This window comes from Micromonospora sp. NPDC000207, assembly GCF_040300925.1.
Taxonomy (GTDB): domain Bacteria; phylum Actinomycetota; class Actinomycetes; order Mycobacteriales; family Micromonosporaceae; genus Micromonospora.
In genome coordinates, this window is record NZ_JBEPEQ010000002.1 from 1 (window position 1) to 57,671 (window position 57,671).

At 70.9% G+C, this 57,671-nt stretch carries 46 protein-coding genes and 3 pseudogenes (1 of these 49 running past the window's edge); 27 read left to right on the forward strand and 22 right to left on the reverse strand.

Annotation, left to right across the window (positions count from 1 at the left end):
• Positions 1-109: 109 nt before the first annotated feature.
• The gene (locus ABT336_RS00970) at positions 110-1,960 is read right to left on the reverse strand and encodes a carbohydrate-binding module family 20 domain-containing protein (protein ID WP_350894402.1); all 1,851 of its coding nucleotides are present in this window, start codon (positions 1,958-1,960) and stop codon (positions 110-112) included.
• Positions 1,961-2,194: 234 nt separating this feature from the next.
• Here ABT336_RS00970 and ABT336_RS00975 point away from each other — a divergent pair, with 234 nt between their 5' ends.
• Positions 2,195-3,127, forward strand: coding sequence for an LLM class F420-dependent oxidoreductase (locus ABT336_RS00975; protein WP_350894403.1), 933 nt, complete (start codon positions 2,195-2,197; stop codon positions 3,125-3,127).
• Positions 3,128-3,170: 43 nt separating this feature from the next.
• On the opposite strand, the pseudogene ABT336_RS00980 reads toward ABT336_RS00975, so the two are convergent.
• Positions 3,171-3,464 (reverse strand): annotated as a pseudogene (locus ABT336_RS00980) (hypothetical protein); the annotation flags it as partial.
• Between the two features lie 82 nt (positions 3,465-3,546).
• On the opposite strand from ABT336_RS00980, the gene ABT336_RS00985 reads away from it, so the two are divergent.
• The gene (locus ABT336_RS00985) at positions 3,547-4,809 is read left to right on the forward strand and encodes a D-arabinono-1,4-lactone oxidase (RefSeq protein ID WP_350894405.1); all 1,263 of its coding nucleotides are present in this window, start codon (positions 3,547-3,549) and stop codon (positions 4,807-4,809) included.
• Positions 4,810-4,873: 64 nt separating this feature from the next.
• Here the strand turns inward: ABT336_RS00985 and ABT336_RS00990 are convergent, their stop codons facing one another.
• The 4 genes from ABT336_RS00990 to ABT336_RS01005 form a co-directional block, all read right to left on the reverse strand.
• On the reverse strand, positions 4,874-6,013 hold the full coding sequence (locus tag ABT336_RS00990) for a site-2 protease family protein (protein ID WP_350894406.1): 1,140 nt from the start codon (positions 6,011-6,013) through the stop codon (positions 4,874-4,876).
• 60 nt (positions 6,014-6,073) lie between these two features.
• The gene (locus ABT336_RS00995) at positions 6,074-6,487 is read right to left on the reverse strand and encodes a VOC family protein (protein ID WP_350894407.1); all 414 of its coding nucleotides are present in this window, start codon (positions 6,485-6,487) and stop codon (positions 6,074-6,076) included.
• 105 nt (positions 6,488-6,592) lie between these two features.
• Positions 6,593-7,150, reverse strand: coding sequence for an ester cyclase (locus ABT336_RS01000; RefSeq protein WP_350894408.1), 558 nt, complete (start codon positions 7,148-7,150; stop codon positions 6,593-6,595).
• A 111-nt stretch (positions 7,151-7,261) separates the two neighbouring features.
• Positions 7,262-7,870, reverse strand: a complete 609-nt coding sequence (locus tag ABT336_RS01005) for a hypothetical protein (RefSeq protein WP_350894409.1) — start codon at positions 7,868-7,870, stop codon at positions 7,262-7,264.
• Between the two features lie 237 nt (positions 7,871-8,107).
• Between ABT336_RS01005 and ABT336_RS01010 the strand changes: the two genes are divergently transcribed.
• Positions 8,108-8,566 (forward strand): hypothetical protein, encoded by a 459-nt coding sequence (locus ABT336_RS01010; RefSeq protein WP_350894410.1) that lies wholly within the window; start codon positions 8,108-8,110, stop codon positions 8,564-8,566.
• Positions 8,567-8,622: 56 nt separating this feature from the next.
• Positions 8,623-12,840 carry a BREX system serine/threonine kinase PglW gene (gene pglW / locus ABT336_RS01015; RefSeq protein WP_350894411.1) on the forward strand — a complete coding sequence of 1,406 codons (4,218 nt, stop codon included), beginning with the start codon at positions 8,623-8,625 and terminating at the stop codon, positions 12,838-12,840.
• On the opposite strand, the gene ABT336_RS01020 is transcribed toward pglW, so the two are convergent.
• Together ABT336_RS01020 and ABT336_RS01025 are read right to left on the reverse strand one after the other, a co-directional pair.
• Positions 12,841-13,260 carry a PIN domain nuclease gene (locus tag ABT336_RS01020; RefSeq protein WP_350894412.1) on the reverse strand — a complete coding sequence of 140 codons (420 nt, stop codon included), beginning with the start codon at positions 13,258-13,260 and terminating at the stop codon, positions 12,841-12,843.
• Positions 13,257-13,466, reverse strand: a complete 210-nt coding sequence (locus tag ABT336_RS01025; RefSeq protein ID WP_350894413.1) for a type II toxin-antitoxin system VapB family antitoxin — start codon at positions 13,464-13,466, stop codon at positions 13,257-13,259. Before ABT336_RS01025 ends, ABT336_RS01020 begins: the two co-directional genes overlap by 4 nt.
• 205 nt (positions 13,467-13,671) lie before the next feature.
• Between ABT336_RS01025 and ABT336_RS01030 the strand changes: the two genes are divergently transcribed.
• The 5 genes from ABT336_RS01030 (at position 13,672) to ABT336_RS01050 (ending at position 19,715) form a co-directional block, all read left to right on the forward strand.
• Complete coding sequence (locus ABT336_RS01030; protein ID WP_350894414.1) at positions 13,672-13,881, forward strand: hypothetical protein; 210 nt, start codon at positions 13,672-13,674, stop codon at positions 13,879-13,881.
• Positions 13,882-13,915: 34 nt separating this feature from the next.
• Positions 13,916-17,500 carry a BREX-2 system adenine-specific DNA-methyltransferase PglX gene (gene pglX, locus ABT336_RS01035; RefSeq protein ID WP_350894415.1) on the forward strand — a complete coding sequence of 1,195 codons (3,585 nt, stop codon included), beginning with the start codon at positions 13,916-13,918 and terminating at the stop codon, positions 17,498-17,500.
• A gap of 102 nt (positions 17,501-17,602) precedes the next feature.
• Positions 17,603-18,718, forward strand: coding sequence for a TerB family tellurite resistance protein (locus tag ABT336_RS01040; protein ID WP_350894416.1), 1,116 nt, complete (start codon positions 17,603-17,605; stop codon positions 18,716-18,718).
• A gap of 311 nt (positions 18,719-19,029) precedes the next feature.
• Complete coding sequence (locus ABT336_RS01045) at positions 19,030-19,167, forward strand: hypothetical protein (protein WP_350894417.1); 138 nt, start codon at positions 19,030-19,032, stop codon at positions 19,165-19,167.
• Between the two features lie 80 nt (positions 19,168-19,247).
• Positions 19,248-19,715: a hypothetical protein gene (locus ABT336_RS01050; RefSeq protein ID WP_350894418.1), complete on the forward strand. Its 468-nt coding sequence runs from the start codon at positions 19,248-19,250 to the stop codon at positions 19,713-19,715.
• Positions 19,716-19,791: 76 nt separating this feature from the next.
• On the opposite strand, the gene ABT336_RS01055 is transcribed toward ABT336_RS01050, so the two are convergent.
• The 5 genes and pseudogenes from ABT336_RS01055 to ABT336_RS01075 all read right to left on the reverse strand — a co-directional run bounded on the left by ABT336_RS01055 (position 19,792) and on the right by ABT336_RS01075 (position 22,675).
• The gene (locus ABT336_RS01055) at positions 19,792-20,244 is read right to left on the reverse strand and encodes a SitI3 family protein (protein ID WP_350894419.1); all 453 of its coding nucleotides are present in this window, start codon (positions 20,242-20,244) and stop codon (positions 19,792-19,794) included.
• 13 nt (positions 20,245-20,257) lie between these two features.
• Entirely contained in the window at positions 20,258-20,665 is a 408-nt protein-coding gene (locus tag ABT336_RS01060) for a CdiA C-terminal domain-containing protein (protein WP_350894519.1), read from the reverse strand.
• A gap of 174 nt (positions 20,666-20,839) precedes the next feature.
• Positions 20,840-21,364 (reverse strand): annotated as a pseudogene (locus ABT336_RS01065) (DUF6244 family protein); the annotation flags it as partial.
• A 224-nt stretch (positions 21,365-21,588) separates the two neighbouring features.
• Positions 21,589-21,780 carry a DUF397 domain-containing protein gene (locus ABT336_RS01070; protein WP_350894420.1) on the reverse strand — a complete coding sequence of 64 codons (192 nt, stop codon included), beginning with the start codon at positions 21,778-21,780 and terminating at the stop codon, positions 21,589-21,591.
• On the reverse strand, positions 21,773-22,675 hold the full coding sequence (locus ABT336_RS01075; protein WP_350894422.1) for a helix-turn-helix domain-containing protein: 903 nt from the start codon (positions 22,673-22,675) through the stop codon (positions 21,773-21,775). Before ABT336_RS01075 ends, ABT336_RS01070 begins: the two co-directional genes overlap by 8 nt.
• A 341-nt stretch (positions 22,676-23,016) precedes the next feature.
• Here ABT336_RS01075 and ABT336_RS01080 point away from each other — a divergent pair, with 341 nt between their 5' ends.
• The 7 genes from ABT336_RS01080 (at position 23,017) to ABT336_RS01110 (ending at position 35,616) form a co-directional block, all read left to right on the forward strand.
• A complete protein-coding gene (locus tag ABT336_RS01080; protein WP_350894423.1) occupies positions 23,017-23,334 on the forward strand; it encodes a DivIVA domain-containing protein in 318 nt (105 codons plus the stop codon).
• The gene (locus ABT336_RS01085) at positions 23,331-23,585 is read left to right on the forward strand and encodes a hypothetical protein (protein WP_350894424.1); all 255 of its coding nucleotides are present in this window, start codon (positions 23,331-23,333) and stop codon (positions 23,583-23,585) included. Before ABT336_RS01080 ends, ABT336_RS01085 begins: the two co-directional genes overlap by 4 nt.
• Entirely contained in the window at positions 23,582-25,618 is a 2,037-nt protein-coding gene (locus ABT336_RS01090) for a hypothetical protein (RefSeq protein WP_350894425.1), read from the forward strand. The genes ABT336_RS01085 and ABT336_RS01090 overlap by 4 nt, the downstream gene beginning before the upstream one ends.
• Positions 25,619-25,720: 102 nt before the next feature.
• Positions 25,721-29,521 carry a DUF6079 family protein gene (locus tag ABT336_RS01095; protein WP_350894426.1) on the forward strand — a complete coding sequence of 1,267 codons (3,801 nt, stop codon included), beginning with the start codon at positions 25,721-25,723 and terminating at the stop codon, positions 29,519-29,521.
• Positions 29,518-32,214, forward strand: a complete 2,697-nt coding sequence (gene pglZ, locus ABT336_RS01100) for a BREX-2 system phosphatase PglZ (protein WP_350894427.1) — start codon at positions 29,518-29,520, stop codon at positions 32,212-32,214. Before ABT336_RS01095 ends, pglZ begins: the two co-directional genes overlap by 4 nt.
• Entirely contained in the window at positions 32,211-33,515 is a 1,305-nt protein-coding gene (brxD, locus tag ABT336_RS01105) for a BREX system ATP-binding protein BrxD (RefSeq protein WP_350894428.1), read from the forward strand. The genes pglZ and brxD overlap by 4 nt, the downstream gene beginning before the upstream one ends.
• Position 33,516: 1 nt before the next feature.
• Entirely contained in the window at positions 33,517-35,616 is a 2,100-nt protein-coding gene (locus ABT336_RS01110; protein ID WP_350894429.1) for a DEAD/DEAH box helicase, read from the forward strand.
• 10 nt (positions 35,617-35,626) lie between these two features.
• On the opposite strand, the gene ABT336_RS01115 is transcribed toward ABT336_RS01110, so the two are convergent.
• Entirely contained in the window at positions 35,627-36,538 is a 912-nt protein-coding gene (locus ABT336_RS01115; protein ID WP_350894430.1) for a L,D-transpeptidase, read from the reverse strand.
• A 229-nt stretch (positions 36,539-36,767) separates the two neighbouring features.
• On the opposite strand from ABT336_RS01115, the gene ABT336_RS01120 reads away from it, so the two are divergent.
• Both ABT336_RS01120 and ABT336_RS01125 read left to right on the forward strand, forming a co-directional pair.
• Positions 36,768-38,432, forward strand: coding sequence for a hypothetical protein (locus ABT336_RS01120; RefSeq protein ID WP_350894431.1), 1,665 nt, complete (start codon positions 36,768-36,770; stop codon positions 38,430-38,432).
• A gap of 2 nt (positions 38,433-38,434) precedes the next feature.
• On the forward strand, positions 38,435-39,901 hold the full coding sequence (locus ABT336_RS01125) for an NADH-ubiquinone oxidoreductase-F iron-sulfur binding region domain-containing protein (RefSeq protein ID WP_350894520.1): 1,467 nt from the start codon (positions 38,435-38,437) through the stop codon (positions 39,899-39,901).
• Between the two features lie 211 nt (positions 39,902-40,112).
• On the opposite strand, the gene serS is transcribed toward ABT336_RS01125, so the two are convergent.
• Together serS and ABT336_RS01135 are read right to left on the reverse strand one after the other, a co-directional pair.
• Complete coding sequence (serS, locus tag ABT336_RS01130) at positions 40,113-41,396, reverse strand: serine--tRNA ligase (protein WP_350894432.1); 1,284 nt, start codon at positions 41,394-41,396, stop codon at positions 40,113-40,115.
• 133 nt (positions 41,397-41,529) lie between these two features.
• A complete protein-coding gene (locus ABT336_RS01135) occupies positions 41,530-41,901 on the reverse strand; it encodes a hypothetical protein (protein WP_350894433.1) in 372 nt (123 codons plus the stop codon).
• Between the two features lie 118 nt (positions 41,902-42,019).
• Here ABT336_RS01135 and ABT336_RS01140 point away from each other — a divergent pair, with 118 nt between their 5' ends.
• The gene (locus ABT336_RS01140; RefSeq protein WP_350894434.1) at positions 42,020-42,292 is read left to right on the forward strand and encodes a hypothetical protein; all 273 of its coding nucleotides are present in this window, start codon (positions 42,020-42,022) and stop codon (positions 42,290-42,292) included.
• A gap of 293 nt (positions 42,293-42,585) precedes the next feature.
• Here ABT336_RS01140 and ABT336_RS01145 read toward each other — a convergent pair.
• Positions 42,586-42,687: pseudogene (locus ABT336_RS01145) on the reverse strand (MerR family DNA-binding transcriptional regulator); the annotation flags it as partial.
• 127 nt (positions 42,688-42,814) lie between these two features.
• A complete protein-coding gene (locus ABT336_RS01150) occupies positions 42,815-43,987 on the reverse strand; it encodes a saccharopine dehydrogenase family protein (RefSeq protein WP_350894435.1) in 1,173 nt (390 codons plus the stop codon).
• A gap of 113 nt (positions 43,988-44,100) precedes the next feature.
• Here ABT336_RS01150 and ABT336_RS01155 point away from each other — a divergent pair, with 113 nt between their 5' ends.
• The 5 genes from ABT336_RS01155 (at position 44,101) to ABT336_RS01175 (ending at position 48,442) form a co-directional block, all read left to right on the forward strand.
• Complete coding sequence (locus tag ABT336_RS01155) at positions 44,101-44,658, forward strand: RNA polymerase sigma factor (protein WP_350894436.1); 558 nt, start codon at positions 44,101-44,103, stop codon at positions 44,656-44,658.
• Positions 44,655-45,476 carry a hypothetical protein gene (locus ABT336_RS01160; RefSeq protein WP_350894437.1) on the forward strand — a complete coding sequence of 274 codons (822 nt, stop codon included), beginning with the start codon at positions 44,655-44,657 and terminating at the stop codon, positions 45,474-45,476. The genes ABT336_RS01155 and ABT336_RS01160 overlap by 4 nt, the downstream gene beginning before the upstream one ends.
• Positions 45,477-45,493: 17 nt before the next feature.
• Positions 45,494-46,309, forward strand: a complete 816-nt coding sequence (locus tag ABT336_RS01165) for an ATP-binding cassette domain-containing protein (RefSeq protein ID WP_350894438.1) — start codon at positions 45,494-45,496, stop codon at positions 46,307-46,309.
• Positions 46,306-47,634, forward strand: coding sequence for a hypothetical protein (locus ABT336_RS01170; RefSeq protein WP_350894439.1), 1,329 nt, complete (start codon positions 46,306-46,308; stop codon positions 47,632-47,634). The genes ABT336_RS01165 and ABT336_RS01170 overlap by 4 nt, the downstream gene beginning before the upstream one ends.
• 133 nt (positions 47,635-47,767) lie before the next feature.
• Positions 47,768-48,442 carry a hypothetical protein gene (locus tag ABT336_RS01175; RefSeq protein WP_350894440.1) on the forward strand — a complete coding sequence of 225 codons (675 nt, stop codon included), beginning with the start codon at positions 47,768-47,770 and terminating at the stop codon, positions 48,440-48,442.
• Here ABT336_RS01175 and ABT336_RS01180 read toward each other — a convergent pair.
• Positions 48,432-49,586, reverse strand: coding sequence for an alcohol dehydrogenase catalytic domain-containing protein (locus ABT336_RS01180; protein ID WP_350894442.1), 1,155 nt, complete (start codon positions 49,584-49,586; stop codon positions 48,432-48,434). The genes ABT336_RS01175 and ABT336_RS01180 overlap by 11 nt on opposite strands.
• Positions 49,586-50,038 (reverse strand): hypothetical protein, encoded by a 453-nt coding sequence (locus tag ABT336_RS01185; RefSeq protein ID WP_350894443.1) that lies wholly within the window; start codon positions 50,036-50,038, stop codon positions 49,586-49,588. Before ABT336_RS01185 ends, ABT336_RS01180 begins: the two co-directional genes overlap by 1 nt.
• A gap of 184 nt (positions 50,039-50,222) precedes the next feature.
• On the opposite strand from ABT336_RS01185, the gene ABT336_RS01190 reads away from it, so the two are divergent.
• Positions 50,223-52,928 (forward strand): winged helix-turn-helix domain-containing protein, encoded by a 2,706-nt coding sequence (locus tag ABT336_RS01190; RefSeq protein WP_350894444.1) that lies wholly within the window; start codon positions 50,223-50,225, stop codon positions 52,926-52,928.
• A 60-nt stretch (positions 52,929-52,988) separates the two neighbouring features.
• Here the strand turns inward: ABT336_RS01190 and ABT336_RS01195 are convergent, their stop codons facing one another.
• A complete protein-coding gene (locus tag ABT336_RS01195) occupies positions 52,989-53,537 on the reverse strand; it encodes a DsbA family protein (RefSeq protein ID WP_350894445.1) in 549 nt (182 codons plus the stop codon).
• 167 nt (positions 53,538-53,704) lie between these two features.
• Here ABT336_RS01195 and ABT336_RS01200 point away from each other — a divergent pair, with 167 nt between their 5' ends.
• The gene (locus ABT336_RS01200; protein WP_350894521.1) at positions 53,705-55,414 is read left to right on the forward strand and encodes a hypothetical protein; all 1,710 of its coding nucleotides are present in this window, start codon (positions 53,705-53,707) and stop codon (positions 55,412-55,414) included.
• 16 nt (positions 55,415-55,430) lie between these two features.
• Here the strand turns inward: ABT336_RS01200 and ABT336_RS01205 are convergent, their stop codons facing one another.
• Positions 55,431-56,624: a cytochrome P450 family protein gene (locus tag ABT336_RS01205; RefSeq protein ID WP_350894446.1), complete on the reverse strand. Its 1,194-nt coding sequence runs from the start codon at positions 56,622-56,624 to the stop codon at positions 55,431-55,433.
• A gap of 114 nt (positions 56,625-56,738) precedes the next feature.
• Between ABT336_RS01205 and ABT336_RS01210 the strand changes: the two genes are divergently transcribed.
• Positions 56,739-57,671, forward strand: partial view of a TetR/AcrR family transcriptional regulator gene (locus tag ABT336_RS01210; RefSeq protein ID WP_350894447.1) — the 5' portion only. Its footprint extends 144 nt past the window's final position; the window shows 933 of its 1,077 coding nt (coding positions 1-933); it begins with the start codon at positions 56,739-56,741; its stop codon lies beyond the right edge, outside the window.

Sequence of the window (57,671 nt, forward strand, 5' to 3'; positions counted from 1 at the left end):
GTGGGGGCGCGCTTGGGCTTGTGCTTCCTCCTCCATACTGATGGTTTTTTCTTGGGCGGGGCCGTGTTGGTGGGTGGGGTTGCGGGCCCGACGGTGGTGGTGCGCCCGGTCAGCGCCAGGTGCCGGTGACGGTGCCACCGGCGGTGGAGGTGCGGTTCGCGCCGGACTCCCAGACGGTCTGCCCGTTGCCGATCTTCACGAGCTTCCACTGGAAGGACGTCCCGGCGGGGACGTTCACCGACCCGGTCCAGGTCGGATAGGTGGCCGAGTCGGTGCCCAGCCTGACCCCGGCGGTCGGGTTCCAGCTGCCCAGCTGGGGGATGGACCCGACCACGTAGACCTCCTGCCCCCAGTTGGTCTGCGCGGTGACCGAGAACCGGGTGGCACCCACCGGGGTGGTCGGGGTCGGGGTGGGGGTCACTGTGGGCGGCGGGGTCGTGCCGTCGGTACGGGCGTTCACGTGCAACGCCACCCCACGGTCGGCCGGAATGCTCGTGGTGAAGGAGCCGCCGTCGACGGAGACGGTGCCGCCGGTGCAGGCCCTCGTGCCGGTGTCGAAGGTGCCCCGGGCGACGTTGCAGTAGGTGCCGTTGGGCAGGTTGGTGGTGAAGGACCGGCTCCAGGCGCTTGCGGTGGCGTTGAAGGCCGCGTACCCCCGGTTGCCCCGGGCGAAGGCGAGCCGACCGTTGCCGTCGGTGACCTGGTTGGTGATGCCGGCGCCGGCGACCGCGTTGCGGAAGCTCGGCATCCCGGCGACCTGCTCGTTGCGGTGCTCGCAGATCCACTCCGAGTCGTTGCAGTTGGTGGCGTTCGTGGTGCCGTTGCCGCTGCTGGGCGGCCCCTGGCCGTGCACCGACCCGAACGCGTAGCTGGACATCAACTGCGGACGCCCGTACGGGTGGGCCATCATGAACGAGTCGGCCAGGTAGTAGCGGGCGCCGTTCTTGTAGGTGAGGGTGGGGCTCTCCCGCTGGGTGTCGTGGTTGTCGACGAACACGATCGCCTGGCCGGAGGTGAGCCCGCCGTAGTTCGGCATGTTGGCGAACTGTGCGATGTTGCCGTCCCGGAAGGCCGAGGCGACAGACCGCTGGTAGTCGAAGTTGGTCACCGCCCCGTACGGCGCGTACGCGGTGTAGGGGATGGTGGCGTCGCCGTACACCTCGTGGAACAGGTCCGGCTTGCCGCCGAAGCCCGGCACGTCGGCGAGCCGGCTGATGATGTCGGCCAGGTGCGACTCCTGGACGTGCTTGGCGGCGTCCACCCGGAACCCGGCCACCCCCAGGTCGATCACCGAGTTCATGTACTTGGCGACCTTGCGGCGTACCTCGGGGTCGGCGGTGTTCAGGTCGGCCAGGGCGAGCAGTTCGCAGTCCTGGACCTCGGTCTTGTCGTTCCAGTTGCTGATGGTCCGGTAGCAGGGGCCGAAGTCGGCGTACCGGTAGCTGTCACCGGAGCCGTCGTCGAACAGGTTCGGGTACTCGTACTTGCTGTAGACGGTGCCCGCGCTGCCAGGTCCGCTGCCCGCCGAACCGGTACCGCTCATGTGGTTGAGCACCATGTCGACATAGATCTTGACGCCCTCTGCCCGGCACCGCTGGACCATGTCGACGAACTCGGCGCGGGTGCCACGGCGGGTCTGGTCGATCCGGTACGACACCGGCTGGTAGTCCTGCCACCACGGGTAGGTGGCACCCTCCGCGTTCGGCAGCACCACGTGCTCCTGGGGTGGGGAGACCTGCACCCCGCCCCACCCGTTCGGGCCGAGGTTGTTCTCGCACTCCTGCGCCACGGAACTCCACCGCCACTGGAAGAGGTGGACGATCGAGTCGCCGTTGGCCTGGACGGCGGCGGTCTGTGCCACGGCCGGGGGACCGGCGGTGAGCGCTGTCAGGGTGGCGGCCACCATCGTGGCGGCCAGGGCGGCCGCGGGGAGGGCGACCTTCGGTCGGGAAAGTCTCATCGACGCTCCTGGGGGACGGGGGAGAGGTGCCGCGGGGACAGGGGGCGGCGGCAAGCTTCCTGCAAGTTACGCAAGAAGTTTCGGGTTGCCGAGACCGTAACAGTGATGCGGGTGATTGTGAACCACTGATTTCCTCGTTGGTCACCTGACGGAGATGGTTGCCGGGCCGGTGCAAGCAGGTGCAAGAGTTGCGGATCCCGGCGCGGCGCCCGTCGGCTCCCTATGCTCGGCACCATGGAACTGCGGATCTTCACCGAACCACAGCAGGGAGCCGACTACGAGCAGTTGCTCGCGGTGGCCCGCCGCGCGGAGGAAACCGGCTACGGCGCGTTCTTCCGCTCCGACCACTACCTGAAGATGGGCTCGGTGAGCGGCGATCCCGGTCCGACCGACGCGTGGACCACCCTGGCCGGGCTGGCCCGCGACACCGACCGGATCCGCCTCGGCACGCTGATGACCGCCGCCACCTTCCGACTCCCCGGCCCCCTGGCCATCACCGTCGCCCAGGTCGACGCCATGAGCGGAGGCCGGGTGGAGCTGGGCATCGGCACCGGCTGGTTCGCCGAGGAACACACCGCCTACGGGATCCCGTTCCCCTCCCTCGGGGAACGCTTCGACCGGCTGGAGGAACAGCTCGCGGTGATCACCGGCCTCTGGGCCACCCCGCCCGGCGAGACCTTCGACCACCCGGGCCGGTACTACCCGATCAGCGACTCACCGGCACTGCCCAAGCCGGTCCAGCGACCCCGCCCGCCGATCCTGCTCGGCGGCATGGGACCGAAACGGACGCCCCGGCTCGCCGCCCGCTACGCCGACGAGTTCAACCTGCCGTTCGTCTCCGTCACCGACACCGTCGCCCAGTTCGGGCGGGTCCGTGACGCCTGCGCCGAGATCGGCCGCGACCCCGCCGAGCTGACCTGGTCCAACGCCCTGGTCCTCTGCTGCGGACGCAACGAGGAGGAGATCGCCCGACGGGCCGCCGCCATCGGCCGGGAACCCGACGAGCTGCGAGCCAACGGGCTGGCCGGCACCCCCGCCGAGGTCGTCGACCGGCTCGGCGAGTACGCCGCAGTCGGCAGCCAGCGCGTCTACCTCCAGATCCTCGACCTGGCCGACCTCGACCACCTCGACCTCGTCGCCGCCGACGTCCTCCCCCAACTGGGGTAGTGACGCCCACGGTGGGCAGGGGGAACCCCTCTCACCTCCGTACGGTGACCACCTGCACGGTCCCGTCCAGGTGGTGGGTGACCATCGCCTGCCCGGCCTCGGTACGCGGCGGCGGACCCGGATGCGGCGACGGCGACGGCACCGGCCCGGGGACCGGAGCCGGCGTCGGCCCGGGGACCGGAGCCGGCGCGGTGCCGGTCGGAGCGGCCCATCCGGCGGTGTCGGTCGAGGGGGCCGGCCCGACCGGGTCGGTGGGTCCGTCGATGCCGGTCGGGTCGATCTCCTCCTCGGACGGGTAGACGTCGCCCCGGAGCGTGGGATCTCGGTAGCTGCTCATGGCCGTACCATTCCCCGCCGAAGGCGTCGACAATCGCCGACGGGCCTGGCCGGGGGAGCGGGGCGGGCGTATCGTCGCCGGAGTGTCGACGACGTTCAGTGGTACGGGCGACCCGCCCCGGCACAACTGGGCCGGCAACGTCAGTTACCGTGCCCGCCGCTTCCACCGGCCGACCACCCTCGACGAACTGCGGCGGCTGGTCGCCGACGGCACCCGGCTGCGCGCCGTCGGCAGCGGACACTCCTTCAACACCCTGGGCGACACCGAGGGTGACCTGGTCACCCTGACCGGGTTGCCGTCGACATTCCGTTTCGACAGGGAGCGGGGAACGGCCACCGTCGCCGCCGGACTGCGCTACGGGGACGTGGCGACCCGACTGCACACCCACGGGTACGCGCTGCCCAACCTCGCCTCCCTCCCGCACATCTCGGTGGCCGGTTCCATCGCCACCGGTACGCACGGCTCCGGGACGGGCAACGGCAACCTGGCCACCGCGGTGTCCGGGTTGACGCTCGTCACCGCCGACGGTGACCTCCTCCACGTCGACCGGGACACCCCCGACTTCGCCGGGATGGTCGTCTCCCTCGGTGCCCTCGGGGTGGTCACCGAGGTCACCCTCGACGTCGTGGAGACCTTCGAGGTGCGCCAGTACGTCCACCTCGACCTGCCCCGGGAGGCGCTCGACGAGGCCCTCGGCTCGGCGTACAGCGTCAGTGTGTTCACCGACTGGCGGTCGCCGCGTCTCGGGCAGGTGTGGCGCAAGCAGCTCGCTGCCGACAGGCCCCCACCGCCGGACTGGCTCGGGACGACTGCCGCCCGGACTCCGCAGCATCCGGTCCCCGGGATGCCGCCGGAGAGCTGCACCGTCCAGTTCGGTACGCCGGGACCCTGGCACGAGCGGCTGCCGCACTTCCGGCTCGGCTTCAACCCGAGCAACGGCGAGGAGTTGCAGTCGGAGCTGCACCTGCCCCGCCGGGCTGCGGCGGACGCGTTGCACGCCCTCGACCCGATCGCCGACCGGATCGCCGCCGTGGTGCAGATCTGCGAGGTACGCACCATCGCCGCCGACCAGCTCTGGCTGAGCCCCCAGTACGACCGGGACACGGTGGCCCTGCACTTCACCTGGATCGCCGACCCGGCTGCGGTGACACCTGTGGTGGCCGAGGTGGAGCAGCGGCTCGCCCCGTTCGCCCCCCGACCGCACTGGGGGAAGGTCTTCACAGTCGACCCGGCGACGCTCGCCGCCGCGTACCCCAGATGGCACGACTTCCTCGCCCTGCGCGCCCGCCTGGACCCGGGCGGGGTCTTCGACACCCCCGACCTGGACCGCTACCTGCCCCGCTGAACCCGGTCGGGCCGCCGAGCCGGAGCGGCCGACGGGTGCACCGGACCAGGTCTGGCCGCAACGGTCACCGGGAGGGGGAGAGCTGGTCACGTAGGGTGCCGCGCTGGACGGCCCGGCTGATGTCACTGGGCGAGACGATGCCGACCAGTTGCCCCCCGGTGACCACCAGGGCACGCCCGTCGGCGCAGGTGCTCAACCGGGGGAGCAGGTCGGTCAGCTCCTCCTCGGGGGCAGCCAGCACCAGGTCGCCGGCGCGGCACGCCACCTCGGACAGCCGGGTCGTGGCCCGCTGGTCGGTCGGGATCCCCCGGACCCGATCCAACGTGACCAACCCGACCGGCTCACCGTTCTCGGTCAGCGGCAGCGCCGTGTGCCGGTACGCGAAGAGGTAGTGGTCGACGAAGTCCGCCACCGTGATGTCCCCCGAGGCGGTCTGCGGCTGCGTGGTCATCACGTCGCCGACCCGGACACCCCGCAGGGCGCTGCCCATCCGGGCCTGACGCTCCTCCATCCCGGCCGCGCCGATCAGGAACCAGCCGATCAGCGCCAACCAGAGCCCACCGATGCCGGTGCCGACCAGGAACTGGAAGATCCCCAGCCCGATCAGCAGGACCCCGAGGATCCAGCCGGCCCGGGCCGCCACCACCGACGCCCTCGTCCGGTCCCCGGTGGCCTTCCAGACCGCGGCCCGCAACACCCGACCGCCGTCCAGCGGCGCGGCCGGCAGGATGTTGAAGACCGCGAGCAGGACGTTGATCCCGGCCAGCCAGGACAACACCCCGAGCAGCAGTCCGCCCCCGCCGGCCATCGCCACCGCCAGCGCGACCACCCCGAAGAGAACCCCGAGGAGCAGGCTGACGAGCGGCCCGACCCCGGCGATCCGAAGCTCGGCACCGGGGTCCTTCGCCTCGCCCTTCAGCTCCGCCACCCCGCCGAAGAGCCACAGGGTGATCCCCTCGACCTCGATGCCGTTGCGTTTGGCGACCACCGCGTGGGACACCTCGTGGGCGAGGAGACCGAGGAAGAAGACCACAGCGGCGGTCAACCCGGCCAGCACGTACAGCCAGCCCGGATGCCCCGGATAGGACCGGGGGAACTGGCTGGCCGACAGCGCCCAGGCGATCAGCGCGAAGATGACCAGGACACTCCAGTTCACCCCGACCGGTACGCCCACCACCCGTCCCAGCCGGAAGGTCGCCCTCATGCCCGTCTCGTACCCCGGAGGGCTGCGATCATTCCGCCGGTGACCTACCGCTCTCCGGGGTCAGCTCTGCGGCTGGGAGATGTTGACCATCCACGGGATGCCGAACCTGTCGACGCAGGCGCCGTAGAGATCGCCCCACATCTGCTTCTCCAACGGCATGGTGACTGTGGCTCCGGCGGAGAGCTTCTCCCACGCCTCCTCCAGCCCCTCGCCCGGGTCGCCGCTGAGCATGCACGTGATCGTGTCACCGGGGCGGTGTGTCATGCCGGGGGCGGTGTCGGAGGCCATCAGGGTGTATCCCCGGTCGGTGGCGAGCGACCCGTGCATCACCTTGTCGGCGAGGCCGGCTTCGGTCGTCCCGAACTCGCTGAACGTGGTGATCGACAGATCGCCGCCGAACACCGACCGGTAGAACTCCATCGCCTCCCGGGCGTTGCCGTCGAACGTCAGGTAAGGGTTCAGCTGGGACGCCATCGCAGGATCCTTCGGTCGAGTGACAGTCTCTCCGAGGAACGCTAACGTCGCCCTGCGACATCTTTCCCCGGTTTCACCTACCGCCCCCGTCCGGTCGGGCGGCGACTACCCGACCTGAGGGGGTTCGGTGGCCTGCAACCGGGGGTCCGGCTGCCCGCCGGCCATGGCGAGCATCCCCCGTACGACCCGCAGGAGCTTGAGCAGGTCCCGGGGCTTGCGACGGTCGAGACCGGCGACCACCTGCTTGAGGATGCTGAGCTGGTCGAAGTAGACCCGCTCGACGACCAGGTTCTCCTGCTCGTCGAAGACGAAGTACGCGGTCATCCGGGTGCGGTGCCGCCCACCGGTGGCCGGGATGGTGCCGAGCGGACCGAGGTGGGTGCCGATCAACCAGAACTCGACGATCACCGCGTCGTGGCTGTGCCGGATCGCGATGATCTCGTGGTGCTGGTCGGGAAAGGCGGTCCGGGTCTCCTGGTAGTAGTCGCGTACCGCCCCGTCCCCGTCGTGGACCTTCATCGAGGCGATCAACTCGTAGTGCGGGTGCGGGAAGGTCGACAGGACCTTGTCCCAGTCCTGACGGACCTCGTCCTCGAAGTGGTCGAGCACCAGCTTCTCCCGGGCTCGCAGCACGTCCTCGGGGGGAAGGGAGTAGATGGACACGCGGCAACCCTAGCCACCAGTGTGGACGAACCCCGCACCGGGATCGACGGAGGTGCGCCGCGTGCCGGATCGCCGTCGAGCTGAACGGCCCGCGCCTGTGCCGGGGCGCCGTCAGCGCTTGGCGGGCCTGTCGGAGGACGAGGAGGAACGGAACAGTCTCCGGAGGCTGAACCCGCCCGGCTGGGAAGGCTCGTGCTTGTTCCTGGCGGGGGCGGGGAACCGGTGGTTGCGGGGGATGACGGCCGCCGCAGCGGTCGCGGTGGACGGCGAGGCCAGGTCACTGATCCCCGACAGGTATCTGCCCGACCTCCGGGCCGAGGGTCCGGAGTCTGTCGGCATCGGAGGGGCAGGTGTGTCGGGCTCCCGCCCGGATGTCGTCGGAACGTCGTTCCAGGGGTTGCGGCGCAGACCACCGCCCGGTGTCTGGACCTGACCCATGTTGTACGCGGGTGAGTCGACGATGGGGGTGGCTGTCGTCCCGTTGGTCCCTGCCGAGTCCGGCACCCGGAACCCCTGCCGGTACGGGTCGACGTCGGTCTGGAGCCGGAGTCGGGCCACCCCGGCGACCTGCGTTCCGGGGAAGCCGACCTCCCGTGTCTCGGCGGGCCGGTGAGCCTGTCCAGGGGCACCGAAGCGTGGGTCGTGGTCGTGGGCGGGTCGGCCGCTCTGCCGGGGCAGTGGGGCACGGTCAGCGGATCCGGGTACGTCAGGGAGGCGCACTGTCACTCCTCGTGAGCGATCGGGTCTGGTCCCTGACTGGTACGCACCGACCCTGGCCTGCGGTTCAACGGGAGTCGGGGTTGCCTGCCGGCCGGGATTCGCCACAGAGCGTCATTCCGGTCCGAGAGTCGAGCCGACGTCGGCGTGCTTGCGCCGGGTCGTACGATCGGCGGGCCGTCCTTCCTGGACGGACGAACCGAGTGATCCCCCGCAGTTTCCCGATCCAGTGGAGCAGACATGGCTGACGCAGACCGATCCGCCTCGTTGGAGCAGGCACCGACGGCCGAAAGCCTGATCAACGAGCACAGCTTCAGGATGGTCTACGGTGCCCTGAAGACGTTGGAGAAGTCCGACTTCGACTGGCAGATCCGATACCCCGTCGAAGCTGCGCAACAGGAATTCGACAACTTGCGCAGTTCGAGCCACGCAGCGGCGACCGGTCAGGCCCCTGAGGCGGTCAAGGCAAGGCTCACCGCGGCGAAGCGGAACTTCCGGCAGCAGATCATCGATCACATCAAGGAGAACGGCCGGGAGATCGCCCTCGCGGAACTGCTCGCGCCCCGCCCTGCTGCCGAGGCCGCCAGGTACGTCGTTCCCGCACAGAGGAACGAAGTGCCCGCCCCGTACGGCCCGCGTGGCGGCAGCTCTGCTCGGCCGCACGCCCCGGGACAACCTCCCCAGGGCCGTACCCGGTGACCTGACCACCCGGACTCCGGCGTGAAGGTGTCCCGGGGTCCCGTGGGTTGACGATCATGGTGACAGGGGCTGTCGACGACCAGATGGCCGGTGTGGGGCGGGTAGGGTACGAGGGGCTGAGCCGGAAGCGGGTGGAGGGGTCGGCTGTGCGTGAGAACTCGCCGCGCTGGAAGCAGATCAACGCCAGTGCCTACACCTGGGAGCAGGACGGGCTGCGGGAACTGGCCGGATACCTGCCCGACGCTGATCCGTACCATGTCTGGGCGAACGTCGAGTTCGTCGGAACCGACGGCTCGATCAACGAGGTCGACGCCGTGGTGCTCACTCCGAGCGGGCTCTGGGTGCTGGAGCTGAAGCACTGGCAGGGTGAGATCCGAGGCGACGGCGCGCAGTGGGTGCGACGGACCCCGAACAGTCGACTCGTTCCCGAAGACAATCCCTACGTCCTGGCCAACAGGAAGGCCAAGCGACTTGCCAGCCTGATCCGCTACTACGCCAGGCAGCAGGGACGGCAGGAGGAGGCTCCGTACGTCGGGGCTGCGGTGTTTTTGCACGCCCGTGGAATGCGGGCGGAGCTCGACGCGCTCGGCGGTCACCACGTCTACGGGCTCGACGCGCACGACTGTGGGCTGCCCAGCCTGAAGGACTTCCTGATGGCGGCACCCCGCAACCCGGCGCACCTTGTGGGGGAGGAACGGGGCCGGCAGATCGTGGAGCTGGTCCGAGGCGCGAAGATAAAGCCGTCGGTGGCGGACCGGAAGGTCGGCCAGCACCTGCTGCACCCGAAGCCTTTCGCCGAGGGCCTCGGATGGCAGGACTTCCTCGCCGGTCACACCCTGGACACGTCACTGGTCCGGCGGGTGCGGTTCTATCTGACCAGCCGCGCGGCCGAGCACGAGGTGCCGAGCATCCGCAAGGCGGCCGAGCGGGAGTTCCGCCTGCTGCAGGGCATCCACCACCCGGGGGTGGCCCAGGCCCTCGACCTGGTCGAGCACTCCTGGGGGCCGGCGGTCGTCTTCCACCACGAGAAGGAGTGGGTACGACTCGACCAGTGGTTGCTCCGTCGGGGCGACGCGCTGACGCTGGCCCAGCGGCTGCGTCTGGTGCAGGAACTCGCCGAGATCATCGACTACGCGCACTCCCGGCGACTGGTCCACCGGGCACTCTCGCCTCGGGCGATCTTCGTCAAGGACCCGGACGGGCCGTCGCCGACCCTGGTGGTGACGGACTGGCAGACCGGCGGCCGGGTGACGGTGACCAGCCTGACCCGGCTCGGCCCGTCCAGCGACCCGGCCAGCCTGGAGCTCTTCTTCGACGACGAGGTGCGCCGTTACCAGGCCCCGGAGGCCGAGAACGCCACCCGGCTGCCCGGTCACCAACTCGACGTCTTCTCCCTCGGCGCGCTGGCGTACCGGATCTTCGCCGGGATGGTTCCGGCCGCCACCCGCGAGGAACTGGTCGACGCCGTCCGCGACAGCGGACTGCGGCTCGACGCCGCCGTCGACGGCATGCCTGACACCTTGGTCAAGCTGGTCTACGACGCGAGCCGGGGTGACCCGGGGCAGCGTCTGTCGGCAGCGTCGACCTTCCGGTCGCGGCTGGCGGAGGTGTGGGAGGAGTTGACCGCACCGGACCCCGATCCGGTGGTCGATCCGCTCGGCGCCCATCGAGGTGACCTGCTCGACGGCGGATTGACGGTCAAGGACCGGCTCGGGTCCGGTGCCACCGCCGTGGCCCTCCTGGTGACCCGGGAGGGAGAGGGGCCGGCCCTGGTCCTGAAGGTGGCCCGGGACGAGCAGCACGAGGAGCGGTTGACCGCAGAGGCGCGCACCCTCGCAGGGTTGAAGCACCCGCAGGTGGCCGCGCTTGTCGAGGGCCCGGTGCGGGTCGGCGGCCGGACCGCACTGCTGATGGAGTCCGCCGGGGACCGGACCCTGGCAGAGGAGTTGCGCGGCGGCCGGCTCGCCCTGGACCTGCTCGAACGGTACGGGCGGGATCTGCTGGACATCGTGAACTACCTGGACGGGCAGGGGGTCTGGCACCGGGACCTCAAGCCCGCCAACCTGGCGGCCCGCCCCCGGCCGAAGGACAAGCAGCAACACCTCTGTGTCTTCGACTTCTCCCTCTCGGCCACCCCGGCGGACCAGGTGGGAGCGGGAACCGTCGGATATCTGGACCCGTTCCTGGGCCCACCACGTCGGCTGCGCTACGACGCGGCGGCGGAGCGGTTCGCCGCCGCCGTCGTCCTGTACGAGATGGCCACCGGCACCCTTCCCCGGTGGGGCGACAACGCCAACCCGGCGGTGATCAGCGACGAGGTGACCCTCGATCCGGCCGCCTTCGACCCGGCGGTGGCCGACCGGCTGGTGGGGTTCTTCCGGCGGGCGTTGGCCCGGGACGCGGCTGCCCGGTTCGACACCGTCGACGAGATGACCGACACCTGGCGGGCCATCTTCCAGCAGGTGCCGCAGCCTGCCGTCACCCCGGTCGGGCCGGTGCCGCCGGTGGTGGGGGTGACTGTCGAGTCGCCGTTGACGGCCACAGACCTGACCGCCCGGGCCCGTTCGGCCCTGGAACGGCTCGGTCTGCACACGGTCGGTGAGCTGTTGGACGCCGAGCCGTCCGCGTTGACCCGGGCCAAGGGTGTGCCGGACGCCACCCGTAAGGAGATACTCGCCCAGGCCCGGGCGCTGCGGGCGGTGCTGACCGACGACGACGGCGAGTCGTCTCCGGCCGGCGACCAGCCGGTGGCGCAGGGGGTCGAGGCGCTCTGCGCCACCCTGCTGCCGGGCCCCAGCTCGCAGAACCACCGGGCCCTCGCGGTGCTGCTCGGGCAGGTGCCGACGGAGAAGGGCCAGTTCCTGTCCTGGCCGGCACAGACCGACGCGGCCAAGGTGACCGGTCGGTCCCAGCCGCAGATCTCGAAACTGCTCGCCACCTGGTCGAAGACGTGGTTGACCAACCCGGCGTTGACGGCGGTACGCGACGAGATCGCCGCCCTGCTCGACACCCGGGGCGCGGTCATGTCGGCCGAGGAACTGGCCCGGGCGTTGATCGCGGTGCGGGGCTCGTACACCTCGGGGCCGAAGCGGCTGCCGCAGGCGATCGGGTTGGTCCGCGCCGCCGTCGAGGCCGAGCTGAGCACCGGGGGCGACTCCCGGGTGGCCATCCACCGCTTTCGGGCCTCGGGGATCGTCCTGGTCGGCCGGGAGCCGGACGATCCAGCCGCAGAGCTCACCGCTGCCGACTTCCTCGGGTACGTGGTGGAGCTGGGTGACCGGGCTGTCGAGTTGGCCGCCGCCGATCCTCTGCCGACCCCGTACCGGGTCGTCGAGGAGCTGCGCCGACTGGTGCCACCCGACGGGATGCCGACGCTGTCGGACCTGAGACTGACCCAGCTCGCCGCAGCCGGATCCAACGACCGGGTCGACCTGAACGCCCAGGGGCAGCTTTACCCGGTGGGCATGCCGGCGGAGCGGGCCCTGGAGTTGTCGATCGGCACCCTGGTCGGTCAGCGGCTCGGCGCGGCCCGGCTCCGGGAGCGGGTGCAGGGCCGCTTCCCCCGGGCACAACCGCTGCCGGGGCGGAGGACCCTCGACGATCTGATCGACGCGGCCAAGGTTCCGCTGACCTGGCACCCGGACGACCGGGTGTACCTCCCGGTGACCGCACCGACCTCGGCGACCGGAACCCGGATGCCCACCACCCACGCGCCGCTGCTCGGCCGCTCCGCCGCCGACGAGGTGGCCGCCCGGCTCGCCGACGCCGTGGACCGCCACGGTTTCCTGACGGTGCTCGCCCCGTGGCGTCGACTGGTCGACTCCCGGCGAGCCCTGCTGGCCCGACTGCCGCTGACCGAGGTGGACGTCACGGCGATCCTGCTGGACCGACTGCGGGCCCAGGGACTCCCCTGGGAGTTGATCGTGGCGGCGGACAACGGCCAGCCGCTGGATCCCGACTTCCGGAGCCTGGTCGACCTGGTCCGCCACGACGTGGTCCCGGCGGTCGGAGCGGCGATCGCCGCCGCCGACGGGCCGGTACTGATCACCGAGGCCGCTCCACTGGCCCGCTACGGTCAGCTCGAACTCGTCGCGGAACTCGCCGACCCGACCCGACCCCGCCCGGCGGCCCGGCTGCTCCTCGCGCCCGCCCACCGGGTCAACCCGGTGGTACTGGACGGGGTCCAGCTCCCGCTGACCACACCGGCCAGCCAGTCCCTCTGGCTCGCCGGCGACTGGATCGACGCCACCCTGCCGCAGGTCCGGGCCGGGTGATCATTCCGCTGTGCCGGCTGGGACCACCCAGGTGGTGGGCTGCCCGGTGATCGAGGTGATCAGGTCGAAGTCGCCGTCGTAGTGCAGGACCGTGGCTCCGTGCCGTTCGGCAGTGGCGGCGATCAATAGATCCGCCATGGACAACGCTCGGTGGTTGCCCTTGTATAGCGCCTGCACCTGGACGTCGATCGCTCGATCCCAGACCTCGTCGGGCATTGGTAACCACCTGAATCCGCCGAGTAGCCACCTGGCTCGCTGAGCATCCTTGGCGGTGCGGGCGCTGTGGATGACCTCGATCTCGATTGCCCCGCAAACGGCGAGTAACCCCCGGTCGGACAGCTCGCCGAGCACCGCAGCCACCCGTGGTTTCGGCCAGCGAGCGAGAGCTGACTTGTCGAGCAGGTAGGGCCCGTGACTCACGCCGCGTCCGGCTTGGCGGTGTCGACGGGACCGGTCAGATCGGGCAGCCCCCCACTCTTGAGCCAGTCGGCGAACTGCCGTCGCTTCTCCCGGTCGACGACAGCCTTGAGAGCGGCGTTCACGGTGGCCTTCTTGGTCGTGGTGCCTAGGAGTTTGCTCGCTTCGGCGAGCAGTTCGTCATCGACGTCCAGGATCGTCCGGCTCACGGTTCACTCCTCCGGGTAGGCGACACGGGCGCATGATATCAAATAAACATCAGTTTGATATCACGGCGTTTCGAGATCGCCGTCTGACCCCGGGTGGGTGACCTGCGGGCCCGGCTACCAGTAGCCGGCCCGGTGCACCCATCTGCTGAAGTCGCTGCTTGAGCTGCAGGTCGTCGGTGGTCTGCCGAACGACGGCTCGTTCAGTGTGCTCACCGCGGACGGGGCGAAACGGGTCCTGGCCAGCCACGGTATCCCTACGCGGGCGTGGTCGGGGCTGCAGCAGTCCCGGCCCGAGCTGTTCGTGGAGGAGCGGACCCGGCTGCTGGAGGAACAGATGCGGGCGTTCGCGGCCGGCATCGGGGTTCCGCTCGGCGACCGCCTCGAAGGGGTGGCCGACGACGACTCGGCGGAGTAGTGGTGGCGGGAGCGGCAGGCCATAGAATCTGGCGGTGCCAACGGTGAGGGTGTTGCAGGACCAGGACAAGAAGCTCGTGGAGGACCTGAAGAAGGGCGTCCTCGGCAAACTCGTCGACGACCTCCGGGTGCAGGTCGCAGGGAATGCGGAGCTGCGGGCGGAGCTGCGTCAGGAGCACCGGGACGCGAAGGCGGCCGAGCGGGTCGGGGCGAGCTTCGAGACCTGGCTGGAGGACGTCCTCGACCAGGCGGCTGTCGCCTGGGTGCTCGGGTGTGTGTTCGTCAGGTTCTGCGAGGACAACGACCTGCTCACCGAGAAGCTGTGGATCGGTGGGGCCGATCCGGCGGCCCCGGCCGAGACGGCGATCCAGCACCGGCAGGCGTACCTGATCGCGAACCCCCGGCACAACGACCGGCACTGGTTGCAGGAGGCGTTCCGCTACCTGGCCGAGCTGCGGGCAACCGCCAAGATCTTCGACAAGCGAAACCCGGTCTGGCGGTTCGACCTCTCCGGCCCGGCGGCCGAGGAGCTCAGCGACTTCTTCCGGCGAGGACCCGGCCAGGTGTCGCTGCGCCGTGACGACCTGGACACCCGGTTCCTCGGCGACCTCTACCAGGACCTGTCGACCCACGCGAAGAAGACGTACGCCCTGTTGCAGACCCCGGAGTTCGTGGAGAGGTTCATCCTCGACCGGACCTTCGAGCCGGCGGTGAAGGAGTTCGGCCTCAGCGAGACCAGCGTCATCGACCCGACCTGCGGTTCCGGCCACTTCCTGCTCGGGGCCTTCGGCCGGCTGTTCGACAAGTGGCGGGACCGGGAACCCGCCACCGACGTCAAGATCCTCGCCGAACGGGCCCTCGGCCAGGTGACCGGGGTGGACATCAACGCCTTCGCGGTGGCCATCGCCCGGTTCCGGCTGCTGATCGCCGCCATGAAGGTCACCAACTCCCGCAAGCTCGAACGCACCCCGGCCTGGCCCATCCGAGTCGCCACCGGCGACTCCCTGCTCCCCTGGGAACCGTTCCGCTCCCGAGCCCAGGGCGACCTGATGAAGGTGCTGGAGAACCAGCAGTCCGGGGCCAGTGAGGAAGAAGAGCAGGAAAAGAAGATCTTCGCGTACGACAGCGAGGACGCCGACCTGCTCGCGGAGTACCTGGCGGAGAACAGTTACACGGTGGTGGTCGGCAACCCGCCCTACATCACCGTCGCCGACGGCACCCGCAGCAAGCTCTACCGGGGCATTTACAAGACGGTCTGCCACCGGCAGTACGCGTTGACGGTGCCGTTCGCCAAGCGCTTCTTCGACCTGGCGAAGTGGTCCGACGAGCACGGCGAGGGGGCCGGGCACGTCGGCCAGATCACCGGCAACGCCTTCATGAAGCGCGAGTTCGGCAAGAAGCTCATCGAGGACTACTTCGCCCACGAGGTCGAGCTGACCGAGGTCATCGACACCTCCGGTGCCTACATTCCCGGCCACGGCACCCCCACCGTCATCCTCATCGGCCGCCCCAACAAACGCCGCCGTTCCCCGGTCCTCCGTACCGTCCTCGGCATCCGAGGCGAACCCTCGACCCCGAACGATCCAGCCGATGGTCATGTGTGGAAAGCCATAGTTCAGCAAATCGAGGAGCCGGATTCAGAATCGTCCTGGATCAGTGTTACTCATCTGCCGCGCAAGCGGTTCGCGGTTCATCCCTGGAGCCTGTCTGGTGGTGGCTCTGTGGAGCTGATGGCTGCGCTGACAGCCGCTCAGACTTCTGTTCTAAGCGAGCGAATCGAAGCGGTAGGACGCACTACGCATACAGGGCTGGACGATGCTTTCTATGTCCCAGATTTCTCATTAAAGACGAGGCGCTTGGATGAAGCAGGCGTGCCGGTTGTTCTCGGTGAAGACGTTCGCGATCACACTCTTTTGGCCAGGCTGTGGACGCTCTTCCCATATGATCATCTCGGTCAGGCGCGAGTTGTAGCAGACAACGAATCCAGATTCTACTGGCCGATGCGCACCTCCCTGCGGCTGCGGGTGGACTTCGAGCAGACTCCCGAGCAGCGAGGGCTCCGCTGGTTCGATCACAGTATGTTTTTCGCCAAGCGTTATCGGGTCCCGTTGTCGATTGCTTTTGCGTTTGTGGCTACGCATAATCATTTTGTGTTGGACCGGGGTGGGAAGGTCTTTAAGCAGTCAGCGCCGGTGATCAAGTTGGCGGAGGGGGCGACGGAGGACGATCATCTGCGGCTGCTCGGGGTGTTGAACAGCTCGACCGCCTGCTTCTGGCTCAAGCAGGTGAGTCAGCCTAAGGGCGGCACGGCCAACTCCAGTGGTGGCGGCAATCGGCTTAGTCCAGAGCCCTGGTACGAGCGATACGAGTTCACCGGGACGAAGCTGGAAGAGTTTCCGTTGCCGTCGGCGTACCCGGTGGGGAGGACTCGGGAGGTCGATGGGCTGGCGCAGCGGTTGGCTGCCTTGACCCCGGCGGCGGTGGCCGCCTCGGGGGTGCCGACCCGGCAGCGGCTCGCGGAGGCCGAGGGGGAGTACCGGTCGGTGCGGGCGCGGATGATCTCCTTGCAGGAGGAGTTGGACTGGGAGGTCTACCGGCTCTACGGGCTGATCGACGAGGATCTGACCTGCGTCGATCCGCCGGAGTTGGCGTTGGGGGAGCGGGCCTTCGAGATCGTCCTGCACACCAGTGGGGCGCAGACCGAGTGGTTCAACCGGCACGGGTCGACGCCGATCGACCGGCCGAAGGCGGAGTGGACTGAGGAGTACCGGGCGCTGGTCGAGAAGCGGCTTGCCACGATCGCCGACAACCAGCACATCAAGCTGATCGAGCGGCCGGAGTGCAAGCGGAGGTGGTCCACCGATGGGTGGGCGGAGATGCGGAAGGAAGCCCTGCGGGGCTGGCTGCTTGACCGGTTGGAGGCCCCGGAGCTGTGGGGTGGGCCGCCGACGCCGTTGTCGGTGGCGCAGCTCGCCGACCGGGTCGCCGGTGACCAGGACTTCCGCGCGGTGTTGGAGCTGTACGTCGGGCACGACAGCTACGACCTGACCCGGGAGCTGCGGGACCTGGTGGCCGATCAGCATGTGCCGTACCTGCCGGTGCAGCGGTACAAGCCGGGAGGGCTGCGCAAGCGGGCCCAGTGGGAGCGGAGCTGGGAGTTGCAGCGCCGGGAGGATGCGGGGGAGACCGTCGAGATCCCGGTACCGGCGAAGTACACCTCGGCGGACTTCGTCCGGCCCTCGTACTGGAAGGCGCGGGGGAAGCTGGACGTGCCGAAGGAACGGTTCATCTCGTACCCGGAGGCGGGGCGGGACACCGACGGCACCGAGCTGCTCGGCTGGGCCGGGTGGGACCACGTGGCCCAGGCCCAGGCCCTCGCCACCGTCTTTCAGAGCAGGAAGACCCAGGAGGCCTGGCCGGCGCACCGGCTGCTGCCGCTGCTCGCCGGGCTGGCCGAGATCGAGCCCTGGCTGCACCAGTGGCATGCCGAGGAGCGACCCGAGTACATGGACAGCTCGCCGGCCGACTTCTTCACCATGTTCATCGACAACGAGGTGCGGCAGCTCAGCTCCGACCGGAATGCGCTGTCACTGCTCAGAGGGGTGCCGGAGCTGCCCTGAGGTCAGCCCGAATGATCGGCTGGAAACAGCCTCATGATCGGCCTAAGATGACGGCTCGACTCGACATTCGTCGAACTGCTGAACGTCCTGGGAGAAGTCGTCATGACCGATGTTCCGACGAAACCGGACGAATCCGATGACGATGCGGCCCGGAAGGATATCGATCGGGAACGGGCCGAGCTGCGGGAGTTCATCAAGGGGCTGAGACCGGACGATGTCAAGTCGGGCAACTGGTTCGAGAAGCTCGTCGCGCAGGCCCTGAGCACCTACACCACGAAGGTCGACTGGCAGTACTTCCAAGAGAAGTACAAAGGTGTACCGGCGGACGGCATCGTCGAGCAGCGGATCACGATGGCCTCTCGGTACGCCGCCCTCGAAGGCGGGCTCTCGGCCGGGGCGTATTCGGCGGCGGTCGCCGCCACCATCGGCAGCGCCGGAGGTGCCTCTCCGTTGGCCCTGCCGGCCGCGGCGGTGACCCTCATGGTCGACCTGACCTACATCACCCAGCTTCAGCTTCGCCTGGCCTACGACATCTCCGTGCTGTACCGCGTCCCGCTCGATGTGTCCGACCCTGACGACATGTGGAAGCTCATCCGGGTGGCCTTCACCATCAAGGGCGGGGAGGTGGCGCGTGAGGGCGTCACGAAGTCGGTCCCGTTCGTGGTGCGCCCGCTGGTCAAGCACTTTTACTCCAAGAACGTTCTGGTAGCGGCGAAAGGTCTTCCCGTCGTCGGCAAGCACCTCCTCCAACGGAATGTCATCAAGGTCGGTATCCCCCTGGTCGGCATTCCGCTTGCTGTCGTGCTGAACCGCTACACGACGTTGGTCGCGGGTCGGCACGCGCGAGCGGTGTTCCGCAACGAGGCTCGGGTGATCGAGCTGGCCGGGAGGCTGAGCAGTCAGAGCCGGTATCCGCAGCTGATGCTCTGGGTCGCGTGGCTCGTCATCACCGCAGATCACAAGGTCGGTGACGACGAGACGCTGCTTATGAGGCACCTGGCCCGGATCGTCCGTGAGGAGCGCGGAGTGGTCGATGATCAACTAGCAAACGTTGTCGACATCGACCCCGAGGATGTGTGGAAGCGTCTGGACGCCGAGCCCGGGGACCTCACTCAGCTTCTCGACGTCGCTCACCGGGTGGCCACCGTGGATGGTGATCTCACCGCGCGCGAGAAGGAAGTCATCGCCGAGCTCTCCGACCGCTGCCGTCGGGCGTGAAGTCCGCGCGGTCGGCAGCGCCTCGTCGGGTACGCGATCGAGCAGCTCCGGGGAGTGCCGGAGCTGCCGTGCCCCTTCGGCTTCTATTAAGGATGTCGGGTAGCGGTAGCATCACCGGGTGCCCGAGATGTTTCAGGTCGACCGGGTCGACCGTATCGCCGATATCCTCTAGGGGGTCGCCATGGCCACGGGGCTTATCAGGTATGCCCCACCGGCAAGGCGGGTCGGGCTCCGCCGACTTTCCAGGGGGCTTCCTGGACAAGGTGTCCACCAGGGCTGCTGAGAAGGGTGAGCCCTTGTGGAGCGCCTTCGTGGTGGCGAAGGAATCCGGAAAGCCCAGCTCCGGCTTGTGCGGGTTGGCCCGGACGGTGCGCCCGGAGTGCAGCGAGTTGAGAGACGACGAGGTGTGGACCCGGGAGCGGGAACGCGGCTACGCCGCCGAATCGTGAGGGAACTCGGTTCTCCCGGCCTCATTCCACAGTATGGAGCTTTTTCGATGGTCCCTCCCGAGTGGCAACCTTTCGACAGAGTGGAGCCGCCGAAGGTCTCCTGGAAGCGTGCGAAGCGAGTCGTGGCAAGCGCCACAGCGATCGGCGGTCTCCTGAGCATCAACAGCTGGGACGCTCGATCGCGGTGGGTATACGGCTCGCACAACAACGAGCGGCGGGTACGCCAGCTCCGCTCGACCAAGCCACATGGATTCGATCCGAACGGTGACCCCTGGTACTCCGCTGTGCTCTACCCCGCGCCACCGGATCCGATATACGGGATTGACAACCTGGTGGGCTTGGTGGCATGGCTGGGGCATATCGGCTGCCTCTGGCCTGGCGGGGATAGTGACCTGATGCTGCCCCTGGTCCGGGAGCTCGGTCGAGAGTCCCGGCATTTCGTCGTGCCCGTGTTCTTCGGTGTGGACGACGAAAGCGAGCTGAGCAAGCCGACTGTGTTGCTGCCGCACGCCGAGGATGTGCAGCGTATGACCCATCAGGCTCGCTGACTCAGCTCGTCCCTCCTGAAGAGCAGGGGTCGGGCTCCCCACCGCATCAGGGTTCGGATGCCCGGGATTGCCGCTCCTACGTGGGGAGGAGGTGGTCCAGGTGGTAGTGGTCCCACCAGCCTGGTCGATGTTTGCGGACGATGCCGGCGGTACGGGTCAACAACAGATAGTTGCCGTCCTGGATCAAGGCCGCGTCCTCGTCCCGGCCGACCAGGACCCGGGCCACGGTAGCCACCATGTTCGGGATGCCCTTGTCGACCAGGTCATCGGCACGCATGTTGAAAGTGACGTTGACGTAGCTGTCCGGTTCCCACTCCCACGGGGCGTCGTTGTCACCTTCGGCCCAGTAGTAGCCGTTGGTGCCGGGGTAGACGCTGATGGCGTAGCCACGCTGGTCGTAGAGGCGGGCGCTGAACAACTGCGGGTCGTCTCTTGGCGCGGGCTGCTCTGCCGGGCTGGCGGCGGTGAGTCGGGCGACCTGATCGAGGGGAATGTCTCCGGCCAGCGTCAGTCTGAACTCCACACTCATGGTGTGCCTCTTCTCAGTCTCGCCGGACGAACTGCACGATCTTACCGTCGGAGGTCACCGCGACCAGTTCCTTCAACCGGTCGATGGGCCACTGGTCGAACTGGCGGCGCAGGGCTGCCAAGTCTCCCTGCCAGTCCTTGAGGTTGATCACAACGCGCTGGGTCTGCTGCCGACACTTCTGTTCCACCTGGCTCCAGATGTTGCGCACCGGGATGCGAGCGCTGGGCGAGTAGCAGTCGAAGACGTGGCCCTCGATGAGGTAGTCCGGATCCTTCTCCGCGCTCCCCAGGTCACCGGTGCGGACTCGGGCGTCGCCGATCTCTGCCTGGGTGGGATTCTGGTGCACCCGATATCCCCTGCCGGCCACGGTTTCGGCGCACTCGTTCTCCAACTCCAGCGCTCGCCTGGTGCTTGCGTCCAACTTGGGTCGGATTCTGGTCCGCGGACCGGTCGGCTGATCGCCGGGAACGCCAGTGGGCGGCCTGCTCCAGGGCGGGAGCGGGTCGGAGCTAGCGGCGGGGGAAGCCGTCGGCGTGGGTGGCAAGTCGCCACCGCGGGAAGGGCTGGTCGGGACGGAGCCGCCTGCCCCGGACAATTGCCCGCCGGACCCGAGCTGTCGCGCCTCGTTGACAGCCGTCTCGATGGCCTGCTGCATGGTGCCTGTCCGGTGAACCAGCAGGACGAGGACCTGTTTGATGGCATCGAATGCTTGCAGGAGCGGGCCTGGGTGACCGCCCTGCAGGATCACGCTGACCAGGCGTTGTGCCCCGGTGACCTGGCCGATCGTCGCGACCGTGGCCTCGCGGATCGTGCTGATGCGCTGCTGGATCAGGGCCAGTCCGTCGATGGTCTCCTGCGGCGTGGACGCGCGAGGCACGGCTACGGTGGCCGCTGTCGTCTCGCCGACCTGTGCGGCGAGGTCGGACAACCCACCCTGGATGGTGGAGGTCGCAGTGTGCACCTGGGCCAGGTGGGCGGCGATGGCGGTAAAGCCGGCTGCGGCGGCTCGTAGGGCGATCTCTCGGGCCTGGTGGTCGGCGGCAGCCGCGAGGCTTCGCGCCCGATCGACTCCGGTCGCCAGGACCCGAAGCTCGCCCATGAACTCTTCGACACCCGCCACGAATCGACCACCGTTCGTGAAAGCGGCTCATCCGACGAGAACCTACCTCCCCCACCGGCTGACACGAAGCAGGGGAACCAATCTTCGGCCACCAGGTGCGGAGCGCTGGGAAAGTGGCGATGACGTAGACGACTCAGCTCGACAGCGCGCAAAAACCGGAAGGTCGGACGGGGGCACTGCCCGTGGGTCGGTCAGCACCCCCGTCGGGTACGCGGTTGAGCAGTTCAGCCGTGCTGCTTGACGCTGTGGACGAAGCGGGCCCAGACGGTCGGCTCGAAGGTGAGCAAGGGTCCGGTGGGGTCCTTGCTGTCGCGGAGGCCGACGACCCCGGGCAGGTTGTCGGCTACCTCGACGCACTCGCCACCGTTGTTGCTGCGGGAGGACTTGCGCCAGACGGCACCGGTCAGGTCAGGCACGGGAGTACTCCTCTGCAATCTGGTGAATCATCTTCTTGGTCTGGCCTTCGGAAAGTGCCCGGCGGGTCATGTCTGCCCAGATGGAGTTGTAGGCGGCGGTCTCGTGTGGCTTGTTGAGGTAGATCGCTCCGGTTGCGGATTCCAGGTAGGTCACGGTTGGCTCCAGCTCTTTGCCCCTGCTGTCCTTGGGGAAATCCAGGATCGAGAAGGCTCCGGCCATCGCTCCAGCGTGCAGGCCGGAAGAAAAATCCAGCACTCGAACGGTCACGTTGGGTAGTTCTGCTGCCTTCGAGAGCTGGTGTAGCTGTTCCGCCATGATCGCGGCGCTGCCGATCGGGCGTCGCAACACAGCTTCGTTGAGTATCACGCTCAGTTGCGGTGCAAGGAAGCGGGTGAGCAAGGCCTGTCGCTCGATTCTGAGCTGGACGGCTCGCTGCTGCTCGTCTCGGTCATCCTTGACCGCGCCGCCCGGCATCTCAAAGAGCGTCTCCGTGTAGGCGCGGGTCTGTAGGAGGCCTGGGATCAGCTCGGCTTGGTACTGACGGAGGCTGGAGGCAGAGGCTTCGAGGCCGATGTAGAGCTGGAGCCAGCGTGGCAAGCCCGAGTCGATGTAGTCGTGCCACCAGTTCTTGTTTTCGCGCGTCGCTGCTGTCATGCCGAGGACCAGCTCGGCATCCTCGTCAGAGGCTCCGTAGAGGGCCAGCATCTCCTTGACGTCTGCCGCGCGGAACCGGACGTTCTCCGCGCCGTTCTCGATCCGGTAGATCGTGGCTCGCGCCCGGTCCAGCTGCTCGGCGGCTTGCTCCATCGTCAGGCCTGCGGCTTTGCGGAGAGCTTCGAGCTTGCGTCCGATCTGGCGTCGTAGGACGGTCGAACCCATAACGTTCTGTGACACCCGAGCCTCCGATGGTCTGCTCCTGGTGGATCCGTGCCCGTTCATTTAACGGTAGTCGTGTTTAAGAATCAATAGACGAGTCACTCTCTGTGCTGATTCCAGCATTCACATTCCCTTGCTCGCCCTCTGTTAGACGTTGCATCTGATGTTCGTCAGTGCTTGACTGCGTTGGCGGCCACTGTGGATTTCCGCAGGTCAGAGCCGTGTGAGGCCCTGCTGTCGTACTGCTGGTCGTGGCTGCGGTGGTAGGTGCGCGGGGTGGGACCGTCGGTGCGCGGCGGGCCGACGGCCCCACCCCATCTCGATCAGCTCGGCACCGACGGTGAGAGGTAGGTCTGGCCATGCGGTTCTTTCGTCAGCTTCGGCGTCGGCGTCGCCGACAACCGCTCAGGTGGACGACGTGTTACCGGTCGGCGGCGTCCCGGCCGTTGCCGCCGGGGCAGGTGCGGCAGCGGCGGTTCGGATGGACCGCGTTCGGGCGGCGGGGGCTCGACCCGGCCGAGGTGTACGCGTTCCTCGACCGGGTGGCCGGGGAGCTGTCTGCCGCGTACGAGGCCCTGGCCAGCAGCCGGGAGGAGGCCGATCGGGTCAAGGGTGCCCTGCGGCGGTGGCAGTCCGAGCAGTTCCAGGCCCGCAACGAGAGGCGGTGGCAGGAATGACCGAGCGGTGGGTGATCCACCTTCCGGTGACCGCCCCGGACCTGTCGGCCGCGCAGCGGCTTGCTCGGGTGGTGGCCCGGTGGACCCGGATCCTCCCGCAGACCGACCCGGGGGAGTTGACAGTGTCGGCCGAGGACGCGCAGGGCGTACGACATCGGGTTTTCTGTGACCTGTTGCTCGGTGGCGGGCGACGGTGCCGGCTCCGGGCCGACCACGACGGGGACTGCGCCGGTGCGGAGGTGCCACGGTGACCGGAACACCCACGACGACCTGCCCGGACTGCTCCGGGTTGAGCTACACGATCGCCCGGTGCGGGTGTGTCAGCGGCGGGGACCAGCTCGTCGTGGACGGGGCGGCCTACGCGGACGAGCCGTACCGGGACTGCCGGTTGTGCCGAGGCGACGGGAGCGTCGTCCAGCCGTGCATCTGGTGTGGCCGGACCGGGGTGCGCCGGGCGGAGCTGGTGGTGTCCGTGGTGAACGCGGACACCGGGGCCGTTGCCTCGACCCGGATCCGACCCGGCGGGATCATCGCCCGGTGCGACCCCGACGGGGTCTGGACGATGCCGATGCGCCCGGTCGTGGAGCGGCTCGCCGCTCGGGTCGGTGCCTTGGACGTCCGTCCGGTCTCGGTGGTCGGCGCGGATCCGGACGGCACCCTGGTGTGGCTGTCCCGTGACTGGGCACCAAACCTCCCGGTCGAGCAGCGGCACCGGATCGAGGCGGAGGCGCTGATCCGGGGGGACCACTCGCCGTGGCGGGTCCTGGTCGGTCGCAGTACGCCCCCGGTCGATGGGCCGGACCCCGGGCGGCACCTGGGGTGGCTCTGCGGGGTGGCGAACCTCCTCCATCTCGACCTGGTGGTCGAGGCCCGGATGGAGCACGGCCAGGTTGCCTGGGACGTCCGGTTCGAGATGCCCGGCGGGGTGGTGCCGACCGACCCCCGGCACGCCGAGCGGGACCTGGCCGCCGCCGTCCGGGCCACCACCGTCGCCACCGCGACCGCCCGGCTCGCCGAGGCCGGGGTGACCGCCCCGGCGTACACGGTCCGGTCCTCGGTGGGGGTGCTCCCCGCCCCGCAGGTCGTCGACGTGGCCGAAGTTGAGCGGTGGGTCCGGGTGGACCTCGGTGGCGGGGCGGGTGCGCAGGCGATCTGGCGCAACGGCCGGTGGTGGCACACCCCCCTGCGGGAGGGGAACCCGGTCGAGGAGCTGTACGAGTGGGACACCGGGCAAGTCGTCCGGTTCGTCACGCCCCGGCTGGTGCGGGTAACCGAGCCGCCGGAGCCGGCCTGGTGGGGTGCCCCGATCCGGCACCGGGAGTGCCCCGACTGTCGCCCCGACAGTCGGCTGCGACGGTGCGACTGTCGGCGCGGCGACACCGACCCGGACCCGGACTGCCCGGACTGCTGCGGCGCGGGGATGGCCCCAGGCTGGGGGAACTGCCTCACCTGCGGGGGCACCCGCCGGATCCACTCGGCGATGACGGTGACCGTCACCGACCTGACCCGGGCCACCCACCGGCTCTGGCAGCCCGCCGCCGGGGAGCCGATGAACCGGGTCGGAACCAACCCCGACGGGACCCCGATCTTCCAGGTGGGCGAGGACCGTCGGGTCGCCGGGCTCGCCGCCGATTTCGGGGTGGGGTCGGAGTACCTGACCAGGGTCGACGACGGGCACCCCGTCGGCCAGGACCTCCTCGACGGGACGGTCACCGGCGTCGGGCCGGGGGAGGACCCCGGGATCCGCCACGTCGAGCAGACCGCTCGGCGGCTGCCCGGGGCCCGGCTGATCGTGCTGGCCCACCCACCGGCGGCTCCGCCGGTGGCTGACCTGATCCGGGTCGGGACCGGGCTCGACCTGGCCGTCACGGTCGTCGCCCGCGACCACCGGCTCGACGCCGCCGACCCGACCCGGCTACACGGGGTCCGGTGGCGGGTCGACGTGACGTCCCCGGCGGCCCCGCCCGACCTGCGGCAACCCTGGTGGCCCAGCCTGGAGGCGGCCGTCGCGGACCGGTTCGCCCACCTGGGTACGGCGCTGCGGGAGTCGGTGCCGGTCCTGCCCACCCGCCCGGTGCCCGCTCCCGTGAACAGTGCACCGATGCAGGTTCAGGATCCGACACCGGCGCTGCGTCGGCTGGCGGCCCGGCACGCCGGGCAGGTCGTCGCCGTCCGGGCCGACCGGACGGGGTGCCGGTTCTGGCTGGCCGAGGCGAGCGGACCCCGGGCGTTGACCGAACCGGTGCCGCTGGCGACCGCCCTGAGCGTCCTTCGGCTCGCCTGAGGCACGCTCGGCGCGCCTCGGCTCTCGTGGGTAGGCACTAGGATGCGGCGAGTCAGCCGGTCGATGCCGGTGGCCTGGGAGACGGTCGAGGTGAGGAGCGGTATGACCCTGCTGCGGGACGTGATCGACATTCCGACTTCTGTCGGGGACGGCGATTTCGTGGTCAAGGCCGCTGAGGGTGCCGACCTGCACCGGTATGTCGTCACGGACCAGCTCCGGGAGAGCTTCGCCGCCGCGCTGACCAAGATCGGGCATGCGGTGACCAGCGGAAAGTCCCAGGCGGTGTTTCTCCACGGGTCGTTCGGCTCCGGGAAGTCGCACTTCATGGCGGTGCTCCGGGAGATCCTCCGGCACAACCCGCAGGCCCGACAGATCCGGGGCCTGGCCGAGCCGGTGATCGCCGCCGATCCGTGGCTGCGGGATCGCAGACTGCTCACCCTCACCTTCCACATGCTCGACGCCCGGTCGGTGGAGCAGGCGGTCCTGGAGGGCTACCTCAACCAGATCACCGCGCTGCACCCCGATCAGCCCCGGCCCGCCGTCCACCGCTCCGACGCGCTCCTCGACGATGCCGCCCGGCTGCGGGACCGGATGGGGGACGAGGCGTTCTTCGCCGCCCTGCACGATGGGGGCGGCCCGTCCGCGACCGGTGGTGGACTCGCCGCCGCGCGGGCCCGCGCCGCCGGGTGGACTCCCCAGCGGTACGCAGACGCCGCGGCGGCCCCGCCCGGGACCGCCGAGCGGGACCTGCTGGTCGCCTCGCTGACCAGTGCCTTCTTCACCGGGGCCGTCCGTAGCGGGGAGTACCTCGACCTGGACACCGGCCTGGCGGTGATCACCCGGCACGCCAAGTCCCTCGGGTACGACGCCCTGGTGCTCTTCCTCGACGAGCTGATCCTCTGGCTCTCCACCCGGATCAGTGACCACACCTTCGTCAACACCGAGGGGGCCAAACTCAACAAGCTCGTCGAGTCGGCCGACGCCACCCGTCCCGTGCCGCTGATCTCCTTCGTCGCCCGGCAGCGCAACCTGGAGGACTTCCTCGGCCCTCAGGTCGGCGGGACCGAGCGGGAGGCCCTGGCGCACGTGATGCGCAGCGTGCAGGGGCGGCTCGGCGAGATCGCCCTCGCCGACACCAACCTTCCCGAGATCGCCGAGGGGCGGCTGCTCAAGCCGCTGACCGAGGCGGGGAAGGCGACCATCGACAACGCCTTCGCCGCCGTGAAGGGCAACCGGGAGGTGTGGGACACCCTCCTCCTCGGCGCGCAGTACGGAGACGCCGGGATCGGCTCCGACGCTGCCGCCTTCCGCAAGCTCTACCCGTTCTCCCCGGCCCTGGTCGCCACCCTGGTCGCGCTCTCCCAGGCGTTGCAGCGGGAACGGACCGCCCTGAAGGTGATGACCGAGCTGCTCGTCCAGCGCCGAGACAGCCTGCGGGTCAACGACCTGATCGGGGTGGCCGCCCTCTTCGAACCGCTGGTGCTCCGCGGTGAGCTGCCGGACCGGCCGAAGCTCAAGCAACTGTTCCAGTCCGCCCGGACCCTCTACCTCCAGAAGCTGCGCCCGATCCTGCTCACTCTCAACGGGATCACCGAGGAGCAGGCGGCCGGGCACCGACAGTTCGAGCTCGACGACAAGCTGATCAAGACGGTCCTGCTCGGTGCCCTGGTCCCCGAGGTGCCGGCGCTGCACAACCTCACCGCCGGCAAGCTGCACGCGCTGAACTTCGGCTCGATCACCGCCCCGATCCCCGGGTACGAGCGCACCATCGTGCTCAACCGACTCGACCGCGTCGCCGACGCCGCCGGTGAGCTGCACGTGACCAAGACCGCCGACCCGGTGATCAGTCTGACCCTGCACACCGTCGACTACGACAAGCTGCTCGACCTGGTGCCGGAGGCGGAGTCCACCACCACCGGAGTGCGGCAGCAGCTCATCCGGGAGTTGGTCACCGCCGAGATGGGTATCGTCGGCAGCGAAGGGCAGCTCGGCGAGCTGCTGTACTCCCGTCCATGGCGGGGCCGGACGCACACCGTCCAGGTGAAGTTCGGCAACGTCCGGGACGCCGAGACCATGCCGGCGGATGCGCTGCTGGCAACCGGCGAGGCGTGGCGGGTCGTCATCGACTACCCGTTCGACCCGCAGGGGTTCGAGCGAAGCGCCGACCGGGCTCGGATCGAGAGCCTGGAGCGTGGCTCCCGGACCGTCTTCTGGTTGCCCTTCTATCTCACCGACGACCTGATGACGAAGGTCGGCCAGCTCATCAAGATCAATTATCTGCTCGGCAACGGCACCGGCGACCGGCTCAACTCGCTCGCCGCCGACTGGCCGCTGACCGACCGGCAACAGGGTCGGGTCTACCTCCAACAGCGGCAGTCCCACCTCCGGGGCACGTTGACCAGTGCGCTCATGCAGGCCTACGGGTCAGCCACCTCACGCGGGACCGACGTCCAGGACGACAGTATCGGGGTCTTCCACACCCTCGCCGAAGGGCTCCACCCCGGCGACCCGCGCGGCGGCACCCTCGCCGAGGCCTTCACCAACCTCACCGGGGAACTGCTCACCTGGTCCTACCCCGGCCGTCCGGCGATGCCCGACGACGAGAAACCAGTCACCCGCAGCGAGTTGACCAAGATCTTCGAGTACGCCCGCAGAGCGGTCGCCGACCCGACCCGGGGGGTCAGTGTCGTCACCCAGGCCGACCAGCGCATCCTTCGGAGGGTCTGCAACAACCTGCGCCTCGGGGAACTGGTCGACGGACGGTACGTCCTGACGACCTCCACCTGTCGGTGGAGTCAGCACTTCCTCCAGGCTGCCGCCAACGAGGGCTACACCGAGCACTTCCCGGTCCGTCTGCTGCGCCGACTCATCGACGAGCCCGCCGCCTTCGGCTTTGACCGTGACCTGCAGAACCTCATCATCCTCCTCTTCGGGCTCGACCAGCAGCTCGCCTGGTACCAGCACGGTGGCAAGATCGACGTGGGCGGTCCGGCTGCCGTCCGCGACGATCTGGAACTGCGCCACCCGCCGATGCCCGACGAACAGTCCTGGGCCGACGCGGTTCGGCGTGGATCGGCGATCTTCGGGGAGGTGCTGCCCTCCTGGCGTACCCCGGCCAACCTCCCGGACCTCGCCGGGAAGCTGCGCGACGCCGCCGCCGACCGGAAGTCCCCGGTGGTCGCCCTGGTAGACGCCCTGACCCGGCACGCCGAGGTTCTCGGTCTGGCCCTCGACGCACGCACCGGCCGGCTCGCCAGTGCCCGCCGGGCCGCCCGGCTCGTCACCCACGTCGCAGCAGAACCCGACGACGTGGTGTTGGTCGAGACAGTGGCCCGAGCCGACCTCGGCGACCTCGACGACAGAGCCGTCAGCGTGATCCTCGGCCGGGCCGGGGCGATCAGTGCGGAGCTGGCCGGTCCCCACCAGTGGCCGCTGCTGGAGGGGATCGTAGCCCGGGCCGACCACGACGACCGGGCCCGAACGATCATCGAACGGCTACGCGAGGTCGCCCGGACCGAGCAACACGGCCAGGACCTGATCACTGCCCTGCGTCTGGCCTTCGAGGAGTCGGCCGCGTTGCTCGCCGCCGCCGAACGGCCCACGGAACCCGCCCCGGCCGATCCGCCCGTCGACGACACCGCGAGCACGGGCGGCCCAGGCGGAGCGACCGTCCCGACAAGACGTCTCCCGACCGACGATGTGGCGATCAGGGAACCCGCCGCGGACACTGCCCCTTCGGGCGGTTCCGGTGCCGCTTCGGGTCGGTCCGGTGCCGGTCCCGCCACCGTCGTCGCCCATCGTCGAACGGTCTCCGACGCCGCGCAGTGGCAGGAGGTCGCCGCCGAGATCAGCGCCGAGATCGAGGCGGGCCGGCCGGTCGTGGTCAGCTGGGAGGCCCAGTGACCGGGGCGGTGGGAGTGGTCCAGCCCGAGGCGGTCCGGCGCAAGGTCGAGGCATGGCTGGCAGAAAACGAACCGGGGAAGGCCATCGCGCTGAAGGCCCGCCCCGAGTGGCCGACCGACCTGACTCTCACCATCGCCGGCCACCGGGTCCTGGTCGTCGCCTGTCCCACTCCGTTGGCCGCCCGTGCAGCACTGCACGATCGACCGGCGGACGCTCGGTTGGTCCTGCTCACGGAGCTGTCCGACCACGAGCTGGGTGACGGAATCCTCGCCCACCTCAGCCGACAGAAGGTCCGCCGGATCGACCAGTGGGACCTCGTCCGGCAACTGTTCGGTGGGGTGACTGATCTCGACCCCACCCTGGTGGGGTTCGGCGCCTGGGTCGCCCCTGCGCTCAGCGACCACGTACCGGCCGACGGATGGCCGACTCCGCCCGGCAAGGTTCTCACCCGGGACCATGCCCTACGCAGCCTCACCGCGGAACTGCTCGACGTGGCGCCCGGTGAACTCGACGACAGCGGCCTCATCCAGTGGAGTGCCAAACCCGGGCGGCAACGACTCTTCGGCGACCTGCCGCAGGAGACCGCCGACGGGATCACCAGATACCTCACCGGAACAGCCGGCCCCGTCGCCGTCGCCGTCATGGCGGCTGTCCGAGCCGGCCACGGGGTCGACGCGATCCCACTGGGTCTACTCGCCGGGCTGCTCTGGCCGGCCGGTAGCGACCACTCCGTCGAGGTGGTGGCCGCCATCGGTCGTACCCGGCTGGAGCGGTGGTTCGGAGGGCAACGCCTCACCCGGCAGCAGGCCGAGGCGCTGCACCGGGCCTCCGAGGCGTGGGTGTACCGGACGATCGACCTGGACAGTGACGGCAGGGACGAGGCCATGCGGATGCTGCGCCGGGCAGAGACGATCGCTGACGAGATCGAAGTCGCCGGACTCCTGGCCGCCTCCACCGTCCTGCCCAGCGGTTTCCTTCAACGGCTGCGGGCCTTCGCCGACAAGGTACGGCTCGCCGTCCCCACCCGGGGTCCAGTGTCGGCGGCAGCGGTCGTCCGAGCCCAACAGGCGCTCGACAACGTGGAAGCCCATCGTGCCGCCGAACCGCGCCGACTGGAGACCGCCCGAATGGCCGTACGCCTCCTGCGGTGGCTGCACGTGGCCGACGGGCCACCTCCGGCCACCCTCCTCGACGCGCTGCACCGGCAGGTCCGGCAGGACGGCTGGGTCGACCGGGCTCGGCTCGACATCTTCGCCGGTGACCCCGACGAGCAGGTCGGTACGGCGTACCGGCAGCTACACCAGGCTGTGCAGGCTCGCCGGTCCCGACACGACCACCAGTTCGCCACCCTCCTGGCCGCCACGACCGAGGCGGACTCGGAACCGGGGGCGCTGCTGAGGGTCGAGGACGTGCTCGACCGGGTGCTCCAGCCGATCGTGGACCAGGGCCGACGGGTGTTGTTGCTCGTGCTCGACGGGATGGGGGTGGCTGCCGCCACCGAGCTGGCCGAGTCGGTGACCCACAGCGGTGCATGGGTCGAGTTCACCCCCGACGGCGGTCCCCGGACCGGCGTCCTGGCTGCTCTGCCCACGGTGACCGAGGTGAGCCGGTGCAGCCTGCTCAGTGGCCGGCTCGCCGTCGGGGACCGAAACGCGGAGAAGAGGGCCTTCACCCAGCGCTTCCCCACCGGGCGGCTGCTCCACAAGAAGTCCCTGCGCTCCGGAGCCGGCACGGCCATCGAACCGGACGTGGTCCGTGCCCTCGACGACCCGACCGTGCCTGTCGTCGCCGCTGTGGTGAACACGATCGACGACGCTCTCGACCGCAGCGACCCGGGCACCATCGTGTGGGGGCGGGACACCGTCACCGCCGTCGGTGACCTGCTCGCCGCTACCGACCGGGTGGTCGTCCTCGTCTCCGACCACGGCCACGTCGTCGACCGAGGTCCGGAATCGGTCGTGCTGCCCAGCACCGCTCACGACAACCGGTGGCGCCCCAAGGGCAACCCACCAGCTGAATCCGAGGTCGCGGTACGCGGGACACGGGTGTTGTCAGGTGGCGGGTCGGTCGTCCTTCCCTGGCGGGAGGAGGTGCGGTACGGCCCACGCAAGGCGGGCTACCACGGCGGTGCCGCACCGGGCGAAGCAGTGATCCCGCTGGTCGTCCTCGCTCCCGGGGACGAGTCTCCGGCACCAGGCTGGGCTGCTGCGCCGGTAGCCAGTCCCGACTGGTGGCGGGAGCCACTGGCCGAGGTGCCACCTCCCCTCGGTTCCGGCCCACAGCAGCGTCGGCAGACCAAACGCCAGGCGGCGTCGCAGACCGAGGAACTCTTCGATCTCGCCACGGTGACCAGCGCACCGGTACCGCGACCTCGCTCGGACGCTCCGGACCTGGTGTCGGACCTCCTGGCCAGCGACCGGTACGCCCAACGCCGTGCCGCTCGGGGATCCCTGTCCGACGACCGGGTCGCCGCGCTGCTCAACACCCTCATCGCTGGGGGAGACCGGGCGAGGACCGACACGCTCGCCGCCCGGGCCGGCATTCCGGCGCACCGCATCACTGGTGCCGTCACGGCGCTGCGACGACTGCTCCAGGTCGACGGTTATGCCGTTGTCACCATCGATCCAGACGGGCGTACCCTGCACCTCGACCGGAAGCTGCTGGTCGAGCAGTTCGAGCTGGAACCCCGATGAGCGTGGAGATCTCTGCTCGCCGTCGCCGGGACATCATCGACGCCCTGCGGCGTGGGGTCGTACCGAGCATCGGGCTCGACGCTCTCGCGGTCGGGCTGGACCGGTTCGAGACAGCCCTCGACGACGACCTCGACCGGGTCGCCGGTGGCGGCAGCGTCTTCAAGGCGATCCGAGGGGAGTACGGCGCCGGGAAGACCTTCTTCACCCGGTGGCTTGCCGAACGGGCCAAGCGACGGGGGTTCGCCACCGCCGAGGTGCAGATCTCCGAGCTGGAGACCCCTCTGCACCGAATGGAAACCGTCTACCGACGGCTGGTCGAGCATCTCAGCACCGAGCAGTTCGCGCCGAGCGCCTTCCGGCCCGTGCTGGACGGCTGGATGTTCGCCCTGGAAGAGGACGTCCTCGCTGGTGGAGCCGTCGCGGAGGATGACGCCCCGGCCCTCGAACGAGCCGTGGACGAGCTGCTGGAACGTCGGCTCGGCGACATCTCCCGGAGTACCCCCGGCTTCGCATCCGCGCTGCGTGGATACCGGTCGGCCACAGCTGCCGGTGACCACGGAACCGCCGAAGGAATCGCGGCCTGGCTCGGCGGTCAGCCGCACGTGGCTGCCCGGGCACGTCGTGCAGCCGGTGTGAAAGGGGACCTCGACCACTACGGGGCGCTCAGCTTTCTGCGTGGCCTGCTGACCGTCCTGCGCGACAGCGGGCATCCAGGACTGCTGGTGGTGCTCGACGAGGTGGAGACACTGCAACGGGTTCGCACCGACGTCCGCGACAAGGCCCTCAACTCGTTGCGTCAACTCGTCGACGAGATGCACCTGGACCGGTTCCCGGGACTACTCGTGTTGATCACCGGGACTCCGGCCTTCTACGACGGACCACAGGGAATCCAGCGCCTCGCCCCGCTCGCACAACGCCTCGCCACCGCCTTCGACCCGGAGCCTCGTTGGGACAACCCGCGAGCTGTCCAACTGCGGCTGCCCGGATTCACGACCGACGCCCTCGTCGAACTCGGCACCCGAGTACGAGAGATCTACGACAGTCCCGCCGTCGACTCCCGGGTAGACGACGCCTACCTGGCGGCTCTCGCCCGGGCTGTCACCGGGGCGCTCGGCGGCCAGGTCGGAGTCGCACCCCGGGTCTATCTCAAGAAGTTGGTCGCGGAGGTCTTCGACCGAGTCGACCAGTTCGCCGACTGGGATCCCCGTCGGCACCATCATCTGACGCTGCGAACCGACGAGTTGACCGATGTCGAACGAAACGCCGCGGCCTCGGCCGACGACGTCGAACTTCCGCTCTGACGTGCCCCCGGACCTCGACCCGGTCGTCCTGCACCACGTGGTGAACACCCTCGGGTGGTCCGACCTGCGGCCGATGCAACGAGCCGCCGTGACTCCGGTGCGGGCCGGTGCGGACACTCTCCTCCTCGCCCCCACGGCGGGCGGGAAGACCGAGGCCGTTCTGTTTCCCCTGCTGAGCCGCATGGCACAGCAGCGGTGGACCGGAACGTCGGTGCTCTACCTCGCTCCGCTGAAGGCGTTGCTCAACAACCTGCAACCACGGATCGAGCAGTACGCGAGCTGGCTGGGACGCCGGGCCGCGATCTGGCACGGTGACGTCAGCACCTCCCGTCGCCGGGCACTCCTACACGAGCGGCCGGACATCCTGCTCACCACCCCGGAATCGGTCGAGTCGATGTTGGTCAGCACCCGGGTCGACCACCGGTCGTTCTTCGCTGGGCTGCACGCCGTCGTCGTCGACGAGGTACACGCCTTCGCCGGTGACGACCGGGGATGGCACCTGCTTGCAGTCCTGGAGCGGCTGGCTCGGGTGGCCGATCGGTCACTGCAGCGGATCGGTCTCTCCGCCACCGTCGGAAACCCAGCCCAGCTCCTGGCCTGGTTGCAGGGTGCGGGAACCGGTCGCCCCGCCCAGGTAGTGGCTCCCGAGGTGGTCGACACACCAGAGAGGCCCCCTCCGGGCGACATCGAGCTGGACTATGTCGGCTCTCTCGTCAACGCCGCGACGGTCATCGCCGGATTGCACCGAGGCGAGAAGCGCCTCGTGTTCTGCGAGTCCCGGGAGACCGTCGAGAGACTCGGCCAGCTGCTGCGGGAGAAGGGTGTCACCACCTTCCTCTCCCACGCGTCGCTCTCCACAGACGAGCGCCGCCGGGCCGAGCAGGCGTTCACCGAGGCCCGGGACTGCGTCATCGTCTCGACCAGCACCCTTGAGCTGGGCATCGACGTCGGTGACCTGGATCGGGTCATCCAGATCGACGCTCCCGTCACTGTCGCATCCTTCCTGCAACGCCTCGGCCGGACCGGCCGCCGGCCGGGAACCAGGCGCAACTGTCTGTTCCTGACCCTCAGCGGCGATGCCCTGGCCGAGGCGGCAGCATTGTTGCTGCTCTGGTCGCGGGGGTGGGTCGAGCCGGTCAACGCGCCACCAGAACCCAGACACATCGTCGCCCAACAGGTACTCGCCCTCTGCCTGCAGGAACATCGGGTCGGTGACCAGCTCTGGCCACTAGCCTGGAACGGGCTGGGACCCTTCGGAGAGAGCAGCGAGCCGATCGTCCGTCATTTGGTGGAGCACGGTTACCTGGACCGCGACGGCGGAATGCTGTTCGTGGGCCCGACGGCCGAACAGCGATTCGGTCGACGACACTTCATGGAACTGACCGCGGTCTTCACCGGCCCTCAAGAGTTCACCGTGCTCACCGGACGCGAAGAACTCGGCCGGATCGACCCAAGCCTGCTCACCGAGGAGGTCCGAGGAGACCGTCGGCTCCTGTTGGGCGGACGCAGCTGGCGGGTCACCTACATCGACTGGCGGCGTCGGCGGTGCTTCGTCGAACCTGCCGAATCGGGCGGCCGGGCCCGGTGGCGGGGTGGTGGCTGGGCGTACCTGAGCTTCGAGCTCAACCGGGCGATACGGGAGGTGCTCCTCGACGTCGATCCGCCGGTTCGGATGACCCGGCGCGCGGTGAATCGACTCGCCGAGGTACGGGCCGAGCAGGCGCACGTGGTGCACTCTGATGGAACGGTGATCGAGCGGGACGGCAAAGGCGACCTGAGGTGGTGGACCTGGGCCGGTTTCCGCGCCAACGCCACCCTGACGGCGACCATCAGTGAGGTCGTGGACCCTGTGGAGAGATTCGACGATTGCAGCATCCGTCTCCGGGAGAACCTCACCGCCTCGGCGTGGCGTTCGCTGACCGCCGACGCCGCCCAGCGGCTGTGTCTGCCCGACATAGACGAGAAGGCGCTCACCGCTCTGAAGTTCAACGCGGCGTTGCCGACCCGCCTGGCGAAAGCGACCATGGCCATACGGTTGGCGGATCTGGACCGGGCAGCGGTCGTACTCGGTGAGCCGGTCCGATTCGTCGTCACCCGATAGGTGGGTTCGGTCAGACCGACGGCGGTGGGGTGGGGAGTTCGTCGACCACGACCACCGGGCTGCCCGGGGGGACCTCGGCGAGCAGGAGGCGCTGGCCGCTGGCGGTGAGCCGGATGCAGCCGTTCGTCGTCTGTCGTCCCAGCTCACCGTCGTGGTGCCAGGTGTGGATGCCGATGTGGGCACCGCGCAGCCCGGCCGGGACGGCGTCGGGGTCGTCGGGGACGGAACCGAGGGCGAGGACGTCGACCCCGGCGTACACGTTCTCGCTGGGGGTGCTCCGGCCGAGGACGAAGCTCCGTCCCAGCGGGGTCTCCTGGCCGGGGCGACCGAGGCTGACCGGCCAGGTGCGTCGGGGTTCGCCGTCGCGGAACCAGGTCAGCCGGTGGGGGCGGCGCTCGATCACGATCTGGTTCCGCAGTGGGGTGACCGTCCAGCCCCCGGGGGGCACCCAGGCGAGCCGACGGTTGGCCGAGGGGAGCAGGACGGCCGCCCAGCCGGTTCGGCGCTGGGCGATCGGGACGGTCAGGTCGACGCCGTTGACGGTGGGGTCGAGGAAGGCGAGCGGCAGTCCGCCGGGAGCGTCGTAGGCGGCGATCCGGCGGGCGGGACGCAGCCCCTCGGTGAGCGGGGTGACGTCCATGGTGTCCGGGTCGGGGGGAAACCCAGTGGGTGCCGGGCCGTAGTCGACCACCGGCAGGCGGGCGGGGGCGGGTGCGGCGCTCGGCACCGGGCCGGTTCCGGGTCCGTCGCCGTCGGGGGCGATCTGCAGTCCACCCTGCGGCCCGACCGGACCGGGAGCGGCGACCCGGGTGGCCGGGGCCCTGGTCAGCATCAGGGCGGTGACCAGCAGCGTCACCACCATCAGCGGTACGCCGACGAGCAGCCCCGCCCGTCGCCATCGGAAAGCCCCCAGATGCCTCATAGGTCACTTAAACCACAAACAGCGCCGGCTCGGAGGGCGTACACGAGTTTTTGCGGGATCCGGTTCGATGGATGGGTCAAGATTTTTTCGGCTCCGGTGATCCGCTGATGGCGAGGGGCCGTACTGGAGGGGGGAGCGAGCAGGGTCGGCCGACGGTGTGCCGCTGATAGACGATCGGGGAGCGATGGCCCGGGTGAAGACGAACGACAAGGCCACGACCGTTCGCACGATGACCAGCAGCAGAGGAGGCAGAAGCCTTTCGCCGACCACCGTCATGGTGCTGATCGGGTCGGTGGTCGCCCTGCTCTGGGCGGGCGCGATGCTCACCAGCCTCGGTCAGATGGTCTACGCGTACTCCTTCTTCTTCACCGAGTTCTTCTCCGGGGTGATCGCCCTGGTGGCGCTCAGCCTCACCGTGATGATGGGGTTGCTGGCCACCGACCGCCTGGTGCTGAAGATCCCGCACCGGGTGCTCCTACAGTCCGCCCACCGGGCGACCGGCATCATCGGCGTGGGCGGCCTGATCTTCCACGTCATTACCAAGATCGCGATCGGGCGGGCCGGGGTCACCGACATCTTCGTGCCGTTCGTCGGCGGATGGGGCCTCTACGTCGGCCTCGGCACGGTGGCCTCGTTCCTGATGGTGAGCGTCCTGTGGACCGGCCTCATCCGGGTCAGGTTCGCCGGGGCCGGACCCCGGTGGCTCTGGCGTGCCCTGCACTCGGGGGCGTACGTGGCCTGGCCGTTCGCCCTGCTCCACGGCCTCAACGCCGGCCGGGTGGCCGCCACCTGGGTCACCCTGAGCTACCTGGCGTGCGTCCTGTTCGTGGTGGTGGCGCTCATCGTCCGGCTCTCGGTGACCCTCGGCCAGCGCAGTCGGGAGCAGAGTCAGGCCGCCGCCCTCAACAAGGCCATCACCGGCAAGGCCGGCGACGAGGGCCTCGGCCGCGGCCTCCTGGCCAACCTGACCGGGCGCAGGGGCGACAGCGGCGAGAAGAAGGGTCGGGGGAAGGGCCGGGACCGCGCCGCCGGATGGTCCGACACCACCACGACCGGCAGCTGGTCCACCACCGGTGGTACGGCCCGGCGTCAGGACCCGGACCGGTTCGCCGTTCCGGTGGTGCCCGAGCCCGGCACCCTGCGCGAATCGGTTCGTCGCCGCGACGAAGAGTACGCCCCGGCGGCCCGGACCGAGGAGCGGGTCCGCCGCGACGACGACCGCCCCCGTCGGCGGGTCGACGACGACACCGAACTCTTCGACAGGGTGACCGACGAGCGGGGCAGCCGTCGTCGGCGTACCGAAGAGGACCTGGAACCGGCGTCCCGTCGCCGGGACGAGGGCGACTCGCCGCGTCGCCGCGTCGACGAGGACGACCTCGCCACGGTGGCCCGCCGGGACAGCGAGCGGCCGTCACGACGCCGCCGCGCCGCCGACGACGGCGAGGCCGTCTCCCGCCGGTCGTCGCGGCCCCGGGTCGAGGCCCGGCAGCGGTACTCGGCCCCGCCCGCGGCGGACCTGCCCGAGGAGCCGTGGGACAGCCCGAGCCGCTGGGAGAAGATCGACCCGGTCTCCGCCGACCCGATCTCGTCGGCCCCGCGCGACCCGATCTCGTCGGCCCCGCGCGACCCGATCTCGTCGGCCCCGCGCAGCGGCAGCGGGCGGCACAGCGTCGAGGACGAGGTGCCGGAGGAGGTCCCCGACTACTGGCGTCCGCCGGGCCGGTACGTTCCCGACGACGACCTGCCGACGGACGACACCCCGACCCTCGTCGACCTCGCCTCCCGTCGCAAGCAGCGGGCCTCCGGTGACAGCCGGTCCAAGGGCCGCCGCCGTGCCGACGCGGACGCCGTGGACGGCGCCTACTGGGCGGGGCTGCGAGGTGAAGCCAAGTGACGATGCGTACGACGGTGCCCCCGGTGGCCTGCGTCGGGGAACCCCGGCTCACCGCCGGATTCGCCGAGTTCGGCCGACTCGACCTGCGCGCCCACGAACAGGTGCACGGGCCGATCGGGCCCATGGAGCCGGCCAACCTGCTCCAACTTCTCGAAGCGATCCAACTCAAGGGCAAGGGCGGGGCGGGCTTCCCGTTCGCCAAGAAGTTCCGGGCTGTCCTCGACTCCTGCGAACGTCAGGACCTCGCCCCGGTGGTCGTGGTCAACGCCACCGAGGGGGAACCGGCAGCCTGGAAGGACAAGGTGCTGCTCACCCGGGCCCCGCACCTGATCCTCGACGGGGCGGCGCTGGCCGCGTACGCCCTCGACGCGGAGGAGATCGTCATCGGGGTGGCCGACGACGACATCGGCCGCGAGTCGCTGACCCTCGCCCTGGAGGAGCGCCCGATGCCGGTGCCCACCAGCATCGTCACGGTGCCGCACCGGTTCATCTCCGGTGAGGGAGGTGCGCTGATCAACGGGATCAACGGGTTGCCGCACATCCCGTCGGGCACCAAGAAACGCTCCAGCGACTCCGGCGTCAACAACCTGCCCACCCTGCTGTCCAACGCCGAGACGTACGCCCAGGTGGCCATCGCCGCCCGGCTCGGCCCGTACGAGTACGCGGCCCTCGGCACCGACGACGAGCCGGGCACCGTGCTGCTGACCATCACCGGGTCGGCGAAGCGACAGGCGGTGGTGGAGTGTGCCGCCGGGACCCGGCTCCGTGACGTGCTCGACCTCTGCGAGGTGCCCGAAGGGCCGGGCATCCTGCTCGGCGGCTACCACGGACGGTGGATCACCTGGGCGGCGGCCGAGGTCGCTGAGGTGTCCCGCAAGGGGCTGGCCGCCGTCGGGGGGACCCTCGGCGCGGGCATCATCGTCCCCCTCGGCAAGGACACCTGCCCGCTGGGCGAGGCCGCGCAGGTGGTCCGCTACCTGGCCGCCGAGTCGGCCGGTCAGTGCGGGCCGTGCAAGGCGGGCCTACCCGACCTGGCCCGCGCCGTCGACCTCGCCGTCTCCGGCAGCGCGCCGGTGGAGGTGGTCCGGGCCGCCGCCGGTGACGTGAAGGGACGGGGGGCGTGCAGCCACCCCGACGGCACCTCCCGGTTCGCCCTCTCCGCAATGGAGGTCTTCGTCGAGGACCTGCGGTTGCACACCACGGGGGAGGGCTGCGGCAAGCGGGTCAAGGGGATGATGGGGCTGCCCGGGGCACCCGACGGCAACCCGCAGAAGCTCGCCCTGGACTGGTCCCGGTGCGACGGTCACGGGCTCTGCGCGCACGTCCTGCCGGACTTCATCCGCCTCGACCACAACGGCTACCCGGCCTTCCCGTCCACTCCGGTGCCGACCTGGCTGAAGGAGGGGGCGACGAAGGCCGTCAAGGTCTGCCCGGCCCTGGCCCTACGCCTGGTCCCCGCCACCCGCTGACCCCCACCCACCCGCACCCCCCACCCCTCCCCCCCCTGCCCCTCCCCCCTGCCCCTTCCCCCCGCCCTCCGGTCGCGTCTACCCCGGTGATCAAGGGATTTGCGTCAGGAAGGGGCACCGATCTGACGCAAATCCCTTGATCACCGCTGAGAGCTGGGGGTGGGGCTGGGGTGGGGGCGGGAGCGGGGTGGGGTGGGTGGGGGTGGGGGGGTTAGCGGGGGGTTAGGCGGTTGGTGCCGAGGCGGTCGCGGAGCACCTCCGGGACCAGCACGGAGCCGTCGGCCTGCTGGTACTGCTCCAGGATCGCCGGGAACAGGCGGCTGGTGGCCAGCGCCGACCCGTTCAGGGTGTGCACGAACCGGGTCTGCTTGCCGCCCGGCTCGCGGTACCGGATGCCCGCCCGGCGGGCCTGGTAGTCACCGGCCCAGGAGACCGAGGAGACCTCCTTGTACTTGCCGGTGCTCGGCATCCACACCTCGATGTCGAGGGTCTTGCGCATCGAGGCGCTCGCGTCCCCGGCGGAGAGCAGGCTGCGCTGGTAGTGCAGGCCGAGCCCCTCGACCAGGCTCTCCGCGTGCGCCAGCATCCCCTCCAGCGCCCCGTCGGCCTGCTCCGGCAGGGTGAACTGGAAGATCTCCACCTTGTTGAACTGGTGCCCACGAACGGTGCCGCGCTCGTCCGAGTGGGTCCCGGCCGACTCCCGGCGGTAGCAGGGGGTGTACGCGAACGCCTTCAGCGGCAGCTTCGCCGTCTCCAGGATCTCGTTCTGGTACGCCCCGAGGATCGCCGTCTCGCTGGTGGGCAGCAGGAACTGGCCGCGCGGGGCGCTGTCGGCGGAGAGGTGGTAGACGTCGTCGTAGAACTTGGGGAACTGGCCGGCGGCGTACCCGGCTGAGTCGAGCAGCAGGTGCGGCGGGAGGAGGAACTCGTACCCGGCCGCGATGTGCTGGTCGACGAACCAGTTGAGCAGCGCCCACTCCAACCGGGCACCAAGTCCGGTGTACATCCAGAAACCGGACCCGCCGAGCTTCACCCCGCGCTCGTAGTCGACCAGGCCCAACGCCCGGCTCAGCTCCACGTGGTCGCGGACCTTGTCGATGACCGGCGGCGCCCCGAAGACCTTGACCACCCGGTTGGCCTCCTTGCCACCGGGGACCACGTCCTCGGCCGGCAGGTTGGGCAGCTCGCTCATCCGGTCGTTCAGTCGGGACTGCACCTCGTCGAGTTGCGCCTCCAGTTCGGCGACCTGCCGACGCCCCGCCTCCGGGGCGGTGACCTCCGGCTCGGTGCCGGCCCGCTTCGCCGCCGCGTACGCCCGGGCTTCCGCCTTGCGGCGCTGCCGCTCGGCGTCGATCTCAGTGATCAGGCTGCGCCGGTCCCGGTCGAGCTGCCCGATCTCGTCGAGTGCCCGGGTGACCTCGGCCGGATCCAGCCGCTTGGCCAGTGCGGTCGCGACCGCCTCGCGATCCTTACGGATCAACTCCATGTCAAGCATGCTGCTCCGTGTGCCTCCGTCCGGGACGGCCAGGTGATAACCCCCCGATGCTACCGTCCGCCCGGGTGGTAGGTCAGCCCACGGGGTTCGGGCGAGGGACCGCCACGGGGTACGCCCTCCGGGGGGCACCCGGTCACGGGCGGTGCCCGTGCTGCGGCCCGGTCGCGTGGTCCTGGTGGCGGGGTTGCGGCGGCAGCGGGGTGAGCCGAGGCTGCAGGGGCGGCAGGGTGGGCTGTGGCCGTACGCCCGGCCCGGGTCGCCCGTAGGCCAGTGATGCGGCGGCGGCGACCTCCGCCTGCGACGGTGGACGTGTGGCGGCGGGAACCTCCGCCTGCGGCGGGTGAGGACTGTCGTCGTGGGCCGAGATGAGCTGTCGGACCTGTTCCTGCGTGGGGGCTGTCCTCTTCAGTTCGAGGTATCGGGAGTGGACGGGGGAGCCCACCGGCGGAGCATGTGTCTCGTCCCAGCCGTAGTAAATGATCTTCATCAGTTCCAGATCACTCACGAGCTTTCCTCTTCGACAGTTCCTCAGCCTCGGCACGATGTCCATCGGGCCGATTCCCGGCACCTCGACGGGGCGGGCACCTCCGACGTCCTTCCCGTACATCGCCCAGGTGGCGTCCATGGCGAGCGAGATGGCTTCGGTCGTGATGAAGTTCCGCCGTCCCGTGCGATTGCGGGAGGCGAAGGTCCTGGCGGGTATGTGGCCGTTCTCGATCATCAGTGCCCGCAGCATGGGGGGCATGTCGGCCGGTCCACCGTACGACGATTCGGCCGGGTTGTTGTACCTGCGAAGGCTCCGATCGACCATCTGCTCGGCACTGGTCCGGGCATTCGAGACGGCGACCACACCACTCTGCCGGCGAATCCTGCCCGCCGCATGCAGCGATGTGTAGGTGGCCTCGAACTCCGCCCAGTCCTCGGCGGTCCTCTTTCTCTTCCGCATGACCTGCTCGCCTCCCTGCCCGCGTCAGAGGCGGATCGGCATGGGGATGGAGAAGACGTCCGGGTCCTCGACGCGGCGGACGGCCAGGGGGCCGATCGGGCCGTCGACAGTACGACGCAGCAGTAGGTGGTAGTCGGGGAAGTCGTACGCCAAGGGGTCGGTGCCGACGGCGAACCGGACCGCGTCGAGGGCGGCGGCCAGGTCGCGGGGGCGAAGGGCCAGCCGGGTGGTGGTCGCCGGGGGCGGGTCGACCCGGGCCGGGGCGAGGATCGCCGACCGGTCGTAGAAGCGCAGGGCGCTGACGCTCAGTCCGCTGAGACGGGCGAACTCGCCGATGCTGTGCAGGTCGCTTCCCACGCCGCTGATCCTGCCACCTCGACCAGGTCGAGGGTCCACCCCGTGCGGGGGTGTGGGACGGGGATTCGAGGCGGGGTGCCCCGCCTCACCGCAGGCGTCGACGAGGGGCCCTTCCCTAGGTCAGGAGACGGAAGGTGAGGCCCGCCCGGGTGAGGCGGCGCAGGAGGGCGTCGCCCATCGCGGTGACCGGGGTGACCTGACCGGCGGTGGTCGGGAGGTCGTCCAGGGCCAGGCAGAGGGCGGACTCGGCGAGCATCTTCGCCGTCTCGTCGTAGCCGGGGTCACCGCCGGACACCTCGGTCACCACCCGCCGCCCGCCACCGGCCCCGACGAACCGGACCGTGAACCAGGACCTCGCCCGCTGCTGCGGGGTGGGCCCCTGCCCGGAGGTGAGCCGACCGAACAGCCACCGTCGGGTGGGTGGCAGCTTCACCAGGGCCATCACCCCGCCGAGCCCGACCGCTCCGGCCAGCACCGTGGGCAGCCGTCGTACCGCCGCGAAGTGCCGGTACCGGAAGTCCGGGCCGTACTCGGGGCGGGCCGCCGCCGACCGGCGGACCACCTGCGGGTCGATGGTGGGCATCGGGACCACCCAGCCGCCGGCCTCGGTGGACCGCCCCACCTTCCCGGGTACGGCTCGGACCCGCCGGTCGGTGGGGGGTGGTTCGGCGGCCCGCCGGAGCCGGGCGACCCGGGCGGACGGCCCGGTCCGGGAGAACGCGGTCAGCGCCGAGTGGTAGGTGCCGGCGGAGAACCGGCCACCGGCGCGGACGTACCCGTCGACGGTGATCGGCACGTCGTCGGGAAGGTGGGTGACAGTGAACCAGACCCCCAGGTCGTGGGGGACCGAGTCGAATCCGCAGGCGTGCACGAGCCGGGCGCCGGTGCGGACGGCCTCGGCGTGGTGGCGCAGGTACATCAGGTCGACGAACTCCGGTTCCCCGGTGATGTCCAGGTAGTCGGTCCCGGCCCGGGCGCAGGCGGCCACCAGCGGCTCGCCGTGGTGGACGTAGGGACCGACGGTGGTGGCCAGGACCCGGGTGCCCTCCGCGACGGTACGCAGCGAGTCGGCGTCGGTGACGTCCGCGGTGAGCAGCGGCAGACCGGTCAGGTCGGGGTCGACGTCGGTCAGTCGGTCCCGGACCCGGGCCAGCTTCTCCGGGTTGCGACCGGCGAGGGCCCACCGCAGGCCCGCCGGGGCGTGCCGGGCGAGATACTCGGCGGTGAGTCCTCCGGTGAACCCTGTCGCACCGAACAGGACGAGATCGTACGGCCGGTCGTCGCGCATCCGCCGAGTCTGTCACCGACTCCGGGACACCGCTCGCCGGAACAGTAAGTGGCCCAGGTCACATCGGAGAGAGAACCCGGACGGGCCCGGCCGTCGTCTGGGAGGGCGTGAGAGTGGGCGGGAGAAGCGGCGGGACCGAGCCGGACGACGAGGCGTTGCTGCGCCGCGTCGCCCGGGGGGACCAGGGCGCGTTCGAGGAGTTCTACCGGCGTACCGCGCCGTGGCTGGTGATCCGGCTGCGCCGCCGGTGCGCCGACCCCGACGTGGTCGCCGAGGTGATGCAGGACGCGTACGTCGCGGTGTGGCGGTCGGCGGCGTCCTACGGCGGCAGCGCCGGTGGGGGCAGCGCCGCCGGATGGTTGTGGACCATCGCGGCCCGCCGCCTGGTCGACCGGTTTCGGGCTCGGGCCCGACAGGAGGCGTCGCCTCGGCCGGTCACCGTCGAGCCGACCTCCCCGGCGGCCGAGGACGTGGTCGTCGGGCGGGTGCTCGACGACCCGGTCGCCGGGGCGGTCCGTGAACTCGCCCCGGAACTTCGTGAGGTGGTGCAGGCGATGGTGCTCGACGGGCTCTCCGTACGACAGACGTCGGTGCTGCTCGGGGTCCCCGAGGGCACTGTCAAGACCCGGGCCCGGCGGGCCCGGCTGCTGCTGCGGGAGGTGTTGTCGTGACCGCCGGTCACCCGTCACAGGCCCTGCTCGACAGGTACGCCACCGAGGTCGACCTGCCCCCCGACGCCCTGTGGGCGGTGGAGGTGCACCTCGACGGGTGCGCCGCGTGCCGCGCCCGACTGGCCGACGCCGCCGTCGACCACGCCCCCTCGGTCGGCGAACTCGTCGACCAGGTGTGGGCGGAGGTGGCCCCGGTGGTCCGCGCCGAGCCGCCGGTACGCCGTCGCCGGTGGCCGGTGCTGTCCCGCTGGGCGGCACCCGCGTCCCTGCCCTGGCTGCTGACGAGCGTTCTCGTCCCGTTCGTCGCGATGGCGATGGACCTGATCGCCGCCACCCTCCCGGTCGATCCGGGGCGGCCCTCGGTCCTGCTCCTCGTCGCGCCGGTGGTCCCCGTCCTGGGGGTGGCGACCTCCTGGAGTCGACGCCTCGATCCCGCACACGAACTGGTGGGCAGCGCTCCCCGGGCCGGGTTGGGGATGGTGCTGCGCCGGACGCTGGTGGTCCTGCTCGTCGTCCTGCCGCCCCTTGCGGTGGCGGGGGTGGTCGTCGGCACCGCACCGGCGTTGTGGCTGCTGCCGAGCCTGGTCGTGGTGACCGGCACCCTCACCCTCGGCGCGTACGTCGGGGTGGGCCCGGCCGCCGTCCTGGCGACCGTCGGATGGGTGGCCGCCGTGGTGGCCCCGAGCCTGGTCTGGGACGGGTTCCCGGCGGTGCTCGGCCCGGACACCACCCCCGTCTGGGCGGTCTGCGCAGTCCTCGCCACCATCGCCTTCGTCCTCTCCCGACACGCCTTCCGCCACCCGGTGAGCTACCGGTGACCCAGACAGGAGCGTCAATGATCCGTACGGTGAGTGCCGGGGAGACGGCACCGACGACGTACGCCTGGCCGGTCCAGGCCCGTGGACTGCGGGTCCGTGCCGGTCGCCGGTTCGCCGTCGACGGTCTCGACCTGCGGCTCGGGTTCGGTGTGCACGGGCTGCTCGGCCCGAACGGGGCCGGTAAGACCACCCTGATCCGGGCGCTGGCCACCGTCGCCCGACCGGCTTCCGGACACCTGGAACTGCTCGGCCAGGCGGTGGACTCCGGCGGGGACCTCCGTGAGGTTCGCCGGGGGCTGGGCTACCTTCCGCAGGAGTTCGGCCACTACCGGTGGTACACCGTCAGGGAGTTCGTCGAGTACGTCGCCTGGCTGCGGGAGGTGCCCGCGCGTGACGTACCGGACGCGGTGCAGCGGGCCATCGACCGGGTCGACCTGACGTCGCGGGCCGGGAGCACCCTGCGGTCCCTCTCCGGCGGGATGCTGCGCCGGGTCGGCCTGGCCCAGGCCGTCGTCGGCGACCCCACCCTCCTGCTGCTCGACGAGCCGACCGTCGGTCTCGACCCGGAGCAGCGGGCCCGGGCCCTGGAGCTGCTGCGCGACCTCGGCCGGGACACCTGTGTGGTGGTCGCCACCCACGTGGTCGACGACGTCGCCGCCGCCTGCACCGACGTGGTGCTCCTGGACGCGGGGCGGGTGGCCTTCCACGGCCCGGTGGCCGGGTTGACCGCCGCCGGGACCGGCGGAGCCGACCCCGAGGTCGGCGGCGGGGTCCTCGAACGTGGGTACGCGGCACTGCTGCGTCGCCACCGTGACCGGGAGGGATCGAAGTGACGAGGGTGAAGGTGCTCGGCCGGGTCCTCCTCGTCGAGCTGAGCCGTACCTCGGTGGTCGGGGTGGCGCTCGGCTTCCTCGCCGTCGCCGGTGTCCTGCTCACCGACATGGACCGGTGGAGTGGACTGTGGATGAGTGTGGTCCTGGCGCACTACGCGTCCGTCGGCGCGCTCTGGCCGTTGGCGTTGGCCTGCGGGGCCTGGTTCGGTCGCCGGGAGGCCGCTGCGCGGATGACCGACCTGGTGGCGGCGACCCCCCGTCCGAAACCAGCCCGCCTGGCGGCCCGCCTGGTGACGATCGTCGGCTGCTTCGCCGGTGGGTACGCCGCGATGGGCGTCGGGATGTTGCCCGGCGTCTGGTCGAACGCCTCCTACCAGCCGCCGGGGTGGTACTGGCCGGGCCTGGTCGGCACCGTCGCCGTGGCCGGGGCGGCACTGCTCGGCTTCGGCGTCGGTCAGGTGGCCCCGTCCCGACTGACAGCACCGCTGCTGGGTGTCGTCGCGGTCGCCGTCACCGTCGGGCTCCGGGCGGTCGGCCCCGGCCCGGTCCCGTTGCTGCTGCCCGGGTATCTCGGCGAGACCGACCAGTACTCCCTGCTCGATGCCGGGGCGGTGGCGGGACAACTGGTCCTGTTCGGTGCCGTCGCCGTGACCGGGCTGGTGATGAGCCTCGCCGACACCCGGCAGGTCCGGCGGCTCGCCGGGGTGCCGACCGCCCTCGCCCTGGTCGTGGCCCTGGTGGTGGTCCCTTCGGACGGTCAGGGGGTCCGCCCCGATCCGCAGGCCTCGGCGCTGGTCTGCGCCGACGGCACGCCCCGGGTCTGCGTCGTCCGGCTCTACCAGGGGGCGTTGCCGGAGCTCGTCGGACCGGCCCGGGAGGCCCTGCGGAGACTCGGTAGGCTTCCGGACGCCCCGACCGCCGTCGTCCAGGTGGTCGACGAGCGGAACGACACGGCCGCCCGGTCGGCGGACGTCGTCCCCGTCGAGATCGTCATGTTCGGACCCACCTCGATCGCCACCGGGGGCACGACGATCGAGGCGATGCTCCTCGACGGGGCAGGTACGACGGCCTGCGGCCCGGCCGCCGACGACCTGCCGGGCTGGGACCGGCTCGACGCCGCCCGGTCCGCCGCCGGGCTCTGGCTGCGGGGTGCGGACCCGACCCCGGACGACAACGTGTCACCGGCTCGACGGGAACTGACCGAGGCGGCCCTGACCACCCTGCGGGGGTTGCCGGAGCCGACGCAGACCGCCCGGGTCGCCGCGTTGCGGCAGGCCGCGCTGGAGTGCCGGCCCGACCTCTACGAGATCCTCACCGCCGCCTGATGGTGCGCGGGCAGGGAAACAGGACGATGGCTGCAACCACCCGGATGGTCCCGACGTCTCGACGGTCAGACACCGACGACCAGACTGGGACCACCACGACGGTCGGCCCCGGTGCCGACAGAGGAGATGAGACATGTCGACGAGACGATGGTTCGGCACTGCGGGACTGGTGGTGCTGACCGGCGCCCTGGGGGCGTGCGCCGCCGGTGGCCCGACCGCCCCCGCAACTGGGGGCGACCAGCAGGAGACGGGGAGGGGAGTTTCGGTCGGCGAGAGGGAGATAGGCACCGCGAACTCGGACGGCCGACCCGGGGCCGTCGACGGGTCGACGGCACCCGCACCGGCGACGTCGCCCCTCCCGCCGGTGCTGACCGGGAAGCGGTGGGGGACCATCGTCCGGACCGGGTCCTTCGAGGGGGGAGTGTCGCTCCTCGACGGTGGACGCCTGGCCGAGGTCGACGGCGACGAGGGTCGGCAGCTGTTCGCCCCGACCCCGATCGGGGGCAACAAGTACCTTGTCAAGGCGTACAACCGGGGCAGCGCCACCCCGCTGTGCTGGGTGGCGCGCAACCCCGGCGACGGCCGACCGCTGATCGTCGAGGGTGCCGCCTGCAACGCCCAGGACCGGCACCAGCAGTTCGACATCGCCCCGGTCACCCGGGACGGCAAGCAGGTCTACCTGTTCAGCAACAGCTCGGCGTACCTGCGGCACTCGGCCCGCAACGGGCTGATCCTGGAGGAGTCGGGCGACGCACCACCGGTCAGCGACTTCCGGATCAACGACAACGGGCCCGCTCCTACGGGATGAAGACCACCCGTACGCAGCCGTCGGAGCGGGTCCGGAACAGGTCGTACCCGACCGGCCCCTGCTCCAGGGAAAGCCGGTGGGTGGCCAGGTGCTCGGTGCGGACCTCGTCGCGGGCCATCAACTCCAGCAGCCGGGGGATGTAACGCTGCCCGTGTTGGCGGGCACCCCGTACGGTCAGCCCCTTGTGCAGCACCGCCCCGAGCGGGAACGCGTCGACGAACCCGGTGGCAGCGCCGAGAACGGCGACGGTGCCGCCCTTGCGACAGGCGTGCACCGCCTCGCGTACCGCAAGGGTGTCCGCGGGCCGGGCACCGAGACGGCCGGTGAGGGGGCGGGCACCGGCCCCGCTCTCTCCGGCGGCCTCCACACACACGTCGGGACCCCGGCCGCCGCTGCGTTCCCGCAGCTCCGCCGCGACGTCGGTCCGTCCGAGGTGCAACGTCTCCACCCCGACGGTGTGTTCGGCCATCCGGAGCCGGTCGTCGTACCGGTCGACCACGACGACCCGTTCCGCCCCGCGCATGAACGCCGCCAACGCTGTCAGCTGACCCACCGCCCCCGCACCCCAGACCGCCACCACGTCACCCGGCCCCACCCCGCCCAGGTCCGCGCCGAGCCAACCGGTCGGCGCGGCGTCCGAGGCGAACACCGCCCGGTCGTCGTCGACCCCGTCGGGTACGGCGAAGGCCCCCACGTCGGCGTAGGGCACCCGGACGTACTCGGCGTGTGATCCGGCGAACCCACCGGTCGACCGGGGATGGCCGTAGCAGCCCCCGGTCGGCGCACCCCACGGCGGTTCGGCGACCACCGCCTCGGCGCTGCTGCCGTTGTCGCAGCAGGAGTAGAGCCCCCGACGGCAGTACCAGCACCCGCCACAGGAGACGGTGGAGCAGACCACCACCCGGTCGCCGACCCGGTGTCGGCGTACCTCCGGGCCGGCCTCGACCACCTCACCGAGGAACTCGTGCCCGAGCACGTCGCCGACGCCGAGCCGGGGCCCGGCCCCGGTCAACAGCGCCAGGTCCGCCCCGCAGGTGGCGCTGCGCCGTACCCGGACGATCACGTCGTGGGCGTTGCGCAGCTCCGGGTCGGGCACCCGGCGTACCGCCAGCCCCTCGGCACCGACCCAACACAGTGCCCGCATCAGGGCATCCCCGGGGACGACCCGTCGGGCCTGTCGAACGGGCTCCGCTCGCTGCGCAGCAGCTCACCGGTCTCGGCAAGCTGTTTGACCTGCAACAAGGTCCGACGGAGCAGCAGTTCGGGATCGTCGCCGACGAGGTGGGCGGCCAACCCGGGCAGCGGAGGGCCACCCGGACGGAACCGGGCCGCCAACTCCGTGCCGCGCGCCCCGGGAGCGGGTCCGACCTGCACCTCCACCGCCCCGTCGAGGCGGCGCAACGGCTCCGGCCACACCCCGCCCGGCAACACCTCGGCGGGGGAGCGGTCCACCGTCACCACCTGCCACCGGTACGCCCCGGCCGCCCCGGCGCGCCGTCGGCCGTGCCGCCGACCGGCCGCTACCAACGCCCGACCGGCCGCCATCGCCACGGCGGCGGCCACCACCATCAACCCACCCCGGCTCCTCGGTCCCATTCGTCCCACCTGCCCCTCCGGTCGTGCCGGCCGCAGACCGGACAACCGATCCGCGAGGACCGGCCGCCCGGGGTCCCTCCACCCTCCGACGGGTACGGGTGAACGGGGCTCCCCCGGAAGGGGTGAAGCCGTCCGGCGCGGGTAACCGGCTGCCGCACCACCGACGTGTCCTGGGGAGGGCCGGATGCCGTACGACGGCAGGAGCACCGGTACGACGCCGCCGTTGCTCACGTCCCGGCTGTCCCCGCCCCCACCCCCCGAGCCGCTGCTGATCCGGCCCCGCCTCCTCGACGAGCTGGACCGGGGCGCCGGGGCGGCGATCACCCTGGTCACCGCGCCGGCCGGCTGGGGCAAGAGCACCCTGCTCGCCTCCTGGGCCCGGGCAGCCCACCCGGTCTCGGCGTACCCGACAGGGACCGGTGCCACCGCGCCCGCCTGGCTCTCCGTGGAGGTCGGTGACGGCGGGGAACGGTTCTGGGCGTACCTGGCCGCCGCAGCGACCGTCCCGGTGGACCTGTCGGGTCCCGCGCGGCTGGACGCCCTGGCCGCCGCCCTCGCCGCAGCGGACCGGCAGGTGGTGCTGGTCCTGGACGACCTGCACCGGGTCGTCGACCCGTCGGTGCCCGCCGGTCTGGAGTTCCTGGTCCGGCACGCCGAGGGGCGGTTACGGCTGGTGATCGGGGCCCGGGAGGCCCTGCCACCCGCCCTGCACCGGCTGCGGCTGACCGGGGAACTGACCGAACTCGGCCCCGACCTGCTGGCCTTCACCGACGACGAGGTCGCCGACCTCCTCGTCGCACACGGCGTACACCTGCCGGCGGCCACCGTCCCCCGGCTCCGGGACCGGACCGCCGGCTGGCCCGCAGCGCTGCGCTTCGCCGCGCTGGCGCTGCGGGGGCAGTCCGACCCGGACCGGTGGGTACGGCGCTTCGGCGGCGACCACCCGGACGTCGCCGGGTACCTCGGCACCGAACTGCTCGACGGCCTCGACCCACGCGACCGCGACGTGTTGCGACGGTGCGCCGTCACCCCCACGGTCCGCGCCGACCTGGCCGTCACGTTGACCGACCGGGCCGACGCCGACCAGGTGCTGGCCACGCTGGCCCGCGACGGTGGGTTTCTCCACCACGACCAGGGCACGCCGCCGTGGTTCAGGTACCACCCGATGCTCGCCGACCTGCTCCGCGCCGAACTGGGTCGGGTCGGTGACGACCAGGTGACCGACCTGCACCGGCGGGCCGCCGGGTGGTACGCCGACCGTGCCCGTCCCGCCGACGCGCTGCGGCACGCGCTGGCGGCGGGGGAGTGGGAACGGGCGGTCACCCTCGTGACCCACCAGTGGCCGGAACTGATCCCGTACGACGGGGACGACGTCGACTGCCGGATCCCGGTCACGCCACCGCCCGAGGCGCTGCACAGGTACCCGGGGCTCGCCCTCGCCCTCGCCGTCGAGCGGGTCCGCGCCGGTGACGCCGCCGGAGCCACCGAGGCGTTGACCATCGCCGCCGACGCGGCCCGGGAGGTGTCGACGTCGACCCGGCAGCCGTCGGTGGTGACAGCGCTGGAGCTGACCCTGGCCCGGCAGGCCGACGACCGCCCCGCCGCGCGGGCCCTGGCCCACCGCCTCCTCGCCTCGACCTCCCCCGATCCTGCCGATCCGGTCCGGGGCGGTCCGGCGCTCGGAGCCCGGGCCGTGGCCGGGGTGGCCCTCGGACTCCTCGACCTCGCCGACGGCGACCTGACCGGGGCACTGCACCACTACAATCGGGCCGGCGAGGCGGCCCGGACGGGCGGGTGGGGGCGGACCGAGCTGGTCTGCGCCGGTCGGACCGCCCTGCTCCAGGCGGTCCGGGGGGATTTGGCAGCCGCCGAGCAGACCGCCCGGGAACTGCTCGACCTCCCGGTCTGCCAGGGGTGGACCGGGCTGACCGACTGCGCGTACGCCCATCTCGCCCTGGCCGTCGTCGCCCTGCACCGACACCTGCCGCAGGAGGCGGCGGCGATGGTGGCGCTCGCCGGCCCGGCCACCGACACCCCGGTGCCGGGTGTGCTCGTCGTCCTCTGTCGGGTGCCACTGCTCTGCGCCACCGGAGATCTCACCACCGCCCACCGGCTGTTGACCGGGGCCCGGGAGGTGGCGGCCGACCTGCCCGCCGCCGGGGAGCTGGCCCAACTGCTCCGCGCCACCGAGGCCGACCTGCTGGCCGCCCGGGGTGACCTGGCCGCCGCCCGCCACCTCCTCACCGACCTCACCCGTCCGGCGGCCGAGCCGCAGCCCGCGCCGCCCGGGACGCGGGCCGCGTCGGCGGTGGCTCAGGCCGCGTCGGTGGCACTGGCCCGGGTCGAACTCCTCGCCGGGGACCAGCGGGCCGCCCGTCGCGCCCTACCGGAGTGGGACGCCCCCGACGCCGACCTGGTGCCGCTGCCGGTACGTCTGGAGGCCGGGCTGCTCGACGCCGTCCTGACCCGCGCCGACGGCGACCACCGGCGGGCCGGGCGGCTCCTGGAGCGGATTCTCGACCTGGTCGCCCCGGACGGGTACCGGCGGGCGTTCCTCCAGGGGATCCCCGGCGTACGGGACCTCCTCGCCGCCCACCTCGACACCGGAACCGCCCACTGGGTGACAGTCACCGAACTGCTCGGAGTCCTCGACGCCCCGGCGTCGGGGGCGGTCCCGGCGTCGGTCCCGGGATTGGCCGAACCGCTCACCGAGCGGGAGTTGACGATCCTGCGCTACCTGCAGAGCATCCTGTCCAACGTGGAGATCGCCGGTGAGCTCTCCGTGTCGGTGAACACCGTCAAGACCCACGTCCGCAACATCTACCGCAAGCTCGACGCCACCCGCCGACGCGAGGCCGTCCGTCGCGCCCGCGAACTCCACCTCCTCTGACGCTCCCGTCCGTTCCGCCCCGCCCCTTCGGTACGAGCGGCCGGAGGACGCCCCCTCCTGTCACGTCGAGGCGGCGTGGTCGACGGCGGACAGGAGGGTGGGCAGGTCGTAGTCGCCCTCGTGCGGGGCGCCGTTGACGAACAGGGCCGGTACGGCGCGGACCCCGCTGCGGATCCCCCCGACGAAGTCCCGGCGTACCCGGTCGTCGTGCAGTTCCCGGCTCACCTCGTCGTCCACCTCGCCGACGGGCAGGCCGAGCTGCTCCACCCCGAGGGACAGGTGCACCGCGTCGAGCTGGTCCTGGTGCTCGAAGAGCCAGTCGTGCAACGGCCAGAACCGGCCCCGCCGGGCGGCGGCCTCGGCCACCACCGCGGCCTGCTCGGCGTACGGGTGGACGTTGACGACGGGGAAGTGGCGGAAGATCAGGCGTACCGTCTCGGCGCGCTGGTCCAGGACGTCGGTGAGGTTGCGGTGCGCCTCGGCACAGAACCGGCACTGGAAGTCGCCGTACTCGACGAGGGTGACGGGTGCGTCCTGCGGGCCCCGGACGTGGTCCTGCGCGGTGACCGGTGCCCGCAGTCGGGCTTCGACCTGCAACGGTGTGGCCATGCGGACCGGGTTCCCCGGTCCGGGTGAACTCATCTCACCCCCTCGGGATGGCCCGTCCCGCCGACCGGTACGAGCGTCACCGACGGGACGGGGGTGACATGACCGACATCGATGCGACATCATGGCTGCGCTACCGGTTCGCCGAACGCCGACGACGAGGGTGGACGATGGGAACGTTGGCGGTTCGGACGGGGCGTCTCGTCCGGCACGAGTGGAGCCTTGCAGTGCTGGGGTCGCTGGCCCTGGCGGTGCTGCTGACCTGGCCCACGCTGCGTCATCCGGCGTCGACGATCCCCCAGGACACCGGGGATCCGACGTTGCAGGCGTGGCAGGTCGCCTGGGGTGGGCACGCCCTGCTCACCCAGCCGTGGAACCTGTGGCACTCGAACACGTTCTTCCCGGAGCCGTACACCTACGCCTACTCGGACACCCTGCTGGGTTACGCCCTGTTCGGGATGATCGGTTCCGGACCGGAGGCGGCGGTAGTCAGGTACAACCTGCTCTACGTGCTGGCCCACGCTCTGGCGTTCGTCGGGGCGTACGCGCTGTGCCGACAGGTGGGGGCCGGGAGGGCCGGGTCGGCGGTGGCCGGGGCGGCGTTCGCGTACGCCCCCTGGAAGCTGGCCCAGGCCGGGCACCTGCACGTGCTCAGCATGGGCGGGATCGCCCTGGCGCTGGCCATGCTGGCCCGGGGGCACGGCTGGTCGCTGCGGGACGGGTACCGACCGGAGCGGATCCGACCGGGGTGGGCGGTGGCCGGGTGGTTGGTCGCCGCCTGGCAGGTGAGCCTCGGTTTCGGCATCGGTCTGCCCTTCGTGTACGTCCTGGCGCTGCTCTGCCTCGGCGTGCTCGTCGGGTACGGGTCGACCTGGTGGCGACGCAGGAGCAGGCCGGTGTTCCCGCGTCGGCTGCTCGTGGCCGACCTGGGCGGCGGGCTCGCGTTCACCGCACTGGTCCTGCTGATGGCGGCCCCCTACTTCGAGGTGGTGTCGCGGCACCCGTCGGGGCGGCGGACCGTCGAGCAGATCGCGATGTTCTCCCCGCCGCTGCGCGGGTTCCTCACCGCCCCGCCCGAGTCGTGGTTGTGGGGTGAACGGCACGCGGCGGCCCGTGACCAGTTGGGTTTCGCCGTGGAGATGACCCTCCTGCCCGGGGTGGTCCTGGTCGGGTTGGCCGCCGCCGGGCTGTTCCTGTCCGCCTGGCGGGTCCGGCACCGGTTGGCGTTGGCCGCCGGGGTGCTGGTGAGTGTGGCGTTGGCGTCGGGCACCACCCTCTTCGGTGACGGGCGACCCGGGTACGTGACGCTGGTGGAGCACCTGCCCGGGTGGGACGCCCTGCGTACGCCGGGCCGGTTGGTGCTCTGGACGACGCTGCTGCTCGGTGTGTTGGCGGCCGGGGCGTTGACGGTCCGGGAGACCGACCCGTCACCGGTGCCGTGGTGGCGGCGGCCGGCGAGGCTGGTGCTCGTCGTACCGCTGCTCCTGGTCCTGGTGGAGGGGGTGAACCGGACCCCGCACGCGGAGGTCCCGCCCCAGCCCCAGGCGCTGCGCGGGGTGACCGGCCCGGTCCTGGTGTTGCCGAGCGAGGGCACCCGGGAGTACCACGTGATGCTCTGGTCGACGGACGGCTTCCCCCGCATTGTCAACGGCGGGGCGTCGTTCGTGCCGCCCGGCCAGGACCGGATCCGGGCGGTCAGCACCGCCTTCCCCTACCCGGACGCGGTGGCCGAGTTGCGTGCGGCCGGGATCCGGACGGTGGTGGTGCTCACCGACTACGTTCCCGGCACCCCGTGGCAGGAGGTGCCGGGTCGGCAGGTGACCGGGCCGGGGGTCCGGGTGGAGAACCGGCCCGACGGGATCGTCTACCACCTGGAGTGACGCCGTCCCCGTGCGGTCACCGGGGGCGGGTCAGGCGGACGGGGAGGGTGAGCAGCCGCCAGGTGCCGGGGTCGGGGGCGCGTCGGGCCCCCGGGTCGGCGGGGGAGAGGTCGGGGTGGCGGTCCAGCAGGGCGGCGAGGGCCACCTCGATCTGGATCCGGGCCAGGGCCGCGCCCAGACAGAAGTGCGGGCCGTGTCCGTACCCGAGGTGGGCTGTCCGGTCGGGGACCCGGGTCAGGTCCAGCCGGTCCGGGTCGGGGAAGACCCGGGGGTCCCGGTTGACCGCGACGATCGAGACGACCACCGGTTCGCCCTCCGGCACCGGTACGCCGTCGATCAGCACCTCCTCGGTGGGAAACCGGGGGACGGTGAGCATCTGGGGCGGACTCCACCGGGTCAGCTCCTCCACCGCCCGGGGTAGCAGGTCGGGGTCGGCCCGCAGCGCGGCGAGCTGCCCGGGATGGGTCAGCAGGGCGTGGACGGCGTTGGCGAGCAGGTTCGCCGGGGTCTGTCCGGCCAGCACCAGATGCCAGACCAGGCTGACCAGTTCGACCTCGGTGAGGCGGTCCCCGTCGTCGTCGCGTACCCGGATCAGGTCGGTGACCAGGTCGTCGCCGGGGTGGTCGCGGCGGTGGGCGACCACCGACTTGGCGCTGTCGACGATCGCCGGGATGGCGGCGACGAATCCCGGGCCGTCCCCGGCGGCGACGGCGGCACCGAAGGTCCGCCACACCTCCCGGTCCGCCGCCGGCACTCCGACCAGCTCGCTGATCACCGCCATCGGCAGGGGTCGGGCCAGGTGGGTGACGAGGTCGCCCACCCCGTCGTCGGCGGCGTGGGCGACCTCGTCGAGCAATCCCGCCACGATCGTCTCGATCCGGGGGCGCAGCGCGACAGCCCGGCGCGCGGTGAACGCCGGGGCGACGAGCCGGCGCAACCGCCCGTGTTCCGGCCCGTCGATCTCCATGGTCCGCAGGTACGGCCGGTACCGGTCGGGGACTGCGGGCCGCAGGTAGCTCTCGCTGCGCAGCTCGAACCGGGGGTCGGTGAGCACCGTCCGGGCCGTGGCGTGGCGGGTCACCGCCCACATCGGGCCGAAGCCGGGGGTGACCAGCCGGGCCAGTGGGGACCGCTCCCGGGCCTGCCGGTACGCCGTGAACGGATCGGCGAGCACCGTCGGGTCGGTCAACTCGATCTCCGGAACGTCCATCCCTCTTCCCTCCAGGTCTGTTTCAGATACGCAGAACAGATGATGCCATCATCTGGATGGTGAAGGTATCTTAAGCCGGGGTGGACGGCAACAGCCGTCCGGAGGAGGCAGGCGATGGCACGGCTCACCAGGGCGCAGCTGCAACAGCTCAACCGGGCCCGGGTGCTGGCGGCGGCCCGGGAGGTGTTCACCGAGCGCGGCTTCCGGGAGGCCCGCATCGACGACATCGCCGACCGGGCCGAGCTGACCCGGGGGGCGGTCTACTCGAACTTCCCCGGCAAGCGGGCGCTCTACTTCGCGGTCCTCGCCGCCGACGCCGAGCAGGTGCCCGAACCACCCCGTCCCCCGGGCACCGGGACCGTCGCCGAGGTGCTCGCCGAGTTCGCCCGCGCCTGGGTGGCCCGACTTCCGCTCGCCGTCGACGAACGACTCGACGGGGTGAGCCTCGGCCGTGACCTGATGTCGGAGATCGCCGCCGACGAGGCCACCCGAACGCCGTACGCGGAACTCACCCGACTGTCGGCGGTCCTGCTCGGGCTGGTGGTGGAGGCCCTCGACGGACCGGCGTACCAGCCCCGACGGCGGGTCCGGACCGCCGAGACCGCCCTGACCCTGTTGCACGGGGCGGGCCGACTCGCCGCCGCCGCACCCGGTTTCGGCGACCCGTTCGACGTGGTGCGCGCCTGCGCCAACCTGGCCGGACTGGATCTCGACGACAGCTGGGACCCGCCCCACCTGCCGTACGTGCCGAAGGCCCGTCCGGTCGACCTGGCCTGGACTCCGCCGGTCGCCGTCGACCTCCTGCGGGACACCTCCGGCCGACCGGCTGCCGAGGGCGTGGTCACCATCCTGGGGCTGCACCGGGCGAGCGCCGTGGAGGAGGCGGTCCGGGCGGCCCCGCCGGGCACCGTGGTCACCGCCGTCCTGGTCACCGGCGACCCGAAGGGCCTGCTGTCGCTGGCCCGGCTGGCCCTGGTCGACCTGCGCACCTGTCTGCGACGCGCGGTGCCGCCGGATGCCTGGCCCCGGGTCCGGGTGGTGTGCGAC

Coding starts and splice junctions, on each gene's coding strand:
- brxD (WP_350894428.1), top strand. CDS start 32,211: ATGAGCGTGGAGATCTCTGCTCGCCGTCGCCGGGACATCATCGACGCC.
- ABT336_RS01040 (WP_350894416.1), top strand. CDS start 17,603: ATGACCGATGTTCCGACGAAACCGGACGAATCCGATGACGATGCGGCC.
- ABT336_RS00970 (WP_350894402.1), bottom strand. CDS start 1,960: ATGAGACTTTCCCGACCGAAGGTCGCCCTCCCCGCGGCCGCCCTGGCC.
- ABT336_RS01205 (WP_350894446.1), bottom strand. CDS start 56,624: ATGGACGTTCCGGAGATCGAGTTGACCGACCCGACGGTGCTCGCCGAT.
- ABT336_RS01085 (WP_350894424.1), top strand. CDS start 23,331: ATGACCGAGCGGTGGGTGATCCACCTTCCGGTGACCGCCCCGGACCTG.
- ABT336_RS01115 (WP_350894430.1), bottom strand. CDS start 36,538: ATGAGGCATCTGGGGGCTTTCCGATGGCGACGGGCGGGGCTGCTCGTC.
- ABT336_RS01140 (WP_350894434.1), top strand. CDS start 42,020: ATGGCGAGCGAGATGGCTTCGGTCGTGATGAAGTTCCGCCGTCCCGTG.
- ABT336_RS01190 (WP_350894444.1), top strand. CDS start 50,223: ATGCCGTACGACGGCAGGAGCACCGGTACGACGCCGCCGTTGCTCACG.
- ABT336_RS01125 (WP_350894520.1), top strand. CDS start 38,435: ATGCGTACGACGGTGCCCCCGGTGGCCTGCGTCGGGGAACCCCGGCTC.
- ABT336_RS01095 (WP_350894426.1), top strand. CDS start 25,721: ATGACCCTGCTGCGGGACGTGATCGACATTCCGACTTCTGTCGGGGAC.
- pglW (WP_350894411.1), top strand. CDS start 8,623: ATGGTGACAGGGGCTGTCGACGACCAGATGGCCGGTGTGGGGCGGGTA.
- ABT336_RS01055 (WP_350894419.1), bottom strand. CDS start 20,244: ATGAGTGTGGAGTTCAGACTGACGCTGGCCGGAGACATTCCCCTCGAT.
- ABT336_RS01120 (WP_350894431.1), top strand. CDS start 36,768: ATGACCAGCAGCAGAGGAGGCAGAAGCCTTTCGCCGACCACCGTCATG.
- serS (WP_350894432.1), bottom strand. CDS start 41,396: ATGCTTGACATGGAGTTGATCCGTAAGGATCGCGAGGCGGTCGCGACC.
- ABT336_RS01080 (WP_350894423.1), top strand. CDS start 23,017: ATGCGGTTCTTTCGTCAGCTTCGGCGTCGGCGTCGCCGACAACCGCTC.
- ABT336_RS01200 (WP_350894521.1), top strand. CDS start 53,705: ATGGGAACGTTGGCGGTTCGGACGGGGCGTCTCGTCCGGCACGAGTGG.
- ABT336_RS01010 (WP_350894410.1), top strand. CDS start 8,108: ATGGCTGACGCAGACCGATCCGCCTCGTTGGAGCAGGCACCGACGGCC.
- ABT336_RS01180 (WP_350894442.1), bottom strand. CDS start 49,586: ATGCGGGCACTGTGTTGGGTCGGTGCCGAGGGGCTGGCGGTACGCCGG.
- ABT336_RS00990 (WP_350894406.1), bottom strand. CDS start 6,013: ATGAGGGCGACCTTCCGGCTGGGACGGGTGGTGGGCGTACCGGTCGGG.
- ABT336_RS01165 (WP_350894438.1), top strand. CDS start 45,494: ATGATCCGTACGGTGAGTGCCGGGGAGACGGCACCGACGACGTACGCC.
- ABT336_RS01185 (WP_350894443.1), bottom strand. CDS start 50,038: ATGGGACCGAGGAGCCGGGGTGGGTTGATGGTGGTGGCCGCCGCCGTG.
- ABT336_RS01150 (WP_350894435.1), bottom strand. CDS start 43,987: ATGCGCGACGACCGGCCGTACGATCTCGTCCTGTTCGGTGCGACAGGG.
- ABT336_RS00995 (WP_350894407.1), bottom strand. CDS start 6,487: ATGGCGTCCCAGCTGAACCCTTACCTGACGTTCGACGGCAACGCCCGG.
- ABT336_RS01175 (WP_350894440.1), top strand. CDS start 47,768: ATGTCGACGAGACGATGGTTCGGCACTGCGGGACTGGTGGTGCTGACC.
- ABT336_RS01195 (WP_350894445.1), bottom strand. CDS start 53,537: ATGGCCACACCGTTGCAGGTCGAAGCCCGACTGCGGGCACCGGTCACC.
- ABT336_RS00975 (WP_350894403.1), top strand. CDS start 2,195: ATGGAACTGCGGATCTTCACCGAACCACAGCAGGGAGCCGACTACGAG.